This window comes from Bartonella pachyuromydis (assembly GCF_039543065.1).
GTDB lineage: Bacteria > Pseudomonadota > Alphaproteobacteria > Rhizobiales > Rhizobiaceae > Bartonella > Bartonella pachyuromydis.
The window spans coordinates 115,343-173,013 of record NZ_BAABJA010000004.1 but is presented as its reverse complement, the minus strand read 5'-3'; the positions used below and the strand labels follow the sequence as shown (position 1 = coordinate 173,013).

Sequence of the window (57,671 nt, the reverse complement as noted above, 5' to 3'; positions counted from 1 at the left end):
TTTTTTTCTGAAAACTAAAAGCAGCGTGCCTTCTTGTACAAGATTTTTCTGCCCCCCCTGTTCCTTTGAAAATTTTTTCCTACATAACATTGTGCTTTGGGATTCCCATAGTTCACTGTAGCCCGCATAGAGAAAAGATCGCATAAGAAGGATTGGGATTTACAGCTGATTGAAGAATACTTCTTCTTATATAATGCGCAAGTTTAACCAATGCATCAGAAACCTAACTCTCATCCTCCGAACCAAGATCAATCCCTTCTTCAACAACATGTGCCAAAAATTGTATGCTGTATAATCATCTTCAGGAACAGCATCACCCTTTATATAATACAACCAAGTTCCTAATTTGCACCAATACTCCCCATATCTACAGCATAACATAATGATAAAAGTGCTTGATCTATTTCCCCATTTTTATAAGCAGCTATACCACGTTTAAAAGTGCATGAATTATCAATAAATTACTGTACACCACTTTCATCTGTTACATAAGCTGTAGAAAAAGCCCCCAATAAAGTAATCATAATCGCTGTCCTTTTTCCCTTTATCTCGGTTTAATCATGACATCTGCTACAAATTTCTTTGTACAGATTGAAAATTTTTGGAGTAAGAAAAACAGGACATTTTAAAATGAGAATTCTAGCAGAAAAGAAAATTTACCCCAAATATCCGATAAAAAAAAACCTTATTTTATAAGCAAAAAGTTGATTTTTAAATATAAATCATCATTTCAAATTTCATATCAGATTTCTTGATATTATAGATATCTCATTATTTCAATATTCTATTATGAAAGAGAAAAACTGCTTAATAGACAAACGCACATACTAAAAAGCAGTTTGAGAATAGATGTCATATGTGAGGAATAAATTTTTAAAATGCGAGAATAATATACCGCATAAAAGACAAAGAAATACATTACTCTTTTCATCATCTAAAGGGTAAAACGCCCTATCCGTACCGATCTGTAAATAACCAGACTTCTCTCGAGTAATTTTCACCTACATCTCAAAGTCGTTTACTTCATAAACCCCGCCTAAATATCTATACCTCTGTGAAAAAAACACCTCAAATAGTCAAGTTTTATCATTGCTCTAAATCACAGTATTTTTATAGAACAATAGGATAATATGAACTCACAACTTCATAAACGTAAAAACACTCTAAAACTGCCTAGAGTTTTTATTTATAACATCAGTAAGAGAATACCAAAAATGAAAACGGAAATACAGAAAAACACTCTTTATAAAAAACATAAATAAACGAGCATAATAATTGAAGTAAAGACGAAAACAGCAGAATAAAAAGCGTAACTACGCCAACCGCTCTAAAGCAACAGATATTTTCTTCTGCGCAGCACGCAATTCCACAATTCTATTACGCTCAGCCTCAATGATTTCCGGTCTCGCATTTTCTATAAACTTAGGATTATCTAATTTAATCGATATTTTTTCAATATCCTGTTCAATTTTACTAACGTCTTTTTTTAAGCGAACACGTTCAGCTTCCAAATCAATCAATTTCCCCAATGGTAAACAAAAAATTGCTTCTCCAAAAATCATTTGCGCAGAAACAGATGGAACTTTATCAGAGAAATCTATCGTTTCAATACGTGCTAACTTTTTCAGAAGAGCATCATAACGTTGTACACGCTTCTGCGTTAATTCCCCACTCTCTACAATAATGAGAGGTGCCAGCGTACCTGCTGGAATATTCATTTCAAAACGTACAGATCGAATTTCACTAACAACATCAATAAGCCAATTAATATCAGCAGCAGCCTCTTCATCGATAAACGTTTCCTCTGGCCATGATACCAATGCCAACATATCCTCACGTTTCATACCTGATGTTTCTGTAAGAGACCACAACTCCTCCGTCATATGAGGCATAAAGGGGTGAAGAAGCTTATAAACCTGATCCAAAACCCAAGCAGTACATGCCTGAGCCTCACCTTTAGCATCCTCATTGGAACCTTGAAATACCGGTTTGAGAAGTTCCAGATACCAATCACATAAGGTATGCCAAATAAAACGATAAAGTGCGCTAGCGGACTCATTAAACTTATAATTTTCAATGCCAGTAGTCACTGCCAAAACAGTTTTAGAGAGCTCTGTTAAAATCCAACGATTAAGTGCAAGTTTTGCTTTTTCTGGCTTAAAAGCAGGATCATGCTTAACACCGTTCATCTGTGCAAATCTGGTAGCATTCCATAATTTGGTAGCAAAATTACGATAACCTGCAATACGGGAGGGATCAAGTTTAACATCACGCCCCTGTGCCGCCATAATCGCCAAAGTGAAACGAAGAGCATCGGCACTATATTGATCAATGAGCTCCAAGGGATCGATAATATTCCCCTTTGACTTGGACATCTTTGCGCCCTTCTGATCCCGAACGAGAGCATGCACATAAACGGTTGGAAAAGGGACATCACCCATGAAGTGAATTCCCATCATCATCATACGAGCAACCCAGAAAAAGATAATATCAAACCCTGTAACCGATAGAGATGTTGGATAAAAGGTAGCGAGTTCCGTGGTTTTATTTGGCCAACCTAGTGTTGAAAAAGGCCAAAGAGCGGATGAAAACCACGTATCTAAAACATCTTGATCACGGGTTAATTTCACCACTTCACCATAATGAGAGAAAGCAGAAGCCAAAGCTTCTTCTTCACCTTTTTCAACAAAAACTGTGCCATCAGGACCATACCAAGCGGGTATCTGGTGCCCCCACCATAATTGACGCGAAATGCACCAAGGTTGAATATTTTGCATCCAATTGAAATAAGTTTTTTTCCAACTATCGGGAACAAATCGCGTTTTCCCTTGCTGAACAGCCTCTATTGCTGGCTTTGCTAATTCTGCAGCATGAACATACCATTGATCTGTCAAGAATGGTTCAATAGGTACCCCACTGCGATCTCCATGAGGAACTGTGTGTGGATGATCATCAATCGCTGCTAAATATCCTTTTTCTTCCATCAAGGAAACAATCCGACTACGTGCGACAAAACGATCAGCTTGATCTAAGTTTTCCACTAATAGATTTAATTCATCGGATAAAGTTAAACCATCAAAAAATGCTTCATTTTCACGCAGGAAAATCTCCGCTTTTTTTGTAAAAATATTGATCAAACGCAAATTGTTGCGCTGTCCTACTTCAAAGTCATTAAAGTCATGTGCTGGCGTAATTTTTACAGCACCACTTCCCTCCTCAGGATTTGCGTAATCATCACCAACAATCAACAACCTACGACCAACAAGGGGCAAAAGAGCATTTTGACCTATAAGATTTTTATAACGATCATCTTCAGGATGAACTGCAATTCCTGTATCACCAAGCATTGTCTCAGGCCGCGTTGTCGCAACCGTTATAAAAGTTGTAGCATTATTGGGGTCAAAAACCTTGCCTTCAAGTGGATACCTAAAGTGCCACAAACGTCCCTTAACTTCTTTTTGCTCAACTTCAAGATCTGAAATAGCCGTTAACAGTTTAGGATCCCAATTAACAAGGCGTTTATCCTTATATATCAATCCTTGCTTATAAAGCGTAACAAAAACTTCACGAACAGCCTCAGACAAACCTTCATCCATTGTAAACCGCTCGCGCGACCAATCACAGGAAATACCAAGACGACGCAGCTGATTAGCAATAACTCCCCCAGTTTTGTGACGCCATTGCCAAATACGTTCAACAAATTTCTCTCTACCCATTTCTTGTCGTGTTGGCTCTTTACATTCTGCCAATTGACGCTCGACAACCATTTGCGTAGCAATCCCTGCATGGTCCATGCCAGGTTGCCATAAAACATTCTTGCCACGCATTCTCTGGAATCTGACCACAATATCTTGAATCGTTGTATTCAGCGCGTGCCCCATATGGAGGGAACCGGTAACATTGGGAGGCGGAAGCATAACGCAAAAAGGTTCAGAATCACTTTTTGAACCTACTCCCGCTTCAAAGGCACCACGAGCTTCCCATCTTTTTGCAACTCGTTGCTCTATAGAAGCAGCATCATAGTTTTTTTCTAACATTCTACTCATCCATAACGCCGCTGAAAAACATATGATCTAAAATGTGATCGCACTTATCTAAAAGAATAAACTTCCACCCTGCGTCTAGAAAGACGCAAAACTCTCCTAAAATAAAATGAAAATCACAAAAATAAAAAGTTAAGATGATCTCTTAATGGCTTTAACAATCTCTTCACGTAAAATACTCTCAAGCAAAACAGGCAATTTACTTTGCAACCATTCTGCTATAGCCGGACGCAAGACATCTTTTGCAATTTTCTCAGCAGAAGAAAGACAATACTCAGATAATTCTACATGACCAACCGCCGCATTTTCTGAGTGAGAGACATATGCCTCATTACCATATTCTTTTTCTTTATGAACAGAACGCTGCTCTTCAGAAGAAAGTTTTACCTTTTGCATATCCACGCCAACCGTATTATTTTCTGCCTCTATATTCTCTTTCTCTTGCGTTAAAGAAAAATCTTGATTTTCAGAAGAAAGACCAATTCGATCCGCCAAAGCCTTCATTGCATCATCAACCGATAAGGTCGTATCATAAACACTCTCTGGAGCCACCCCCGCATGATCTGCGGAAGCCTTTACTACAACACTGTCATTTAAAAAGTGTTCAGGTTGAACCGTATTTTCTTCGATTATTTCACGAATAGATGTCAAAATCTCATCCATACTCGGCTCACGTAATACGCTTGAACTCTGCACCATACTTTAAAACCTTTCAAAGACGCAACAAAAACAGAATCACACTTTATAGTGTAAGCAAAAGAATCATAAGATCAACATGATTCCCCCTATATTTTCAAACGTGACCGTCACCAACAAGGTACTACACACAACTTTCTTTGACTTACTAAAGTGCTCTCTTCTCCAACATACATAATTCTGGATTGATTAATCTTTTAAAGCTTAAAATTATTCACAGACTAAAAGCTATTTTCGAGCATTATTGAATATATTTAACCGCTTTTAAACCTAAATAATCTGCAGTCAATTTACCAATGGAAGATTGAACACCATAGCTGGCAACGATAGCATTACGTTCTGCTCTTGCAAGTGCAATCTGAGCATTAATGAGTTGAGTTCGAGAATTTAAGACATCCAATGTTGTTGCCTGTCCCACACGATTTTCTTGAACACGACCTTTAAGAGCAATTTCAGCAGCATGTACACTCTCCCGATAAGCGATAACAGATGCGCGTGCACCCTCTAACTGAAACCAAGCAGACGTGAGAGCTTGTCTTATATTACTATGAGCCAAATCAAGCTGAAGTTGGGCCTGTCCGAATTGTTCTCTAGATTGGCGAATTTGCGCGGATGTGCGCCCACCTTCAAAAATTGGAACACTTAATGACAATCCTATTGATTTAGAAACGCCATCCTCCCCAGCACCACTATAAATCTTATTATAAGATGCTGTTGCAGAAAAATCGACCTTAGGAAGCAATGCTCCCTCTTTTGCTTTTACATTGTAACGGCTAGCATCAACCAAATATTTTGCATAAAGAATTGCGGGATGCTGTGCAACACTCATTTGATAAGCAACATCAAGATTGATCGGCAAATTTTTTGCCATAGATGGATGTGTTAACTTTTCAGGATCAGAACCAATAATTTGCCGATAAACGGCCTCTGCCGATTTTACATCAGCACGTGCAAGGCTAAGCTCTGAAACAGCAATCGAACGGGCAGCTTGCGCTTGAGCAAGATCAACACGCCCCCCCTCGCCCACATCAAGCTTTGCTTTATTGGAACGAACTTGCTCTTCCAAAGCAGCCAAATTTTCTCTACGAAGATCAGCAATACGACGTGCTTGATAGACATTCACATAGGCGGTCACGGTATCGAGAAAAGTATCTTGTTCCACATTACGAAAATATTCACGCTGTGCTTGCAACTTAACCTGCGCTGAAGAAAACATATTTTGCGTGACAAAACCATCAAATAATCTTTGATTTAACCTTATACCGAAAGATCCAGAAGTAGTATAAGAACCCATCATGGGCTTGCTCCGCCCATAGTTTCCCATCCCCTCGATTTGTGGCAAGAGCCCAGAACGTGCAATAACCACATCATCGCTTGATATACGCACAGCAGCACGCTCACTATTTAATTTAGCATTGTGTATATAAGCTTTCGCAAAAGCATCCATCAATGTTTCAGCACAAACCGATCCTGAGAATAGAGCATTTAACACCAGCAACACACACGCCTGAAATTTCAGGTTTACTTTGAACACAATACACACAACACAAACCCCACATTCATTAAAATTATCTTTTATTTACAAACAAAACAAACACTAAAATATAAAATCAGGCGTTTTTAAAAAACAAGGAAGCGGTTTTACCGCAAGATTAAAAGCACGACGCGACGCAATAATCCCATCTTCTTTTACATAGATTCGTGCAACACCGGAATTACCACAGCCTTCAACTACAACAAGACGTCCTTGATCGTTCATTTGATCAAAGAGATTCTCTGGAATAAACTCAACAGCCCCCTCGATAAAAATCAGATCATAAGGCCCCCCAACAGCATATCCCTTCTTTAAAGCTTCATGAACCACAACAACATTATCATATTGATTACGCTTTAAAGTCTCAGCCGCTTGTTCTGCAAGATCTTTATGACTTTCTAATGCAATAACAGCTCCTGAAAGCTTTGAAAGCAACGCTGCACAATAACCACCATTGGCCCCAACATCTAAAACAACATCTGATGTTTTTACAGCAGCAAGCTGTAACAACTTTGCCAAAGCAGCAGGCCGCATTGAATAGCTGGCAGGCAACCCATTCTGCGCTGGAGATACAATAATATCGGTGTCAACATAACTTAAAGCTCTCATATCCTGTGATACGAAATCTTCACGTGGCACCATTAAAAACGCTTCAAGAACTGATAAATTCGTTACATCTACTGTACGAATTTGATTGTCAACCATTTTGCGGCGAAGTTCTGCAAAATCTGCACCCATCACGTCTCTCTTCTCCCACTTTAATAAAACTACAACAAAACGGCGATAATGAGAACCTAAAACACCTTACTGTGGGTGTTACAAAAAAGCACACTATAGTCAACAATGAGATTCTAGCCGCACATTCTCCTGATAAAACGCTTTACCGTCAAAAGAATCCTTTTATTTTCGTATTTTACCCCTAAAAGCCATTTTATTAATTGGCTGGAGGCCTCGCCCGGAATCGAACCGGGATACAAGGATTTGCAGTCCTCTGCGTAACCATTCCGCCACGAGGCCTCATGAAACATATCAAGTGTCAATAAGGGAAGGCAACGCATCCGTCAAGAGAGGAAATCTTCTCTGTTCTTTTTTCCTCTCCTTCTATAGTTTATGATATTTTTTTTTAAAAAAGCAATTTTATCCTTTGCAAATCAGTATTGCTTTGCTATAGCCCTTGCAGTTAAGTAATTGGGCACCGTGTTCCCCGGTAGCTCAGCGGTAGAGCAACCGGCTGTTAACCGGTTGGTCGCTGGTTCGAATCCGGCCCGGGGAGCCATTTTGTTTTTTATTGTGTATAAGTCATTGTTTTTACTAGTGTTTTTTAAAGATGAGGAATACTAGAATAAAAGTGACAGAATGTTTTTTCTCGCAAGCTCTTTATTAGAAGATTTTTCCCTTATTGATGTTCAATTATAATCTTTTAGATTTTTTTGGAAAATTTCTAAAAAATATATCAAAAATTTCTCAAAGAGACGAATCAGTCAGAAAACAATGGTCAAAGCTATATTTTCAGATATTATTTCTATGTGCTTCACGTACACAGATATTGTATCTTAAAAACTACGAGATAAATCCATTTTATCCTGTTTAAAATGCTATTCTTAAAACATCAATTATACTACACGGCATTCTATTCTTTAAATTGCCATGCATATCAAACAAAGCGCCCCCATTGCAATCATTAAGCATTAATATAGAACTGTAGTTAAATGAAATTTTCACGAGCTACTAAGTTTTCTCTACGATAAGTTAGCATAAGAAAACTAAAACACACTTTCTCCTTATCAAAGAGTCCTTCCTTTATCCATATTGTAGAAATAAAGACTTTATCAATAAATAGAAGAAAGTAGAGTTTTTAAGATGTCTCTACAATATATTATGGGAGAAGATACCTTTAAAAAATATTTATTCTATGCGAAAATCCAATGTTTCTTCACTTCTAAAAAATAAAAATCTTTAAAAACTTCTCTGCGTTTGCAAAAGCGTTGTTCGCTATTTCTCTTGCTTTCATTTACCTTGAAAAGAAATCGAAAAGAAAAATATTCCTAATATATGACCTCTTCTCAATATTTTACTTAAGCTGCCTTTTTTATTGACTTGCGACAATGAAAAGACTTAGCATGCTTTGCAGCTGCTTTTGCTTTTTTATGTCTTTCATTTGAAGATGAAGAAATTTTATCCTTTAATTGTTCGGTTTTATTTTTGCGATTTAAAAATTTCTTTTGACGTTTAGTTTTTTTAAAACGAGGCTCCTTGCCGTTTTCTTTTTCTCCATCTTCTGGCATAATCGGTTTTATTGGAAATGCCGCAAACTGTCTTGGAACTTCTTCACGCGTTAATCGCATACGAATCAAGCGTTCTATAGCACGCAATCGCGTTCTCTCTATTGCCTCATCAAAAAGTGTAAGTGCTTCCCCAGATGCACCATTTCGTCCAGTACGACCAATACGATGCACATAGCTTTCAGCTTCATCTGGTAAGTCATAATTAATCACGTGGCTTATTCCTAGTACATCGATACCGCGCGCAACAATATCTGTTGCAACAAGAATCCGTACTGCTCTCTCACGAAAAGCTTTTAGTGCAGATTGGCGAGCATTTTGTGATTTATTTCCGTGAATTGTCGCAACTAAATAGCCTATTTTGCCCAAACTACGTGAAACAGTATCAGCACCGTGTTTCGTTCGCGTAAAAACAATAACTGAGGAAAAAGCTGGATTCGTCAAAAGTTGACTTAAAATATTCTTTTTTTCACGCGTAGAAACACAATATAATTTTTGAGTAATTTTACCAGCAGCCGTTCCTTGAGGAGAAATCTCTATTTTTACTGGATCATTAAGCAAATTCTTTGCGAGAGTAACAATTTCTTTCGGCATTGTTGCAGAAAAAAGTGCTGTCTGATGCTCTTGATGCAAAAGCTTTGCGATATGCTGTACATCATGAATAAAGCCCATATCTAACATACGATCTGCTTCATCTAAAACTAAGAAACGAGATTGAGAAAGATCAACACACTTTTCACGAACAAGATCTCTTAAACGCCCTGGTGTTGCTATTAAAACATCCACACCTGCTGTCATGCGTTTAATTTGTTTTAAGCGTGATACCCCACCAAAAATAAGACATGTCGAAAGATGTGTTCCTTTGGAAACAGCACGAATTGTTTCATCGATCTGAACAGCGAGTTCACGCGTAGGAGCCAAAATCAAAGCGCGTGCAGTTTTAGGACAACGTTTATCACCCAAAGCTAAAATCTGACTCAAAATAGGCAAGCCAAATGCTAAAGTCTTTCCAGAACCTGTCTGAGCGATACCTAAAATATCGTTTCCTTTCAACATCATTGGAATAGCTTGTTCTTGTATAGGCTTAGGTTCATTTATCCCAGCAATGAGTAAGTTTTTAATCAAAAGAGTAGGCAAACCTAACTTGGTGAAAATATTTTCTTGTTTGATGTGCAAAATAAAATCTTTCCTTAAGCTTAATAACTCTAAACAAGTAATAAGCCAAATTTTTTCCTCAAGAACCCGCGCAAGGGAAATCTTGACATATTAAATCTGTAAAGCAACGCTAGAGTGAGCGCTTTGCGCAACCCATGAGAACCTTGAAATCAAGACAAAGGCATATAAACCCTTCTTCTACAAATAGCCGGCTAACCAGCCTCAATACCTTCGCTGTTATTATCGTTGGATAATGACAAAAAAGCAAGGATTTTACAAAAGTTATTTAATCCGAAGAACATTTCTTTATTATGGTTTCCTCTGGTAAATGTACGTTATTAAAATCTGGATAAATTTCTAGAAAAACTGGATTTTGTACGGTTTTCTGACCACCATAGATTAAATACCACTGCATTTTATCAAAAATCGCCAAAGTATTATATTCAATAATACGATCTTCCATTTCAAGAATCGTTGGAATCAAAGCATAAAAAGTACCATTAGCAGTTTGCAAATAATTGATATTTGTTTCATCTAAATGATAAGCATCAGCAGGCAAATCCTTAAATTGAATACGCAATCGTTTCAGAAACTTATTCCGTAAATTACTCTCTGTTGTATTCAATCGACGTGCCATCTCCTGATAAAGCCGATCAGGCATATAACGAGAAAGAGACGCAAAATCCTTCTTTTTTACAGCATCATTAGCATCAACAACTAATCTTGAAAGCTCAGCTTTTTGTGTTTCCGTTGGCTCAGATGCTAAACTCTGTTGACCAACACTCAAAAATAAAAACAGACTCAGTATAAAATAAAAAACAGACTTCATTTTTATATTTCTTTTTTCAGTAAAAATTTCAATTTCTTAAATGACAAAATCAAACAATGTTTGATCGTCGGTAATATCACGATAGCGCCAACCTAAATCTTGAAACTTTTCTTCTAATAGACGAAAATTATTATATTTTTTTGTCTCAATTGCAATCAATACAGAACCAAAGCTTCTTGCCGATTTTTTAAGATACTCAAAGCGCACGATATCATCATCCGGTGATAATGTGGCAAGAAAACTACGCAATGCACCAGGATGTTGTGGAAAACTAAAAATAAAATACTTTCTCAACCCTTGGAAACGCAGAGAGCGCTCTTTAATATCCGGCAAACGTTCAAAATCAAAATTACCACCTGAAATAATTAGAAGGATTTTTTTACCTTTCAACTCTTGAGAGGAAAGACTGTTAAGAGCATCAATGGATAAAGCACCCGCAGGCTCAAGAACTACCCCTTCGACATTAAGCATTTCAACCATTGTAGAACAAACACGATTCTCAGGAACTGTAATGACAGAATCAGCTGTAAATTGCTTAAGCATTGTGTAATTCAAAGCACCAATTTCAGCCACAGCAGCACCATCTACAAAGGTATCAATGTTTTCAAGCTTAACTCGTTCTCCACTCTTCAAACAGGCAAGAAAACTTGCAGCTCTTTGTGGCTCAACAAAACGAAGCTGCGTTTTCCAACCATATTCATATAAAAACTTACTCACACCACTAGCCAAACCACCACCACCAACCGGTACAATAATTAAATCTGGCTCACTCTCTCCATTGAGCTTTTTCCATTGCAAAACAGACTCACAAAGAATCGTTGCCTGTCCTGTAATAATACGAATATCGTCAAAAGGTGGCGCCATTATCCCCCCACTTTCCATAGCGAACGATTGTGCAGCCGCATAACATTGATCAAATGTTTCACCAACAAGACGAATATCAATAAACTCTTTGCCAAAAATACGCGTCTTCTCAATTTTCTGTTGCGGAGTTGTCACAGGCATAAAAATCACGCCTTTACGTTTAAAATAGCGGCAAACAAAAGAAACTCCTTGGGCATGATTCCCTGCTGAGGCGCAAACAAATGCAGCATCTGAAGATATCTTACCCAACATTTCTGAAACAAAATTGAAAGCACCACGAATTTTATAAGAGCGCACCGGTGTTAAATCTTCACGTTTTAAATAAATTTCAGCATCATATTTTTGACTAAGAAAGTCATTTCTTTGAAGTGGTGTTTCAGCAAACACATGATGCAAAGCTCTCATAGCTTTCGTTACGTCTTGAATAAATTTACTCATAACACCAATCATTTCATACTTTATTAATATTATTAAAAATCCTTCTAGCGACAAAGGTAACCATTGTCAGTCAAAATCTATCTCAACATGAAAAGTTTTTCTTTTATCATTAATTCTTGATTCAATAAAAAATATAGCTTATGAGGGAGCTCTTATCGCGGACGTGATGAAAACGGTAAACATAGCAGACTTAAAATCTGCCGGTCTAAGACCTTGCGGGTTCAAGTCCCGCCGTCCGCACCACAACATGTGGATTTTCCTTTATTTTTCAGTAATTTATTAGAAATAAATTAAATTGCTTTTTGCAACTCCATTATAATGCTATTAGATAGCCCTACAAAGATAGAAAAGTGCGAATCATATCTTCTTTTTAAATATTTTAGCTCTTCCTTCTCATCTAAAAGAGTTTCATTCTAAATAATCAACGTTTGAGTAATCTTCTATCTGCCCATCATCATTCTAAATTATTATAACCATTCCAAGTTTGTAACGCCTAATTTTCCATCAAGAAAATAGGCGCAGTACAAAAATAATAAAGGTCCTATCCAAGATAGGACCTTTTAAGCTATTTGATTTTTATAAAATTAGAATTTGTAAGCTACTCCAACACGAAAGTCATTCGTCTTATACTTAATTTCAATTTCGTCCTTAAATTTCTTTTTACCAAAATCTGAGTAACGATATTCCGCGCGCGCAATAAAATTATCTGTTATTGCAAAATCAATACCACCACCAAGCGTATAACCAATCATCGACTTTGTAATATCTGATGATGCACTAAAAGGATCATCTCCTGTAACTGATATTGACATGGTGTCTTGAAACTGCCCATAAGCAACACCAGCAGCGATATAAGGCATTATACGCCCCGTAGAAAACCCAACACGCACCCGTGTAGCGCCTGTCCATTTTTGCTTAAAACAATGATTAAAAGTTGCACCATTTTTTTCTTCCCCCACCCGATAAACTCCACCAACCCGTTTTTTTACAGACTGTACCTCTTTACCGTCATTTTCATGCCCTTTATCATCAGATCCAGAAGTACCATTTTCTTCAGTACCCGATTCAAAAGTTTTAGTGGTCGTTTTTGTATCTTTTCGATCTGTTAAAAGGATATCCGTATCAATTCCCAAAATAAAATTATTACCAAGATCAAAATTAAAACCAGCATAAAAACCACCTATAAACCCTGAAAGTTCGGGCATATACTCTTTATCAACTGGGACCCACGCTTTATTTCTACTTTCCTGATCAGGATAGAGAGGAACATCAACATCAGGCGTCATTGCAGAAATTTTGCTCGAAAAACCACCAATTTGTCCTCCAAAATAAAAACCTGACCAAGAAAAAGGTGGAGAAACAACAACTGATGAAGCAGCTGATACTGGCTCTTCAGGAACCACCACATCTGCTGCCTGTACTATAGAAGATGAAAACAAAGAAAAAACGGATGCTGTCACAAATTTTGTATTCATAAAATTATACCCCATTGCTAAATTCAAACATAATCAAAAATCACATCAGAAAAACAAAGCGTTATAAAATCTTATGCTGCAAAATTATTATGTACTCCTTTATAGTTATACTAAAACCTATCATTACATCAAATTTTAAGATTAGCAAATAAATTTTAATGCATTTTAAGCTATAATAGAAACAGTCTATAATTATTATTACAGAAATTTATCAAAAATACTTGTTATATTTTTAAAACAACAAAATTGAACAAATAAATATCTTATTTAGTGATAAGTAATATTTAAATGAGAATGATAATTGTTACAAAAACAATTATATATTATGTACAATTTAATATTTAATATAAATACAATAAATTCAAAAATTATTTTATATTTAATCTATATTTATAATATATATACGATATAACTTTATAAAGATTGATAACTAATTTTTATATAAAAATTAGATAATACTAATAAATAAAATTAAAAAAATAATTTAAATTACTGTATAATAATTATACTATATAAATAAGTTCACTAAATAATGCCATTACTATTATAATAAAATTGATTTACATATCTTCTCTTTCATAATTTTTAAAAGAAAAAATAATAAACAAAGTTAAAATATTTCCTTTTTATATTTAATAAAAAATATTATAGAATATATTTAAAAACAATCACTGTAAAATATACATTACAAATTTTACATATAACACCCCTACCTATGTTACATTCAAATCACGACTTTTCACCTACTATTCTATCAAATACGCACCCACCTACCCACTACGACAATGGTACTATAGTACGTTCTAATTTTACCTAATAACAAAAATCTTAAACTATTTTATTTAAAAATTGCTCTACCTTCACTTATTTCTATATTATCTTCTGCCTTTATTGCAAAACGGTCTTTATTAGGAAAAGTAATAAAACATCCTTTCATACAAATTGTAACCGTTTGCTGAGAATTCAACGAAATATTGAAAGGAACACTCCCTTCAACGATGATGAGAGATTGTATTATAAAATCAGTATTTTTCACCGTTGCTGCAAAAGCTGTCACAGACAAAATATCCAATAATGTAACCGCTATAAAAATATGAATATATTTTAGCATTCTAGGATTCCTTCCTCAACAAAACGCTTATATAATACAAAGCGAAGAGCATTTGTAACCTTAGAAGGTGAAGTAATGTTAGGAACATAAATAGCCAAATTAAATGAAAATTTCTTATTATCAAATGCAGTAAAACTCACCTGTGGTGCAGGATTTTTTAGAACTCCTTCTGTTGCAGAAGCAATCTCTAACAAAATTTCCATAACACGCTCTGGAGCAATATTGGAAGAAACAGTAACGGGAATATCAATTCGCCCCATTTTGCTCCGCCTAGTCCAATTACTGACATTGTTATTGATCAGGCTTGAATTAGGGATAATAATTGTCTTACGCTGCAATGTTTCAAGCTCCGTTGCACGCACACTGATACGTTTAACGATACCACCCACTGAACCAGATTCTACATAATCTCCAATTTTAAATGGTCTTCCAATCAGAATAATAAGCCCAGATACAAAATTCTGCACAATATTTTGCAATCCGAACCCTATACCAAGCGAAAGTCCACCAGCAATAAGCGCAAAATTTTTGAGATCCAAACCTGCCATTGACATTCCTATCAAAGCAGATACGACAATACCACCATAACCGATGACCGTTTTAATAGAATTACGTACCCCAGAATCAAAGTCCCCATGCTCTAATACGGTTTCATCTAACCAATGGATAATTCGTCGGATGAGAAACCAACAAATAGAGAAAGCAACAATTCCAGTGACAATAGAAATTAAAGAAATGGAAAGATTTCCAATTTGAAAGCCCGTCATTAACTGCCACAACACTGCTTTTAAATCAGAATACGAAAAGCCAAATTGTACGGCAATTGGCATTGTGCAAAATACAATCACAATCAAATTGAAGAGAATGCTCAGAAGCCCTCCTAATTGATTCATTGTTTTTTCGTCTAAATGTAGCCATTGCATCAAAGTATGACCAAGGCTTGTATTCATAAATTGGCCTTTAATGCCAAGTGCTTGAGCACTTTGTATTCCCAAATACATGAGAACTAAAAATGTCCCACCAATCATAATTTGCTGCATGATAAAACGTGCTAGACCAACATAACCTAAACAATTCATCACAATCAGTAATATTCCCAATACAATGAGAGGAATACGTATATAAAGTGGACAAAAACGCAGTTCTTTTTGCCCTTGAGAAATCTTACGTCTAAAACCTAAAGGTATAAACGAGATAATAAACAGCAATATCGCAAAAAGAAAAACAGCAATAAAACTTTTTGCAATCGTCAAAGAGAGAGAGGCCGAAATAACTTGATAAATACTATCAAAAACAGCATCAAATGCCAAAACTCCACCTAAAAAAGTAATCAAAATCACCAATTGATACGCTGCCGAGGGTATAATATTGAGAAGATGTAGACGGGTTATATTGGATGCTAAAAGAACAACCGCTAAACGATTAATCAAAAAAACAAATACAATTTGATAACCTACCATATCGAATACTGTTGTGAGTTTTCCTAGATTCAAACCAAAACTACGAAACAAAAATAAGATAAGATAAACGCACACAACACATATGAGTGAAGGAAGGAGAACCGAAACAAACGCAACCAATAAGCGTTGTAAATACGATATTTCTTCATTGCTCTTCATCAAATGACAGCGTACATGGACCAGAATTTTGCGAGAAAAATAAGAAAGTCCTAAAGCAATAAAAAGTGGAACAAAAAAAGAAAAAAACAGTTGTAATGACTTGAAATAAAATACAAAGTTCCACCAAGAACTCAACAATAAAAGAAAATCAGTGGAAGCCTCTTTTGTTTTTTGTACAAGATCTTTGCCCATCGGCATTGAAAATTCAAACCTATGTGTAAGTGTGCGTTTAAAAAGTTCTCGGGATTGAGAAAGAGCAAGTTCAGCTATTCTATTTGTAGCCAAAAAGATTGATTCAAATCGAAGTACTATACTACTAATTTCAGCTTTTTTCTCTATCAACTGAGAGCGTGCATCCGTTGTTTTTTTCAAGTCATCATGGAGCTCTGTGAATTGATCAAGAAGTGCATTAATATTATTAAGAGGAGTGCGCAAAACAAATGCTGCTTCTAGGGCACGTTTACTGATATCTTGTGCACGTAACCACAGTTCCACCAAAGCTCGCTCATCTTCTGATTTATTTTCAAAGTCTTGTTCTAAAGTTTTTGTATTTTGTTCAAGATTCTTTATAATCTGCTGTTGTTGTTGAATAATTTTATCAATTGAATAAGAAGTAATCCCTTGTCCGATAATCGCATTTTGCGGCTCAAGATTCCCCCATACACAACAATTGGATACAACGATAAAGCAAAAAATAAAGAAAACAGCGTGTAGTTTTTTTCTAAAAAATGAATACATATTTGCCTTAAATGTATTAAACGGGAATCTAGCCACTCTAAAAATATGGCATAGAATAAATATTTTCAACTTTTATAGAATAAGCTTATAAAAGCTTTTCCTTATCCCATAATACTGGTAATAAGGGAAAGGATGACAATAGACTTGTGAAACGGGATAAGATTAAGGAGATACTCTAGCATGCTTTTTTTGCACCTTTATTGCAAAAAAGAAAATTTTCTTCCTTTTACAACCTGGCTTCTTTTGGCAGGCTTTGGTGTGTTGTTGACGAGTAACTTAGAAATGCTAGCTTATTTAAGCGAACAACCACAAGTAAATAATATAGTTGAAGCGAATACACTTGATCTACAAAATGAATATAATCATTCAAATGTTAATGAAAACAAAAAGTTTGCAACACTCCATACAGATTCCGTTCTGCCCATCAATATTGTTCAAGATATCCAAGCATTGAATCTCTTTTTAAGAACGAGCATAATTATCTGCATACAATTTGAGCGTCTTCAAACGCAATATTTTACGAATAAGCGTGCTCCCCCTTTTACTTGAATTATAAAGCGATCTTCTTATATCGTTTTTGCCTTTAATTTTAATAACTATTAGATTGCCTATTAGCGGAATATATCATGCGTACACCTAGTTGGTTGATTACTCTTTATTGTTTGATTCTTTTAAGCAGCATTTACGTTGCCTTGCCCAATTTATTTTCGCAAGAACAGGTTAAAAATTCACAATTCTTAACTGACACCCGTGTAACACTTGGACTTGACCTTCAAGGAGGTTCTTCCCTGCTCCTCGAGGTTGACAGCAAAACGCTAAAGCGCGATCAATTACGTATAGTTTTAGGTAATGTGCGTAACACTTTTCGTGAAAACCAAATCCGTACCTCAAGTATTCGTATCATTGAAGATAGTGTTGTGGCCCTTATTGCTGATCCATTACAAACTGAGAAAGCACTTTCTGCTTTGCAGGCATTGATCACTCCCATACATAGCAGCTTTGGCACAACAGCCAATGACATCACGATAAGTGCGCAAAATGAAACTATCCGTGTTATGTTGACTGAAGCTGGTATAAAAGATCGTATCAACAATGCGATTGAACAAAGTTTAGAAATCATCCGTCGTCGTATAGATCAAGTTGGTGTTACAGAACCCGCCATCCAAAAGGTTGGAATGGATCGTATTATGGTCCAATTACCTGGCTTACAAGATCCAAAGCAACTACGTGATCTTTTAGGCACAACTGCTAAGATGAGTTTTCACCTTGTCCCTTCTCATGTAGATATAGATAATCCACCCCTAGGCGTTTCAATCCTTCCTGGCTATAACGATGAGACACAACGCTATGCCATTTATGATCAAATCGCTTTAGATGGAAATGTCCTTAAAGATGCCCGTGCAGGTTTTGATCCACAAATACCAGGACGTTCTATTATTTCCTTCACCATGAATTCTGCTGGAGCAAAAATATTTGCAGATATCACACGACAAAATATTAACCGTCCTTTTGCAATCGTTCTTGATAACAAAGTTTTGACAGCACCCACCATCAATAGTGTCATTCCCAACGGACAGGGACAAATTACAGGAAACTTTGCCCCTAAAGAAGCGTCGACTCTGGCTGCTCTCCTGCGTGCTGGTTCCCTACCTGCACCACTCACCGTGATTGAAGAGAGAACTGTAGGTCCAAATCTTGGTGCTGATGCCATCCAAATGGGGCTTTACACCGGCATAATCGGCTTTATTTTTGTCACGGTTTTTATTTTCTTTCTTTACAGAGTTTGGGGTATCATTACAAATATAGCACTAGCACTCCACACTATTCTAACATTTGCTGCACTAAGTCTTCTCGGTGCAACACTCACATTACCGGGTATTGCTGGTATTATTTTAGGTATTGGTATTGCTGTTGATGCTAATATTCTGATCAACGAGCGTATCCGTGAAGAAAGCCGAAAAGGTGTCAGCGCCTTTGCCGCCTTGGATCGTGGATTCAAACATGCTTTTGCAACCATTGTAGATGCCAATGTTACGGCAATTATTGCAACTATTTTACTATTTTGGTTTGGCACTGGCCCTGTTCGCGGTTTTGCTGTCACAATGCTACTTGGTATTATCATCTCCATGTTTACAAATATCACCATTGTACGCATTATGATGATTTGGGTAATTCGTAAATGGAAAATTAAGACGCTGCATCTTCGCTCTATTTTCAACATTATCCCACAAAATACATCTTTCCGCTTCATGAAAGCACGCTTCATTGGTATTGGTGTTTCAATCATTTTATCGCTTGCTTCAATTTTTCTGTTTTTTAAGCCTGGCTTAAATTTTGGAATTGATTTTATTGGTGGGAGCCAAATGAGCATTACCACCAAAGCACCAGCGAACCTAGCCACCTTACGCTCAAAACTTTCTACCCTTAATGTTGGCGAAATTACCATGCAAAATATTGATAATGCAAACAGTGTGCTTATTCGTATGCAAAAACAAAGTGGTGGCGAAACACAACAAACTGCGGCCATTGATAAAGTTAAAACAGCAGTACAAACCATCTATCCAGATGCTACATTCGACCAAATAGAGGTTGTTGGTCCTAAAATTTCAGGTGAACTTGCTACAGCTGGCTTTACTGCTGTTATTCTCGCAGCAATTGCCATGACTTTCTATATATGGTTGCGCTTTGAATGGTTCTTTGCAGTTGGTGCAATTGTAACACTTATTTTGGATACCACCAAAATGATTGGTTTTTTCGCTTTATTTCAATTTGATTTCAACTTAACAGCCATTGCTGCTCTTTTAACAATTGTTGGTTATTCCATAAATGATAAAGTTGTAGTGTATGATCGAATGCGAGAAAATATGCGCCTTTATAAAAATATGCCATTGCGTGAACTCATTGATCTCTCAATTAACCAAGTTCTCATACGTTGCCTCTTTACATCAGCGACCACCCTTCTCGCTATGTTGCCTATGGCAATATGGGGTGGAAGTGCTGTTCATAATTTTGCTCTTCCTATGGTTTTTGGAATTATGATTGCAACCTCATCTTCCATCTTTATCGCTGCTCCTATCTTACTCCTACTAGGGGATTGGTGGCGTGGACGGAATAATCGTACAAACACTAAACTCAACTGAAAGTACTATCGAATTCATTCATTTTTTGATAAAAAGTCGTAAATAACTCCATGCTTCATGATACACCATTAATTACAACTATTGTTGCAGGCTTATGTTTAGCATTTCTTCTAGGAATGATTGCAAGCCGTTTACGTATCTCACCACTGGTAGGATACCTGTTAGCCGGTGTTATTGTAGGACCCAATACGGGTGGTTTTAGAATAGATTCCGTTATTATCAACCAACTCGCTGAAATTGGTGTCATTTTGCTCATGTTTGGTGTTGGACTCCATTTTTCATTAAAAGACCTTTTATCTGTAAGAGCGATTGTTATCCCTGCTGCCATTGCACAAATGGCATTTTCTACTCTTTTAGGATTGTGTCTTGGTCTGATCATGGGTTGGGGATTGAGCAGCAGTTTAGTATTCGGTTTAGCTTTATCAATAGCAAGTACTGTTATTATGCTGCGTGCTTTGCAAGAACGTCATCTCATTGAAACAGAAAAAGGACGTATTGCTGTTGGATGGTTAATTATTGAAGATTTGGCGATGGTCCTTATACTTGTCCTCATACCATCATTAGCAAACATCTTCAGCAGTACAAAAAAGGAATCCTTTGATCCTCTTGTTCAATGGTTAGATTTAAGTATTTGGGGAATTTTTGGTCTTACCATTCTGAAAGTTATTCTCTTTATTGCACTTATGCTTATTATTGGGCGACGTATTATCCCGTGGTTACTAAAAATGAGTGCACAATCAGGATCACGTGAATTATTTCGTCTTAGTGTTTTTGCTATTGCACTAGGAGTAGCTTTCGGTGCTGCCCATTTATTTGGTGTTTCTCTCTCTCTTGGTGCCTTTTTTGCAGGTATGGTTATGAGTGAATCAGAATTAAGCCATCGTGCTGCAGAAGAATCCTTACCACTACGAGACGCATTTTCTGTTCTCTTTTTTGTTTCTGTAGGTATGCTATTTGATCCCGGAAAACTATTGACTCATTTTTTCCCTCTCCTTGCAACATTGTTCATTATTATAATAGGAAAATCTGCTGTTTCCTTCTTCATTGTTAAAGCTTTTCGCTATTCTAATGCAACTGCTTTGACTATCTCTGCAAGTCTTGCCCAAATCGGAGAATTTTCTTTTATTCTTGCAGGTTTAAGCTTGAGTTTGGGACTTTTAAACAATGATGCCCATGATTTAATTCTTGGAGGAGCAATTCTTTCTATTTTGCTCAATCCTCTTGTTTTCATTGCCTGTAACAAAATAAAAAAACGTTTAGAAAATTTTTCTACTAATGCGCAAGACGCACAAACAGTTATCGATATTGATTTGCAAGATCCAGACCAAGAACTATTACCCATAACCTTAAAAATCAACCATGTTGTAATTATTGGTTATGGTCGTATTGGTCGATGCATTGCTTTATCTTTAATAGACAAAGGTGAACCTGTAGTGATAGTAGAAGAATCAAAACGCCTCGCTGATCAAGCAATGGCAGATGGATTCGAGGTAATTTGCGGCAATGTCATTCAACAAGAAATAATGAATGCAGCAAATATAAGCGATGCATACAAAATTGTTATTACAATGCGAAGTACTATTGAGGTAGGAGAATGTATAGTGAATATACGCGATATGAAGAAAGATATTCAAATCATCACGCATGCACTCTCTGATGTAGACACAACTTATCTCGTTGATTTAGGAGCAGATATCGTAGTAACTGATGATGAAGAGATTGCCAATGGCATAATTGAGCATATAACGGGCAAGAGATCTATCGAAAATATGCGCAATCATAAAGCACATTTACAGAAAATATAAATGGGTAAAGAAGCGTGAAAATAAAGCAATTTATATGGCCATTTATTGGTATTTTAGCGATGTTGGTATCAATCCGCATTCTTTATATAAAACTTTCTGCCATTTCTTTTAGTGATGTGTTGGAACGCTTGAGCAATTTAAGTGCACAACACTGGATTTTAGCCTGTTCATGTTCTCTCTTAGCTTATGCTGCTCTTGCTGGATATGATCGCATTGCCTTGCAGCATCTCGGCCATAAAATTTCTTGGTTTTTTATTGCCATATGTTCGTTTACTACCTATGCTCTTTCACACAATATTGGTGCTTCAGTTTTTTCTGGTGCAGTCGTGCGCTATCGCGCATATAAAATGAAAGGATTAAACGGCACAGAAATTGCAATACTCGTAGGTTTTTGCTCTTTTACCTTTGTGATAGGCACAATTTTACTTTTTGGGATTGTTTTGATTTTACAACCCGAAATTATTACACTCATTCATGACGGGCTTCCTAAATGGCTTGGAACGACAGTTGGTACAATTCTGCTCGGCTGTATAGCACTTTATACTTTTGGTAGTTGGCTTCAGTTAAAACCCTTACGCTTGAGTAAAAAGATTCAACTTTCCTACCCACAGTTAAAAATTGTCGTCCAACAGCTTCTCATTAGTCCTTTAGAGATTTTAGGAGCAGCAGGAATTATATATGCAGTTCTCCCACACAACGCAGATATCCATTTTATTTCTGTGCTTGGTGTTTTTCTCACATCCTTCACCATAACCCTCCTCTCCAATGCTCCAGCTGGAGGGGTTGGTGTTTTGGAAGCTTTATTCATAACGGGAATGCCCAATGTAAATCCAACAGATGTCATTGCGGCACTTATTGTCTTTAGAATACTCTATTTGATTATACCATTTATCATTTCGTTATTTGTAGTAGCAATTTTTGAAACTCAACAATACTGGAAACGTTCTAGCAAAATACCGCCTGAATAAATAAAAAACAATGCTTCTCTTTTTTTCTTGCGTAAATAAAACTACAATGCATTGCTTCAAAATGATTATGTATTATTTTTCAGCTTTAATGAGTATTCCTCATATTGCAAGTTTTTTTTATTTCAAACCCTCTTGTATTAAAAAAGTCAAAACTATTCTCTTGCACATCACAAGCGTAATTGGCGAGTGAGCAAAAACAAATAAAGATAAGAGCTAAAAATACCTCCAATCGTGCTCTAAAATACCGAGAACTGAAGCGATTGAGGCTAAGAAAGAGTATGGTGACGCCTGCTTTCTTCTTCATAAGTTTAAAGATACAATGGCTTCATCTTCATAAGACACATGGACATAATAGTGAAATAAGCTTGAAAGCATTGAAAGCTCTCTCTTTAACATAATAACTACAGCAAATTTGCCTCTATATGGAAAATAACCTCATTAATGACTGCCATTTATCTTTTTATATTAAGCCCTGAAGCTTCTCTCTTGCTCCATTCATTTCATGATACAAAATATACAAATACTTTAATTTCTTTCATAAAAGCATTTATCAAATCATCAAATGGATTTCTTTAGAGAAAAATATTCTATAAGCCTCTATCGGCTGTTCATGTCGAATATTGTCATTTCCATTTTCCATGTAACAGACACTATAACAATTTTCATAAAAGAATTTTTATAAATAACTGGACAAAAATCAAAACACAGATTTCACAGAATTTTTAGCTTTTAAAATGGAGAAATAACGCACCTGTAATCACTATTTTTTATCAATAATTCAGCATCATTTTTATTTTTTAGCAGATTATCACTCTCCCCTTTAGCAAGAAAACTTTTCTGCTCTAACAGAGAAACGCATGAAAATTTAATTTGTGCTTATCCATACTTTATACACTCAAAAAACTGTTTAAAAACTAACAACAATATAATAATCTATCAATCTTTCTATTCTTTGCATCATTGATAAAGTAAGAAAATTTTCTTATCCCTTTTCTATCAAAACAAATGCTCTTTTTTAACTATACGAGCGGAGAAATAAGAATTTTAGATACATTGCGGCGATCCATTTCGATAACTTTAAAGCGCAAACCATCAGCTTCAAAACTTTCTCCTTCATTTGGCAAATGACCAAATTGCCAAAGCATAAAGCCAGCCAGAGTAGTATAACGATCTGCCTCATCAACAAGATTACGCCCAAGATAACCACTTAGACGGCGGATATCGGCATATCCTTCCACAAGAAGGCTGCCATTTTCAAGTTTTTCTGCAATCATGGGTTCTTCATCATCATCAGGAAAATCACCTGCAATAGCTTCAAGAATATCGGTTGGTGTTGCAATCCCTTCAAAAGATCCATGCTCATCGACAATAATTGCAAGCTGAATCGAAGAATGACGCAACTGCTCCATCAATCGTAAAACGCTCGTATTTTCATGAACGACGAGAGGTTCTCGCATAGCCTTTTTCCAATTGATCTTTTTACCCTCAGCTAAATTTAACAGTAGATCTTTTGTCAAAGCAACACCTACAAATTCGTCCACTTTTTCACGTGCAAGAATTAAACGACTATGTTTAACTTGTTGTAATTCTTCACGCATTTCATTCTCATCACTATTTAAATCCAACCATTCAATTTCATTGCGTGGAGACATAATAGAACGAACAGGACGGTCGGCCAAATCGAGAACCCCGCGAATCATTTCTTTTTCTTCAGGTCGAAACAATTCAGAAGCTGCCGCCTGTTCAGCAATGACATCTACAGTCTCTCCAAGATGACCGTCTTTATTTCCCCCTCCTAAGAGTCTCAACACAGCATCTGCAGTTCGCCCACGTAGATCATTTGTCGTAATCATCTTTTCACGATTACGGCGTCCAATTTGATTAAAAGCTTCAATAAGAACGGAAAAACCAATAGCAGCATACAAATATCCTTTCGGAATATGAAAACCAAAACCTTCAACAATGAGAGTAAAACCAATCATCATCAAAAAGCCAAGACAAAGGATTACAATAGTGGAATGGCGATTAATAAAACGCATAAGAGCGCCAGATCCATACATCATCACTCCCATAGCAAGAATAACTGCTATATACATAACTGTAGCTTGTTCTTTTGCAATCATACCTGTTGCAGTAATAATGCTATCTAAGGAAAAAACCGCATCCAGCACCACGATTTGCACAATAACCTGCCAAAAAACCGCATAAGCAACCCCTGTTTTTCTTTCGTGTGGTACCCCTTCTAACCTTTCATGTAATTCTAGTGTTCCCTTGGCCAGCAAAAAAGCTCCTCCACTGATTAAAATAAGGCTATGCCAACTAAAAACAAAAGATGAGAGTGAAAGAATTATTGTATCAAGATTCATCACCCATCCAATAGCCGTAAGCAGAAAAATCCGCATAACCAATGCTAAAGTAAGACCGATCAAGCGCGCACGATCACGCAAATGGAGTGGCAATTTTTCAGCTAAAATTGCAATAAAAACAAGGTTATCTATTCCTAAAACAATTTCAAGAAAAACCAGCGTGACCAAACCAAACCACGCATGGGGATCAGTGATCCATTCCATTATAGTTGATCCTTTAAAAACATCTTTAAAAGCTTAAAAGCGCGCGATTGACAAAATAAATTCATGAATCTTCATTTGCACAATTGATCAAAAACATTGAACACAAAGAGACTGTGTTCAATGCAAACAATCGCAAAATATTCCCTAAATATACATGGTTATTGATAAATTTTATAAAACAGAACAACGGCCTACACTGCTTACAACTATAAGAAGGCTCCTCTGAATTTTTCTCGGGCATTACGCTCGGCGATCCTCCAACTACAGTCCCGTATAATAATCAGAACATTTATTTACAGAGTTTCTTATAATGGGTCTATTTTTATCTAAGATCAAGAGGTGTAGTACGATATTTTTGACTGTATAGCCGATTTAACTATAGATTTGATTATTTTCATATAAAAAACAACAAAACTATCTAGACATCCTTCCTTAGGAGCGTTATAGAACCGCACAATGCTCATTTTTTGAGAAGCTATGGGTGATTAGCTCAGTCGGTAGAGCAGCTGACTCTTAATCAGCGGGTCGTGGGTTCGATCCCCTCATCACCCACCATCGCGTTTTATATCACAAATAAGTTATTGATTTATCATATCTTTTTAAGAGTGAGGGAATGAGATTTTTTAATATGCCTCTATGAGAGCATCCGTTTATCATTTTTCATATTTCTTTAGGTTTTGAATAGTGCTAAATTTTTTTGAAAAAACTATTTAAAAATCTAACAAACACTCCCATAACTTTGCGACTAAATAATCGACAAGAATTTATGAATTCTTATAATAAACATTTGTCTTTAGCCTTTTAAAAGAATCTTCCTCTTTTAATCAAACCATGCAGAAAAAATTTTTATAAGCTATACAAAAGAAAAATATTACACATACACTGTATTTCTCTCATTAAAGATCTCCTTATAGAATCAGTGCGAATCTCGCATAAGCTTTTATTAAGCGGTTCACATATCTGAATGGAGTTCTTATTCGCAACTTTTAAAAAGTCCTTTATATTTCTCGCTTACCTCGTGTAAAAGCAAAAATTGCCCCCATTTACGACAACAAATAAGATAATCATGAAAAGCATTTAAACTCTCTGCTATCGGATTTTTATTTAAGTAAGATGACAATTCTACATTCTATTTAACTAAAAATGGAAACACCTCTCTGCTATAAGATCTAAAATAATCCATGACAGTCCTTATCATATGGTTCAGGATTTACCATAACCCACAAACAATTTCTTCATGACTGTTTAAGACTGCTTGAAAGTAATTGCCATAATAATATCAAGTCTTTTTATCAAATATTTATCAGTCATCTCAACTACCGTCTAAAACGCTGGGTGAAAATACCCAGCACGTTGTTTTAGAGTGACGTTATATCTCTTTGTTATTTCCATATTTTTTGTCTTTATCCACATAAAGTCACAAAAAATGTTTTTCTCCTTTACTCCTTATTTATATCATGCTTCGATAAGCAGTATTACTTTTTTCATGTGATTTTGAATTTTAAAAGAATTAAAGGGAACCTTCAAAAAATGAATGATAAACAAAATTTAGAAGATGATCCGCATAAAAGATTGCAACGTGGACTAGATAATCGTCACGTACAACTTATAGCCCTCGGTGGTGCTATTGGAACAGGTCTGTTCATGGGATCAGGAAAAACAATCAGTGTAGCAGGCCCTTCCATTATACTTGTTTACGCTATTATTGGCTGTGCACTATACTTCGTCATGCGCGCTATGGGAGAATTATTACTTTCTAATCCACAATATCGGTCTCTGGTTGATTTTTCAACCGATATGCTAGGACCAGGAGTTGCCTTTTTTGTTGGCTGGAACTATTGGCTAAGCTGGGTTGTGACTGGAGCTGCAGATATTATTGCTATCATTAACTATATGCATTTCTGGTGGCCAACACTCAATCCATGGATTGTTGTTTTTTCTTGCATTGGCTTCTTTTTAATCCTTAACCTCCTTGCCGTAAAATTTTTCGGTGAACTTGAATTCTGGTTTGGTCTTATCAAAGTCGTAGCAATTTTAGCATTAATCGTTGTTGGATTTTATATGATCGCTACTGGCTTTACCACTCCAAATGGTACTGTTGCTTCTCTTAGTCACGTGTGGAATGGTGGAGATATATTTCCTCGAGGGATTACAGGTTTTTTTGCTGGATTTCAAATTGCCATTTTTTCTTTTGTTGGTATAGAAATTGCTGGAACAACTGCAGCTGAAGTGAAAGAACCTAAAAAAGTTCTCCCTAAAGCAATTAATGCAATACCGGTTCGTATTGTACTCTTTTATATCTTTTCTCTCGCTGTGATTATGTCAGTCACACCTTGGGATCAAATTGTCCCAGAAAACAGTCCTTTTGTTTCAATGTTTTGGCTTGCTGGCATTCCGATAGCTGCTGGTTTAGTGAACTTTGTTGTTCTCACTTCGGCTGCCTCTTCAGCAAATAGTGGTATTTTTTCTACCAGCCGCATGATATATGGGCTAGCAACACAAAAAGGTGCACCTCCGATTTTGGGTAAGCTTTCCAAATTCCATGTTCCGGCCAATGCCCTCTTCTTTTCTTGCTTATGTATTTTATTAGGGTATACAATTGCATCATCATCTCCAAGCATCATAAGCGCTTTTACAATTGTGACCTGCATTTCAGCGATTGCATTTTTATTCGTATGGTCTGTCATTTTGATTAGCTATATTGTCTATCGTCGCAATCATCCTCATCTCCATGAAGAGTCCGTCTATAAAATGCCTGGAGGTGTTATCGTATGCGGAATTGTTTTAGTGTTTTTTGCTTTCATGCTCTATTTGTTGACATTAGAACCTGATACCCTAACAGCTTTAAAATACAGTACATTCTGGTTTATTTTCCTAGGCATAATGTATTTTTTATTTATACGGAAAAAAAACAGCTCCAAAAAACAAATAAATTGATACCTAAAAAAGCATATATTAAAAAAGGGTAACCTTAGTTACCCTTTTTGTACGTAAAGTATAAAGCTATTGAGCGAACGTTTCACATCGAACTTCAATTACGCTCTTTATCAACCAAAGCATTAGACTTTATCCAAGGCATCATAGAGCGGAGTTTTTTACCCACTTCTTCAATAGGGTGGCTATCATTTAAACGCCGCATAGTTTTAAAGTGAGCAGCACCAGCTTTATATTCTTGAATCCAATTTGACGTAAATTTACCCGTCTGAATATCTTTCAAAATACGCTTCATTTCTGCTCTTGTTTCATCTGTAATCACGCGTGGACCAGACATATATTCGCCCCACTCCGCTGTATTGGAAATTGAATAATTCATATTTGCAATTCCACCTTCATACATAAGATCAACAATCAATTTAACCTCATGTAAACACTCAAAATAAGCCATTTCTGGCGCATAACCTGCCTCTGTTAGTGTTTCATAACCTGCTCGAATAAGCTCAACAAGACCACCACAAAGAACAGCTTGTTCACCAAAAAGATCAGTTTCGCATTCTTCTTTAAATGTTGTTTCAATCACCCCAGCACGTCCGCCACCAAGACCACATGCATAAGACAATGCTACATCATGGGCCTGTCCTGACGCATCCTGTGCAACTGCAATTAAGCAAGGAACACCGCAACCACATTGATATTCATTTCGGACTGTATGTCCTGGACCTTTAGGAGCAATCATCACTACATCAACTGTTTTTTTAGGTTCAATGAGGCCAAAATGAATACTCAAGCCGTGTGCAAAAGCAATAACAGCACCATCACGTAAATGATCATGAATATGTTCTTTATAAATATCAGCTTGCAATTCATCTGGTGTTGCCATCATAATAACATCAGCCCATTTTGCAGCCTCAGCAACACTCACAACTTCAAAGCCATCTACTGTAGCTTTTTTGACTGTCGCCGACCCTACACGCAAAGCAATTTGCACATTTTGAACACCAGAATCTTTTAAGTTTAAAGCATGTGCACGCCCTTGTGAACCATAACCAACAATGGCTACTTTTTTTCTTTTTATCAAATCAACATTTGCATCACGATCATAATAAACACGCATAAAAACACTTCCTTCTCTCTACATTTAAAATAAATTTCAGATTATTTTTATTAAATAAAAAGTAAAAAATGACCTTCAGTGCTTCACACACTATAAATAACAAAAACACTGCTTATAATAACAAAACAATGAGGCAATCTTTTTAAATTTATACATTGCATACAAAAAAACATGCCCCCCAAACCTTCCAAAAACATATCTGGATCCCCAATAGGCTTCAAATGCTGCTCTACAAAAACGATACATGTACAAAAATGCTTCTGAAAAGAAAGATACATTTACTAAAATTCTCTTCTTCTGCATAACAAGGCATTGTATCCTTAAATTAAAGACACAATACACAGTTTTTAACATGAACCAAATAAAAATGAATAGCAAGAAAAATTATAAATAAGGACTATCATTCTTATATTTATACTTTACCATGACTATACTATATCAATTTTTTCTCTCTCATAATTAATAACACTATTTGTACAGATTTTAATTTTACTATCCTCATTATAAGTAACATCGCGTATTTTTGCTGAATAAGTTTGCAATTGAGGAATCTTAGCAAAACATTCATACAAATCAATACCGTATCATTTTACCCAAAATTGCTTTTTTAAAAGATTCCTGAATAACCACTGTTTGACAAACACACATGGTTACCCTCATCACGGCACAGCTAGCATAAATCTAAAATTTTTTCTTCCTAAAAACATTCTCAAAAACGAATAGAAATCTTATATTTCTCATAAAATCTACTGTTGAGTTCCTGCTCCTTTAAAAGAGGTTGCAAAGCTACAAAGCTTTGTTATCTTTCTCTCTAAACGAATATAGTAAAACATTTCCCACTGTTTGCAATGAAGCCTAGCGTTTTTGTTATTATCATGATACATGCAACGATATTATTTCACGAAACCTATGCAAAATTATTTTTTTAACAAACGAAGAGAATTGTATAAAAAAGCGCCATTTCTCATTGTATAGAGAAAAATTACCCCAATAACCGAATAAACCGTTGAACAGTGTCATGCATCCCATACTCTAACGCATCAGCAATAAGCCCATGACCAATAGAAACCTCATCAAGCCAAGGGATATGATGAACAAGAGCAGGCAAATTTGTCATTGTTAGATCATGCCCTGCATTAACACCCAATTGCAATTCTTTAGCTTTTTTTGCTGCTAAAACAAGTTTATTGAGCTCTTGATCTTGTTTTGGCTTATCGTTAAATGCTCCCCCATAAGGTCCAGTGTAAAATTCCACACGATCAGCACCAATCTCTTTAGCAATATCAAGACCATTGGCAATAGGGTTAGCAAACAATGATACCCGAATTTTTCTTGCTTTCAAACGTTGAATAATAGGTGCTAAAAATTCTGCATGATGCGCAAAATCCCAACCATGATCAGAAGTTGACTGAGCTGGATCATCAGGAACGAGAGTAATCTGATTAGCATATTTTTCTGCTTTATCCAAAAACGCATTGCTTGGATAACCTTCAATATTAAATTCGGCACTAGGAAACATGCTGCGAATTACATCATGTATATCTGGTAAATCAGCAAAACGAATATGTCTTTCATCAGGACGTGGATGGACTGTCAAACCCGCTGCACCAGCTGTAAGAGCTATATGCCCAATATTGCTGATATTTGGCCAAGGAAGATTACGCCGATTGCGCAAAACAGCAATAGCATTAAGATTGACAGAAAGTTTTATTGCCATGCACACTCCTCTATTCGTATACAACTTTAAAGACAGGAAAAAACATGCTTCGCCCCTATAAATCCAGAAAATAAAGTCTTCTCCTAGCGAACAATTATTAAACGCTCTGCTGCGCGCGTAATTCCTGTATAAAGCCACCGCGCATACATATCGCGAAATGCAAAGCTCTCATCAAACAAAACAACATTATCCCATTGAGATCCTTGTGCTTTATGAACGGTTAAAGCATATCCATAATCAAAATCATCATATCTCTTTTTTAACGCCCACGAAATCTCATGATCAGGATTTTCAAACACTGCTTTTAAAAGCTTAATTTTCGCCACCCCACGCTCACTTTCTTCTGGTTTAATAAGAAGGCTTATACTTGGTTTAACAGTTTCCTTCTGTGCAGTCATTACTTTCCATAAAGAACCATTCAACAAACCCTTAGCAGGATCATTGCGCAAACAAACAAGCTTATCTCCCGCTTGTGGATAATCTGATATAAATCCCTTCAACGCACGCAAACGCTTATTATAAAGATGGCGTGTTCGGTTAATTCCTACCAACACCTGATCAGCATCCAAAACCAATTGTTGATCCACCTCTTTTCGTGTCATAACGCACGCTGCTCCATAATCACCATAGGCAATATCACGTCCTTCACGCACATCCATAGCCAAACGAACAATCGGATTATCACGTGCTTGGCGATGAATTTCTGAAAGAAGAAAATCCGGCTCACCATTGGAAAAAAAGCCCCCTCCTGATATAGGAGGTAATTGGCCTGGATCACCCAGAACAAGAATTGGTGTTCGAAAGCTCATTAAATCACGTGCCAATTGTTCATCCACCATCGAACATTCATCAACAATAATAAGCGCAGCTTGCGCAGCAGCACTTTTCCGATTGAGTGCAAATGTCGGCGCAATAGATTTTTTTCCCGTTACTTCATCGGAAACTTCTTCTTCTCCACGCGGACAATAAATCAACGAATGAATAGTACAAGCATTGCTTGCACCTTTAGAACGCAAAACCTGTGCAGCTTTACCTGTAAAGGCAGCAAATTGAACAGAACCATCAACAGTTTCAGCAAAATAGCGCGCAAGCGTTGTCTTGCCTGTCCCCGCATAGCCAAAGAGGCGAAAAACTGGAGAACGCCCTTCCCTCAACCACGCACCAACAGCCTTCAATGCCTTATCCTGTTCCCGTGAAAATTGCATAATTTATCAAAATAAGATTCGTATAAAAAGAGCAAGCATTTTGCCAACAAAACCACTCTCAAGAAAAATTTTATCATTTAAGAATTTTTGATCTCAAGTCATCTCACCATTTTCTCAAGCACAATCATTGTACCAATAGCTTGTCTTCCAAACACTTTAACACTCTAAATATATATCCAAACAATAAATGAAAACAGCACATACATTTCTGCTGCTTCATATGGAGAACTAAAGAGAATGGCAAAAAAAATTTCAATATGTGGAACTGAAAATTCTTCATAATAGAACATTCCCCTTATACAAGATAAGAAGAGTATAAGCTCATGAACTGTACGCAATGTTTTACACAATCAACCAGCTTTCTTGCACATAAAAATAAAGGACATCCCCTCTTACGAAATAACAATTAAATCTATCAAAAACCTATTGGTAGAAATAGCTCTCTATAAAACGACTTAATCCTATGATGAAACACCTATAAAGTTCCTATCTTCCTCTTATCATGAATTTAATAAATTGACTCTTCATGCTACAAAGAAGTTATATCTCAACGAATAAAGAAAGACATCACGCTTATATGAAGCATAATTTATCTCGCACAAATATGGAGTTTTTTTATTTTGACAATAAAATCTGTTTTGTAAGTATGGCCTTCTTGGTAGTCAATTATAAGAAAACTGGGATATTTTTTTCAGTCCAGAACAGCACTTCAGCTTCGCCTCTCAAATATAAGAAAAACATAATTCTCCATCTACTAAGTCAAACTTTTTTTGTCTCAATGTGTTAAAGTTTATAAAGAGTAGCTGATTAATACTATTCTTATTGCTAGAAATAATAATAAAACCAAAGGGGATAATTTGTTAGTAGACCTTGGTATTATGTCAAAATATCAGCGGTGAGATTGCTTTTTGGTTATTTTAGAAATGAAATAATAAGCGCAAATATTGATCAATGAAACGGGAGATTTAACTTGAAAATATTAATTCCAGATGACTATCAAAAAGCCACCCTGACATTACAGTCTATTAAAAAATTAATGAAATCGCATGAAGTGCTGGTTATAAATAATTTAAGTAAAGAATATGATTTAGAAGATAAGCTCAAAGAGATAGATATTCTTATCTTAATCAGAGAGCGGACTATAGTTGATAGAAATCTTCTCCTGAAACTGCCAAATTTAAAATTAATCTGTCAAACAGGCCCTATAGGTTCACATATTGATCCAGACGCTTGTAGAGACTTAGGAATTGAAATATTAGACGGTGGTGGAGATCCAACTTCTGCTGCTGAATTTGCGTGGCTCTTAATTATGTCTGCGCGGAGAAAACTTTGTAAATCTGTGTCTGATATGAAAAAAGGACGATGGCAAACAACATTTGGCAACTAAATGAAAGGGGCTACTCTTGGAATATTCGGGTTTGGGCGTATTGGTAAAATGGTTGCTCAATATGCTCAAGCTTTTGGCATGTCCATTTTGGTTTATGGGAGCGAACGTTCAACACAAGAAGCAAAAAATTTAGATTATCATTTTACGCATTCAAAAGATGAATTTTTTACACGTCCTGACATTATATCTATACATTTACGTTTAAGCGATAAAACCAGAGAAATCATTCAATTAGAGGATCTATTGCGCATGAAACCTCATGCTCTTTTTGTCAACACAGCGTGTTCAGCTTTGGTTGAAAAAGGAGCGATAGAAAAAATACTCAGTTTGGAAAATTCAACTTACTTTGCACTGGATGTTTATGACAGCGAGCCAGTATATGAGAGCAAATTATTGCAATCAGAGAGAGTTCTTTGCACACCGCATCTGGGCTATGTGACTGAAGAAAGCTTTGAGAATTATATGGAAAAAGCTTGCCAAAATATAGCGTCTTTTATGAAGAACGCTTAATGTCGGCTAAGCTAATGTTTGTAAAATTTATCTTATATCGCTAGCCTATCAAATTTGCACGATACATAATAGCTTATTTCCTTAAATGAAGCATATTCCTTAGCTTTCATATTAATACCAATCGTATTGACAGATTTTTATGTCATCCGCATAAAATACCTCATTTATTTTTGCGATCATTATTAAAAAGGCTACTTTATTGGAATACTTTTTAATGGGAGGGGAGGACATCGTGAGCAATCATCAATTTATAGAAAAAAATTATTATAGATGGATTGTATTGTTTGTTGCAACTATCACTCAAGCATCAGCCTGCTTCTTTGTTCAAGGAATTGGTCCTTTAGCTGAATTTTTTAAGAAAGATTTCTCGCTGAGTGACTCTCAGATAGGTTTGTTGTCTTCAGCAGCGCAATTCTTACCTATTATTGGCTTACTTGTAGCTGGCGAATTACTAGACAAGTTTAACGAGCGCTATATTATTGGAATTGGAACGGTCGGCGTTTCTGTCGCTCTGTTGTTGGGAGCAATCGCAGATAACTATATTTCCCTTTTGGTTTGTTTGCTCATTGTAGGGGGATTTTATAGTTCAGCTCAACTCGGTGGCACTAAATCTGTTTCTTCATGGTTTTCACAATCGCAACGTGGATTTGCAATGGGAATAAGGCAGGCGGAGCTACCATGAGGTGAGGCATTAGCTGGGATAGTTCTTCCTGCGAGTGCACTTGTTTATGGTATACAAGGTGTGTTTTTGGTTGGTGCCATCGTTTCTTTTTTAGGTGGATGTATCTTTATTATTTTGTATCACTCACCAGTAAAAGTTGTCGCGATCGTTCCAAAAAGCAAGGCAAGAGTTTCGTTCTATGCAAATGTAAGGTCTCATCTTGCGATGTTGGATGCGCCGCAAAAGTCAGGAAGCTTTAGATCATTAAGCTATTAAGGCTGTATCTTTTGAAATTGATGTACAACCAAGAAGATTATTATACATTGATAACAGAATGACTCTACGCTCTAGAGATAAATTTTCTGGATCATTTTATTGTTATAAAAATCCAATGCGGTGGATTCAAAGAGTATTTGTGTCTGCAGATTTATGGAATCACCGATATGTAGAACATATAAAAGAAAGAGTCTTTGATTTTCAATGTTAATGTCCTGATAATGATATGATGTTGATTATTATTCTGGTTTATATATAGATGACACATCTCATATGTATAGATTTCTCCCCCATAATCAGGTGAGATTACTACCTGATTATAAGCTATGATGGCCAATTAATTTTCTATGGCTGCATTTGATCTTTATTATTTTTTTCTTTCAATCCACTAAAGGGATTCTCTTATCAAGACCTTGAAAAAGCGATTTGGAGTAATTTCATCATACAAAACCAAAACAGAGTGAAAAACTTTTTTATTGTTTTCATAGGTATAATGGTTTGCACAGTTGCAGCCTTCAAGGGCGGTGGCTTTTTTCTTGCAAAATGAAATCTTTCATAGATGAGATAACATAACTAATTTATAATAGATAATTCAATGTATTATCTAAAAAATGCAACAAAATAGCTATGAAAGTGAACATATGAATTAAAAAAACAAACATCGCGTACAAATAAATTCAATCATAATTGTGCACACGACTGATAACATTTTTGAGATGAACAAATAATAATACACCCCATGTCTTTAAACAAAGAATGAAAATCATAAAATGAGCTCTAAGGATAATAGGAACTCTCCACGAAAAAGAGACAGAGATGAAGACTCCAAGGGCTTCATCACCATCATCCTTCAATATTTTGTTAACATATTATTTCATACAAGAATTCTTCCCTCATCGAAAATAGCATTTGCAATTGCTTCATCATGTGCCTCATCAGGTAACAGCATATCATTATGCGCACAGCCAGATGGAATCATGGGAAAACAATTTTCTAAATTATCAACACGACAATCGAAGAGAACAGGCTGATCAATCTCAATCATTTGCTGAATTTTATCATCAAGTTCATCTGGTTTTGAACAACAGATACCAACCGCTCCATAAGCTTGTGCCAATTTTACAAAATCAGGCATCGATTCCGTATAAGAATGAGAAAGACGATTACCATGCAGCAATTGCTGCCACTGCCGAACCATTCCCATATATTGATTATTTAAAATAAAAATTTTCACCGGCGTATTATGCTGAATTGCCGTTGCAAGTTCTTGAATATTCATCTGAATTGAAGCATCACCAGAAATACACACAACAAGTGCATCAGGATGTGCTATTTGAACACCAATAGCAGCAGGAAGCCCATATCCCATAGTTCCAAGACCACCAGAAGTCATCCAATGTTTTGGCTTATCAAAACGATAATACTGTGCTGCCCACATTTGATGCTGTCCAACATCCGTTGTCACATAAGCATTTGTATCTTTAGTCAATGCATAAAGCCGCTCAAGAGCATATTGTGGCATAATAACATCTTTTTTTTCCATATATGCCAATGAATTACGGGCTTTCCAGCGCTTAATTTGCCTCCACCACGCATCACGACTCTCATGATGAAATATTGGTTTATGCATATGTAAACGTTGATTAATCTCTCTCAAAACATCAGCCACATCACCAATAAGTGGAACTTCCACTTTTACGGTTTTATTGATAGAAGAAGGATCAATATCAATATGGATAATACGCGCGTGAGGGGCAAAAGCATCAAGACGCCCAGTGATACGATCATCAAACCGTGCTCCAACAGCTAACATGACATCGCAATCATGCATGGCCATATTCGCCTCATAGGTTCCGTGCATTCCAAGCATTCCAAGCCAATTTTTATCAGAAGCTGGATAAGCACCAAGTCCCATGAGTGTTGAAGTAATCGGAAAATCTCCCAACTGAACCAAATCACGCAAGAGCTGTACAGCTTGAGGGCCTGATAAAATAACACCACCACCAGAATAAATAACAGGGCGCTTTGCTGCTGCTAATAAAGAAACAGCGGATTCAAGTGCCTCACTCTTCCCTTTTAACTGTAGATAAGAATACCGAGATGCAGAAACTTGAGGTGTTCTATAAATACCAAAAGCGAATTGGATATCTTTCGGAATATCAATCAAAACAGGCCCTGGACGCCCTGATTGAGCAACAGCGAAAGCTTCATGAATAATGGCAGCAAGATCATTGACATCTTCAACCAACCAATTCTGTTTCGTACAGGGTTTTGTAATACCAACCGTATCAGCTTCTTGAAATGCATTTGTTCCAATCACGGTTGTCGATACCTGCCCAGAAAAACAAACAAGTGGGATAGAATCCATAAGTGCATCTTGCAAAGGTGTCACAGCATTCGTTGCTCCTGGACCAGAAGTCACAAGCATAACACCTACCTTACCTGTACTGCGTGCATAACCTTCAGCAGCATGACCTGCTGCCTGTTCATGACGCACCAAAATATGCCGCAGTGAATCCTGTTGATAAAGTACATCAAAAATAGGGAGCACAGCTCCACCAGGATAACCAAAAAGATGTTGAACTCCTTGATCAATAAGAGCTTGAACCACCATTTCAGCACCAGACATTTTTTTTCCGTCCTCACTCTGTTGCATTTTTGGATGATTTGTCATTTTTCCCACTCGCTTATTTGATAGCATAATAAAAAAGCTCCCGCAGGAGCCTATAAAAAAAGGCTCTGAGAGAGCCTACTACACACAAAAACACCTATTGTATGATTACCCCCCTTATTCCGATGCACAAAAACTATAAGGAAAATACTTCCTGTAAAGGCAGTCTTCTAATCACATTGATCGCATCCGTCAATAAAAAATTATATTTCCCAAAAAACTCCCTTGATAATGAACTTTTTTCAATTTCTTTTTGAGTTTTTCAAATCATTTATTAAGAAAGAAGCTTCCATTCTTCATTACATTGATTACGAAACCATGTCATTTGCCTTTTTGCATACCGCCTTGTTTGTGTTTTTACCATTTCAAGAGCATTTTCAAAACTTTTCTGTCCATCCAAATACGCAATAAATTCAGCTATACCAATAGCCTTCATCGCTGGTAACAAAGGAGAAAGCTCAAGCTTTTTTATAGCCATAACCTCTTCTAAAGCTCCTCCCTCAATCATAGAGTCCAATCGCTTATGAATACGTTGATAAAGCAATTGACGTGGTGGTATAAGAAGAAATTTTTCTAAAACATTTGATGAAATAAGAGGTGTTGTTTTTTGCTTTTGCCACCAACTTAATTTCTTACCTGTTGCATCATAAACCTCTAAAGCACGAACAATACGCTGCCCATCTTGTGAAGAAATTTTCTCAGCGAGAACTGCATCAACCAGCAACAACTGGCGATAAAGAGTTTCCGCCCCTTCTTGATCAAGCTGAAGTCGCCATTTTTGTCGCACAACATCTGAAACATGAGGAATTTTTGACATCCCTTCTAGAAGAGCACGAAAATAAAGTCCTGTTCCACCAACAAAAATAAGTGATTTCGATGTAAAGCTAGTCAACAACTTCTCAACATCACATAACCATTTTCCTACTGAATAATTCACAGCAGGATTCACATGACCATACAGATAGTGTGGAACAATCGCAGTATCAGCCTTTGTTGGACGAGCTGTTAAAATATTGAGAACATCATACACCTGCATGGAATCCGTGTTAATAATAACAGCATTTTTTTCTTGAGCCATTTGTAAAGCCAACGCAGATTTCCCACTTGCAGTTGGCCCTGCTATTAATGTCACTGTTCTCTGCGTCATGAATGGAAATTCCTCTATCCATCAACCAACCTTACTTCAATATGCATCTCCCAAAGGCCTTACATTTCACCGAAACTATCATAAAATGAACTCTTTAAACAAAAGAACTAAAAACTTCTATAGAAGGCACAAAAAACGCGCCTATAGCAATTCTACTTTCTTTGAAGGATTAAAAAATGAAATAATAGCCAAAAATCTTAAAGCTTTGCTTTTTTATTATCACTTAATAACAAATACAGCTACAAAAGCTTTGGCGCGCTGCTTGTCATAAACAAACATACTCTTTGCAATCATATGCCAAAATAATATCAAGCTTAACCTATACAATCAAACAGTTTCATCTTTTATACAAAATAGAGATGATACTCTAATCCATAAAAAACACACAGCAGATCATTGCCTTCATACTCTCATTTCTCTTGCAAGTATTTTTTCATCACCCCAAAGCCAAGATTACAGATAATGCGTTCCGAGGTGAATTCTTCTACGTAAAGATTATTAAAAACCAAGGAGAAAAAATTGCCAAATTTCATATATTTTAGAAGCGATAAAAAACACAAATGATTAAACACATATCTCAAAAATGAATTTCCAAAATATCAATCATCTCAACATCAATCCATTGAAATGGTTACAAACCGTAATTCCCCATCTGGGCGAGCAATGATAAGGAGAGCATTTTTGCGTCCAGCTTCACGTAATTTATGAATACGTTTTTTAACCTCATCAATTTTTGTGACAGAACTTTGATTGATATCAACAATCACTTCGCCTACGTGAATACGCTTTTTATCCGCCGCACTATTTTTTGCCACAGATGTCACTACCAATCCTTTAAGTTTATCCGTAATGGAATAGTGTTGACGCAAATCCGCTGTAAGTTCAGATAATGTCATTCCCATAAATTGCATTGTCACATTTTTCGATACAGTATCGCTTTTTTCATCACCGGATTCTTGTTGTGAATCCTCATTTGCATCTGTCTCAACCAAACGTCCAAGCTTAACTTTTACTGTTTTTTTCTCTCCATTTCGCAAAACAGTAACGTCCACCACTTTTCCTTCTGAACTTTCTGCTACTAAACGAGGTAAGTCACGCGCATGTTTAATTTGCGCACCTCCAAAGGAAAGAATAACATCTCCAGTCTGTAATTGGCTATTATCCACATCCGCCTGTTCTATCTTACTAGCAACCAACGCTCCCACAGCATTGTCTAGCTTCAAACTTTTTGCAATATCATCCGTCACCGGTTGAATACGTATAGCCAACCAACCACGCCTTATTTCTCCCAAATCGCGCAATTGATTAATGACAGAAAGAGCCATATCTGATGGTATAGCAAAACCAATACCTATAGACCCACCAGAAGGTGAAACAATCGCTGTATTAATGCCAATGACCTCACCATTTCTATCAAATAAAGGACCACCAGAATTGCCTCGGTTAATTGCTGCATCTGTCTGAATAAAATTATCATAAGGGCCAGCATTAAGATCACGATTGCGTGCAGAAATAATACCAACCGTCACACTTCCACCAAAACCATAAGGGTTACCGATAGCCATAACCCAATCACCAATACGCGCCTTTTCTGAGTCACCAAAACGGACAGCTTTTAACTTTTTACGTCTCGCATCCACTTGCAGCAACGCCAAATCAGTCTTGCTATCCTTTCCAAGCAATTTTGCTTTTAGTTTTGCACCATCGGTAAAATTCACTTCAATATCATCGGCATCAACAATAACGTGGTAATTTGTAACGATAAGCCCTCTTTGTGCATCAATCACAAACCCAGATCCCAAAGAGCGTACTTTTTGAAACTGACTATCTTTTTGATCATCTTTTGGTGCAAAAAAATCATTAAAATATTCTTGTAATAATGAATCTTCTGGAATAACAGGCACCAGACTATTCTCATCTTGTTCGGTACCCTCAACGGTCTGTGTTGTAGAAATATTGACAACAGTCTCTAAAAGCTCTGCAGCCAAATCTGGAACGGAAAGAAATGTATCTTTTGTTTCTGTTCCCCAAGACAAACTGCTTGACCCTGATAAAAACAAAACCGCACAGATAACAACTCTTGTGACAAAAAGCCTCAAAGACGTATTTTTATCTACGACAATTCTACCCATAATATGCCTTTAACAAAATGCTGCAAAGAGCCTCACTCAATTGATTTATGTAAAATTATTATGGCTCAACACTCTACCTTTTGATCATAAAAGAAAACAACAATAGATCGCATCTCTCATGCAAAAACGCGTGTTCACAATCCACTGTTGCTTTTACTCTCCCCCGATTTTGGATCAGTTTTATTAAAGCCCGTATTCATATTTGATGGCAACTTTTTCTTGTCCTGCAAGGGATTGTGGAAATACAAAAAGAAACTTTCGTTTGGTGAGACCACCATCGAAATATGTTCCAAATTTTTATACTGTTCCATTGCCAACCAAAAATCATAAAAAGACGGATTTGCTTCTCTAGCACTTAATAAAAGGCGAATACTTTCAGCCTGACCTTCACCACGAGTAATTTCAGCATCACGCTTTGCAGCTGCTACAATCTCCTCATATTCACGATTAGCTTCCGCGACAATACGGTCTCTCTCCTGTTGTCCCCGTGCACGAATATTTTCTGCTGCCGCCTCACGTTCAGCTGCCATTTGCCGATAAACATCTTCTGAAACAGCATCCGTTAAATCAGTTTTGCGAATACGCACATCGACGATAGTAATTCCTAATGAACCAGCATCTACAGAAAATTGCCGCTGCACTTCCGCCATCATCGCTCCCCGTTCATCGGATAAAGCAGCCTTAAATTCTCGTTTACCATAAACGGCTCGTAAAGCGTCAATAAAACGCGGAGCAAGATTTTCACGCGCAGCAATCTGCGGACGCCCTGAAGCAATACGCTGTAAAAATAATTTAGGATCTGTAATACGATAAATAAAGAACGCATCCACTTCATAATAAGCACCACCACGAACCTGTACAGATTGTGTAGGAACATCGTAACGCAACAATCGATTATCAACAACGATCATCTTATCCACAAAGGGCGCCTTAAAATAAAGCCCAGGATTAGATTCTACTTTAACAATTTGCCCAAAACGCTTAATTGCCACTTGTTGACGAGGATAAACAATAAAAAGCGACATCCATAAAATCATCAAAAGAAGCACGATTGGACTCAATATAAACAAAAAACGAGATTGCTGAATCATTAGTGTCCTCCAGAAATACGGGAATCCAAAAGCGATATAGAACGTGTCGATGTTTTTTTCACGTTTTCTGATGAATTGCTGCGCAGCAATTCATTCAGAGGAAGATAAGGCACCGCTGGAGAATTTATTTGATCAAGAATCAACTTATTGGGAGAAGAAAGAATACGCCCCATCGTTTCCATATAAAGACGATAACGCGTAGCCTCTGGTGAAATTGCCGCCTCACGTGCTATAGCCTGAAAACGCTCCGCACGCCCTCTTGCCTCTTCAACCATTTGCGCCTTTTCACCCTTTGCGATTTCCCGTGTGCGTGAAGCCTCACCATTTGCTAAACCAATTTTAGTAAAACGCACCCGATTTCCCTCTTCAATCATTCGTCCACGTTCCTGCTCTGCCTGCTGGACAGAATTAAACGCCGCCGCAACCTTTGTAGGAGGAGCAGCTTCACTGATGGATACACGACTTATTTCAACACCAAGTTGATATTTATCTACAGTCAACTGGATAATTTTTCTAACGTCACTGGCAACTTCTTCTTTCTTATCACGTAAAACATCATCAACGGGTCTTGAACCAATGACCTCACGCATCGCACTCTCAGCAACTTGACGAACTGTTCCTTCTTGATCATTCACATTGAACAAAAATTGCCCTGGTTGTGAAATTCTATAGTAGACGGAGAAATTGACATTAACAATATTCTGATCACTCGAAAGCATCAAGCCTTCACTTTGTTGAGCCTGACCAGGTTGACCACCAATTGCAATTGTTTTTTCCGTTAAAGGCACTTTCATATAAGTCTCTATTGGCCAAAAATGGAAATGCAAACCATCGCCGATAGTTCCCTCCTTAGGCACCCCAAAACGCAACTCCACCGCTTGTTCATTTTGCTGGACAATATAAAAAGACTGATACAAACAAAAAAGCACAGCAAAAAGAAACAGAAGAACAAACACCCCACCTTTTCCAACCTGCTGAAATTGATCTTGCCCTTTACGCAAAAGATCATCAAGATTGGAACCATTCCCTCCACCGCTACCACCACCAGAACCAAAAACATTCTTAGCAGATGTTTTTTTGTCACCACCGAGTTTATTTTTATCGCCGCTCCACGGGCCGCCACCATTTTGATTCGTCCAGGGCATCATTACCTCTTTAACTGACTACCATTCATCAAATACCAAATTCACTAGATCTTATAGGGTGCTTCTAATCTGATTACAATGTAACTGACAGGCTTTTTCCACTTCATTACAAACAGTTATTTCCGCTCATAAACCACAAACCGTGTCGGATGACTGTCTTTATTTCCTTCTGGAATATATTGTGTTTGCACAAGAGTCCACTTTTCTTTATCGAAAACAGGAAAAAAACTATCACCTTTAATAGAAGCAAGAACTTCTGTAAGAAATATTTTATCGGCAATATGCAACCCTTGTTGAAAAATTTCACCACCACCAATAATAAAAATTGCATCCGCACCATCTTGAGCTGCTCGCCTTTTTGCCACAGAACAAGCTTGAGACAGAGAATGAACGATAATAGCGCCTTCAGCCTTCAATGTGCAATTACGTGTAATAATAATATTTGCACGCCCTAGTAACGGCTTTCCAAGAGAATCCCACGTCTTCCGCCCCATAATAACAGGTTTACCAAAAGTCAAAGCCTTAAAGCGTTGCAAATCTGTCGACAGTCTCCAAGGCATAGCTCCTTCACAACCGATCACACCATTTTCTGCAACAGCCGCAATGAGATAAATAGGAAAAGTCATATCGCTACCGGAGCCTTGATATGTGGTTGCGCTTCATAATTAAGCAATTCAAAATCCTCAAATTTAAAAGAAAAAAGATCTGTTACCTCTGGATTTATACGCATAAATGGCAAAGCATTTGGTACACGGGACAATTGATATTTTGCCTGTTCGAAATGATTAGAATAGAGATGCGCATCACCAAGAGTATGAATAAAATCACCCACTTTAAGTCCACTCACTTGCGCAACCATCATTGTTAACAACGCATAAGAAGCAATATTGAATGGAACACCTAAAAAAATATCCGCGGAACGTTGATAAAGTTGACAGGATAATTTACCATCAGCAACGTAAAATTGAAAAAAACAATGACAAGGTGGAAGAGCCATCTCCTCTATCAATGCGGGATTCCACGCCGATACAATTAAGCGACGAGAATCAGGAGTTTTCTTAATCATAGTTAAAAGATTACTTATTTGATCAATATGTCTTCCATCAGGAGCAGGCCAAGAACGCCACTGATAACCATAAACAGGACCAAGATTACCTTTCTCATCAGCCCATTCATCCCAAATCGATACACCATGTTTCTTCAACCAAGCGATGTTCGTATCACCTTTAAGAAACCACAAAAGCTCATAAATAATTGAACGTAAATGCAGTTTTTTTGTCGTTAACAATGGAAATCCAGCCTGTAAATCAAATCGCATCTGATAACCAAAAATTGACCGCGTTCCAACACCGGTTCGATCAGTACGATCAATGCCCTGATTTAAAACATCAGATAAAAGATCAAGGTAGTTTTTCATATCGATATTATCGCCGATTCTCTTAATTATAGAAAATAGAAACTGTAAAATTCATAAAAATACAATTTAAATTTCTCTTCTCCAATATCTTACACAAGAAATTGCCATGATTCGATTAAATTTTTGACGCAAAAGATAAAATACTGTAGACAACTCCTAGGGGGATAAATACAGGGGTAATAAAATACAGATAGACGTAAATTTAAAGGGATAGACTTATGGAGAATAAAACAACTCTAGCACCGCATGATACGAGAAAACGTATCTTTGCTATCGTATCCAGTGCATCAGGTAATCTTGTTGAATGGTATGATTTTTATGTTTATTCTTTTACATCGATTTACTTTGCATCACAATTTTTTCCCTCAGATGGCAACGTGGTTGCACAACTTTTAAAAGCTGCAGGTGTTTTTGCCATTGGTTTTTTAATGCGTCCAATTGGCGGTTGGCTGTTCGGATTTATTGCTGACCGTTATGGACGCAAGCGCTCAATGCTTATTTCTGTTTTTATGATGTGTGGTGGTTCATTCTTAATTGCAGTACTTCCTACCTATGAAACCATTGGAATGACCGCAGCAGTTCTTTTACTTTTACTTCGAATGCTTCAAGGGCTCTCGGTTGGTGGGGAATATGGCACTACAGCAACTTATATGAGTGAAGTTGCCTTAAAAAATCACCGTGGATTCTTTAGCTCTTTCCAATACACCACCCTTATTGGTGGCCAACTTTTAGCCAGCCTTGTTATATTTATTCTAGCGCTTTATCTTTCAGAAGATCAATTAAAAGCATGGGGGTGGCGTATTCCTTTTGCAATTGGTGGATTAGGAGCAATTGTAGCTATTTATCTCCGCCGTTCACTTCATGAAACAACCACAGAAGAAAGCCGTTCTAAAAAACATGCTGGTAGTCTTGTAGAGCTTTTACGCAATCATAGAAAAGCTTTTTTTCTCGTTATTGGCTTTACCGCTGGAGGATCACTGACATTCTACACATATACCACTTATATGCAAAAATATCTGATCACAACTACTGGGTTTGATAAACATACTGCCACAACTATAATGACTGCTGCATTATTCGTTTTTATGTTACTTCAACCTGCATTTGGTTTTCTAGCGGATAAAATTGGCACAAAAACTTCACTCCTCATGTGGAGTGTTTTGTCTATTATCTTCACAATTCCTGGACTTAAAATGATTGCTGGTACCAACGATACATGGACTGCTCTTCTAATCATTATCGGAATGCTATGCATTATGAGCTTTTATACGTCTATTTCTGGTATCGTAAAAGCAGAAATGTTCCCCACTTCAGTACGCGCCATGGGAGTTGGTCTCTCTTATGCTATTGCCAATGCACTGTTTGGAGGATCAGCCGAAGCTGTAGCACTCGGCTTAAAAGATATTGGATATGAAACCGTCTTCTATTTTTACATAACCGGCATGATGATCATTGCATTTATCGCAGTTGCCTTGATGCCAGATGCTCGAAAAACAGGATACCTTCAAAGAGATGATATTCATTAAACTCTTATGTTAACAAAAAAGCCCAACATATTGGGCTTTTTTTTTATGAACAATATAAAAAATGAAGAAAAAAACTACGATATATAAAATAATTAACTTCTTGTCATTTATTTGTCATCTGCCGTATAGGAAGAAATATTATACTCTTTTTACAGAATGTAAAAATACCCCTATAAAAATCCCGTTTAAAATTTATCAAATATTTTTAATTGTTAACTGCTGTAATAACAAAAAGTTACAAAACTTTCTCTGCGACCTATTTCCTACATCATCGACTTTTAAAACAACTGTTTAGACACCCTTGTCAGCAATATTTCATTCAGCGTAAACTTCTTTTTCAACGCCCCCCCTCTTTATGTTCGATATGATAGGCTTTTATCCTATTACAAATAAAATTTTCAAAAGGTATCCTCTCAAACATAAGAATTATCATGTTACAATCGCATTTTACTGATACAAATCGTAGAACAAGTTTAACTAGAACAATAAACTATGAATCTAAAAGGGGAACATTTCATGGAAAACGAAACAACTTTAGCATCTCATGATAGAAAAAAACGTATTTTTGCTATCATATCCAGTGCATCGGGAAACCTCGTAGAATGGTATGATTTTTATGTTTACTCATTTACGTCAATTTATTTTGCATCACAATTTTTTCCCTCAGATGGTGATGTTGTGACACAATGATTAAAAAGCGCAGGAGTCTTTTTCATTGGTTTTCTTATGCGCCCGATTGGAGCATGGATGTTTGGCTTCATTGCTAATCGTTATGAACGTAAAAACTCAATGCTCATATCTATTTTTATGATGTGTGGTGGTTCTTTTCTTATCGCCATACTCCCTACTTACGAAACCATTGGCATAACAGCAGCAATCCTTCTGCTTTTAATTCGAATGATGCAAGATCTCTCAGCAGGTGGTGAATATGGCACGGCAGCAACGTATATGAGCGAAGTTTCCTTAAAAAAACATCGTGGTTTCTTTGCTTCTTTTCAATCTGGCACACTGATTACAGGACAACTTCTCGCGAGTTTTATTATCTTTATTCTAGCGCTTTACCTTAATGAACATCAGTTAAAAACATGGGGCTGACGTATTCCTTTTGCCATCGGTGGATGTGGAGCACTGGTTGCCATTTATTTGCGTCGTTCGCGACATGAAACAACCACCAAAGAAAGCCGCTCTAAAAAACATACAGGCAGTCTTAAAGAGCTTTTTAGCAAACACAGTAAAGCCTTTGTAGTCATTGCTCTCTTTGCATCAGGAGGATCTCTCACCTTTTACACCTGTACCACTTATATGCAAAAATACCTCGTCACAACAACTGGATTTGATAAACATACTGCCACAATGATAATGACTATCGCACTATTTGTTTTGTACTCTTTCAACCTCTAGCAGGTGTATTAGCAGATAAAATTGGCACAAAAACTTTACTCATCATTTGGAGTATACTCTCTGCACTCACGACATTTCCTGGGCTTAGTATAATCGGCAACACGCAGAGTACATGGGTTGCTTTATTCGTCATTATTGGAATGCTTTCTATTATGAGCATGTATACATCCATCTCTGGTGTCGTAAAATCAGCAATGCTTCCCACTTCAGTGCGCGCATTAGGAGTGAGTCTCTCTCACGCTATTGGGAATGCATTATTTGGTGGCTCTGCTGAATACGTAGCACTTGGTTTAAAAGATATAGGACATGAAACACTGTTTTATTTTTACATAACCGGTGTCATGATCGTTGCCTTCATTGCACTGCTCTTTGTCCCAAATATGAGTAAAGGAGGATACCTCGAAAAGGATGAAGCTCATTAACGCCTTGTATGAAATAAAAAAAGCCCAATTTCTTGGACTTTTTTTATCATTCACAATAAAAATTCTTATTCAACATTATTTAAATTTTATCAAGCGCATTGAGTTGCCTAGCAAGTAAATAATAAAAAGTCATACGACTTTTTCTGCGATCCCCAGACATCATCTCTGCAACTTTCGAAACAGCGGCTTTAACACTTTGCGCATCAGCACCTAACACATCTTGAGCCCATTTTTCAACGCGTTCTAATTCTTTTGGATCTGATGTAGCAACAAGTGATGCATCCTGCTTTTGCATTACCAAAGCTAAACGACGGCCAAGTCGTTCTACGGCAGATTCATCGGGATTTGGATCATATAGTTTAATATCTGCTAGATCATTTGTCATTGTTTGCCATCTCCTCTCCAAGAATGAGCGGCTATACTTCACAGCCGCGCTTATAATAGCCTTGTATAATAACCTTATAAATAATTAGAGGATTTAAAATATTAACAACCCCCCCTTTTACAAAGACCATTCTTCATCTATACTTAAATAGCTGGCTTGCCAGCTATGGTAATAAATGGACAATGAAATAAGCTTATTGGACCCGGGGGCGGTACCCGGCGCCTCCACCAAAGTATAAGAGAAGAAAATATATTTTGGTGGGGGCGAAATAGGATCGACAAGAGTGTAAAGATTGCTCTTTTACTCGGCATAGTACCACCGTTATCGGACTAAATGAGTAGTTGCAAATGACAACTATGCGGGAGAACTTCGCGCTGCCGCTTAAGGTGGTCTGAATTCTCCAAATTAAGTCTTAAACCGTCGCAAGTTTAAGCGGGGTCCGAAGGCACCTGGCAACAGAAGCCTTCACTCTTATAAATGTTATTGGCTGATCTCTTAGATATGATTTGTCGTAAAATTTCGTATTCTTTTTTCAGTTAATTTAAGTGCATAGTTGATAAAATATTGCTAGCTTAAAAATGTATTCTATTGCACAATATTGCACATGCTCATCTGCTACGTGAAATAAAAGGAATAAACTTCAATGGTTCAAGATCAAATCCGCTACGATATTCTCGTTCAGGATGCGCTTCGTGGGGTTATCCGTAAAGTTTTATCGGAAGTTGCTAAAGCAGGTCTTCCGGGAAATCATCATTTTTTTATTACTTTTTTGACAGACACCCTAGGCGTAAAAATCTCTCCTCGACTTAAAAGTCGTTATCCAGAACAAATGACAATTGTCTTACAACATCAGTTTAGAGATTTAAGTGTTTCGGAAACCGCTTTTGAAGTGACCCTCTCCTTTAGAGAAATTAGCGAAAAATTGGTGATTCCTTTTTCTTCTATCCAAGTATTTTATGACCCCGTCGCTTCATTCGAAGCAGCATTTGATCTACCCTCAAATCTTACCTCTGAAGAAAGTGAAAATTCAGAAAAGAGCTCACATACACCTATCGTTTTATCGGACAAACAAAAAAAAGAAAGTGCACTTCCAAAAGAACAAAATCTCAGCACAAATAAAGAGCCTTCAAATAATGATACAAAACAAAGTGCTGATGTTGTTTCATTAGATTCTTTTCGGAAAAAATAAATAAATTTGCTTATGACTGAACCAATCAACCTTCGCCAATTTCGAAAACAAAAAAAGCGTGCAGATAAAGCACTTCATGCAGAAGAAAATCGCTATCGTTCTGGACGAACCAAAGCTGAAAAACTTTTCGAGCAAAAAGAAGCTCTAAAGACACAAAAATTTCTTGATCAAAATCGTTTATACCACGACGAATAAGAGTAGAAAAAATGCACAAAAATGATTCTATTGACTGGTCAAAAGTGGTAACAAAAAAAATATCCGTTCGGATTGATGGACACGCAACAAGCATATCTTTAGAACAACCATTTCTAGACATTCTTAAAGCCATAGCGCGTAAAAGAAGACAATCTTTAGCCTTTATTATCACGGACATTGATAGAAAAAGACCACAACAGATAAATCTTTCGGCTTCATTACGCGTTTATGCCCTCCAAAATGTTCTCACTCAAAGCATTTAGTATTCATTTTTATTTTTTATAATTTTTGTTTTCTTATTTAACCGAAAATGTGGTGTTTTTTTTGAAAAAAAGTTTTTTAAATCTAGTACTTAAACAAAAAAAAGACTACACAAAAGGTATAATGAATAATTTTTCTGATCACATACCATTCTTTGAAGAAGATGCCCTCTCCCCTCATGAACAGAACTCCGGAGCTTCTGCGCACACTATAACAATGAAAGAACTCACACAATGTGATACCGATTACTTAGAACAACTCAATCCCGAACAACGGCAAGCCGTTATAAATACAGAAGGACCTCTGTTAGTTCTTGCAGGTGCAGGGACTGGAAAGACACGCGTTTTGACAACGCGTATTTCCCACATTCTGCGCTCTGGGCTTGCCTCTCCTCAACAAATACTTGCTGTAACTTTCACCAACAAAGCAGCACGTGAAATGAAAATGCGTATTGGTGAACTTATTGGTGAAATTGTTGAAGGTTTGCCTTGGCTTGGAACCTTTCATGCCACCGGTGCAAAAATTTTGCGCCGTCATGCAGAACTTGTTGATTTAAAAAGCAACTTCACAATTCTTGATAGCGATGATGTTACTAGACTTTTAAAACAGCTTATTCAAGCTGAAGGATTGGATGATAAACGTTGGCCGGCCAGAAATCTTGCCGTAATGATTGACTCTTGGAAAAATCAAGGGCTTTCACCAGAACACATTTCAGAAAGCGATGCCTATTCCTTTGGCAACGGCATGGGACGCAAACTTTATCGTAGCTATCAAGAGAGATTAAAAAGTCTTAATGCCTGTGATTTTGGTGATCTTCTGCTCCATTCTATCTCTCTCTTTCAACATAATCCAGATATTCTTCATCAATATCATTCTCAATTTCGTTACATTCTTGTAGATGAATATCAAGATACCAATACAGCACAATATCTTTGGCTTCGCCTTTTAGCACAACAATCTACAGGCCACTATGTCAACCTTTGTTGCGTTGGTGATGATGATCAATCTATTTATGGATGGCGTGGAGCTAAAATCGATAATATATTACGTTTTGAAAAAGATTTCCCTCCTGCAAAAATCATTCGTTTAGAACGCAATTATCGCTCAACGTCACACATTCTTAAAACGGCTTCTCATCTTATTTCTCATAACCAAGGAAGACTTGGTAAGACACTTTTTTCTCATCAAATAAAGAGCGAAGAAGAAAAAGTAAAGATTCATACTGCTTGGGATTCAGCAGAAGAAGCACGTGCAATTGGAGAAGAAATTGAACGCGCACAACAAGCTGGTCATTCACTAAATCATATGGCCATATTGGTGCGTGCATCATTTCAGATGCGTGAATTTGAAGATCGCTTTGTAACACTTGGTCTGAACTACCGCGTCATTGGTGGTCCACGCTTTTATGAACGAATGGAAATACGTGATGCCATGGCTTATTTACGTGTTGTTGTTCAACCAGCAGATGATTTAGCCTTTGAACGTATTATCAACATACCCAAACGCGGCTTAGGAGATGCAACCCTACGCACTCTTTATGAGAGTGCTCGCGCACGCGCTATTCCTCTCTTTTCTGCTGCAGCCGCAATCATTGAAACGGATGAATTAAAACCAAAGGCACGTAGTGCTTTACGAAATGTTGTTGAAGACTTTCACCGTTGGCAAAATATGCTGCAATGCACACCCCATAGAGAGCTTGCCGAAACAATCCTTGATGATTCAGGCTACACAGCTATGTGGCTAGAAGATCGCTCACCGGAAACAGCAACACGACTAGAAAATCTTAAAGAAATGATCCGCTCGATAGAACAATTTGAAAATCTTCCAAGCTTTTTAGAACATGTTGCACTTGTTATGGATGCTGAAAACAATGACAACACCGATGCAATCAACATCATGACTCTTCATTCCGCCAAAGGACTTGAATTTGAAACAATTTTTCTTCCAGGTTGGGAAGAAGGTCTCTTTCCCCATCAACGCTCATTGGATGAAGGCGGACGTTTAGGATTAGAAGAAGAACGCCGACTAGCTTATGTAGGGCTAACAAGAGCAAAAAAATATTTACATATATGGTTTGTATCCAATCGAAAAATTCATGGGCTTTGGCAATCTGCGCTGCCCTCTCGTTTTCTAGATGAATTACCAGCAGAACATATAGAAGCTATAGAAATGGGAACATCTTATGGTGGTTATGGAAAGTCTTCCTTTAAACACCACAGTTCCTTTAACAACGACTACGCTACACCAAAACAAAAGCGTACACAAAAAAACATTGAAGGAAAAGTCATCACCCAGTCAGTCTATGAAGCACCATCAAATTTTGCAATCGGTGATCGGATTTTTCATATAAAATTTGGTTATGGCCATATCACCGCAATAGATGATCATAAATTAACTATTATGTTTGAAAAAGCTGGAGAAAAGCGCGTTCTCGATAACTTTGTAAGTAAAGCTTAAACCAAGCATAAACATCCGATAATAACCTTTTCAAACAAAAAATCGCTTTTCCATTCCATTTTGCATATTATTTCCATTTGTCAATAAAAGCCTCGATAGTAAGACTCTGCATATCAGGCAATGCATTGTAAATTTTATCAAGGGACCAATTCCACCAAGCCATCTCCAAAAGTGCCTGAATTATGCCCTCTGAAAAACGCATCCGCAACAGCTTTGCAGGAACACCAGCAACAATCATATAGGGGAAAATATCTTTTGTTATAACAGCATTAGCACCAATAATGGCGCCATGGCCAATTGTTATCCCAGGCATAATAACCGCACCATGTCCAATCCATACATCATGCCCAATAATAACACGCTTTGCACGGCGTCTTTCACGAAAGGAACAATCTAACGGCATATAGCGAAAATATTCATTAGGACGATATGTTATTTTATGCGTTGAAAGTCGCTCGACAGGATGCTCTAGTGCATTCATACGGACATAAGATGCAATCGAACAAAAACGCCCAATCTCGCTATAAATAGCTTCACTGTTACGCTCAAAATAAGAAAAATCTCCAACCGTTACATCACGCAAAACCACCCGTTCATTGATTTCCACATAGCGTCCCAATTTACAACCATGCAACCGTGCCGTCGTATGAATGCGAGGCTCACCCTCATAGAATCGAAGATCTTTCTCTCTCTCCATTCATCCACCAATTTTTCCTTAATAAAGGGCAAAAAAGACATATCAATCAAACAAAATCAACCATAAAACAACGATTGCAAAACAACCTCACCAATGCTACAGTTTTTTTATCTTTTTAAGAGAGCCAAATCATGAGAAATATCATACGCATCTTAGGGCTAACAGCTGTATTTCTTGCCGGTATTTTTCTTTATGATGCGTTAAGAAACAAGCCTTTAGGCGATAATTTTACCCTTACTGACTCCAATGGAAATACCATTACACAAGATGATATACGAAGTAAGCCTTCAATTGTTTTCTTCGGCTTCACCATGTGCCCTGAAGTCTGCCCTACCACCTTACTTAATCTTGATCAATGGCTTACAGCTCTTGGCCCAAGTGCCGATAAATTAGGGGTATGGTTTATCACCGTTGATCCTGAACGTGATACACCACAAGTACTCCATGATTATCTCAGTAATTTTAACAATAAAATTATTGGTATCAGTGGAGTTCCTGAAAAAGTTCATAAGATGGTAGATTCTTTTAAAATTGTTGCTGAAAAAGTACTAGGAACAGATGGAAATTACACATATAACCATACTGCCGCAATTTTTTTGCTCAAAAGAGGTGGTAAATTATATGGTGTTATTCCTTATGAAAAAGAAAGCGATAATGAATTAAAAGATGATATCGCCATTGAACGGCTTAAAAAACTTGTCTCCAACTAAATAAAAAGCCGATGATAAAGAAAGAGTAGAATGTCGCAGCAAATTCGTCTGTATTATAATGCTTCTAAAAATGAAGCAGAACAATTTTATACTGTTATGGAAACAACCTTTGACGAAGAAGGATATCCTCTTGCTCTTGCAGAGATTGATGAAAAAAACGCCATCTATGAACTTTCGCTCTATGTAGACGAGAAAAATCAAGAGCGTATTGCGCAACGTTTTGCACAAATCCTTTCTATAGATCCTCGTAACATTAACCGTGAAGTTTTACCCGATATTGATTGGGTTAAACAAAGCCTTGAAGGACTAACACCTGTGCGTGCTGGTCCTTTTTTTGTACATGGAAGCCATAACCGTAACGAAATTCCACAAAGTGTTTTTCCTATTGAAATTGAAGCAAATCAAGCTTTTGGTACCGGCCACCATGGAACAACAGCTGGTTGTTTAGAAATGATTGCCAAAGTGATGAAACAGGAAAATCCACAAAATGCCCTTGATCTTGGCACAGGAAGTGGAGTCTTAGCCATTGGCATAGCAATGCTCAAACCGATTTCTGTCCTTGCATCCGATATTGATCCCATTGCGATCAAGGTTGCACAACATAATATCGAACTCAATGGCGTTAAAGAATGTATTACAGCTGTTACTGCAACCGGTTTTTCTCATGAGAAAATTGCATCACGCGCCCCCTTTGATCTCATTATTGCCAATATTCTTGCCAACCCTCTTATTGAACTTGCACAAGAAATGACTCAAGCACTCCGGAAAGGTGGATCACTCATACTCTCTGGGATTCTTGAAGAACAACACTCCCATGTGCTAGAAGCTTATTTAAAGCATGGTCTCAAACATATTGAAACATACCACCGTCAAGGATGGGTTACGATACATCTTAAATAAAAAGGACGGTTGATATGTATCAATCTTTTGAAGCAACAACAAATCCCATGTATGCTGTAAAACGCATTTCATCCCTTCGTAAAGAGCTTGATCGCCTCGGACTAGATGGCTTTTTTGTTCCACGTAGCGATGAACATCAAGGAGAATACGTCCCCCCGCACGCTCAACGCCTTAGCTGGCTTACCGGCTTTACTGGATCAGCGGGTATGGCACTCATTTTAAAAAACAAAGCCATTCTATTTACAGATGGACGCTATAAACTCCAAGTTCGCCAACAAACTGATCCGCATATTTTTGAGTATGAGGATCTCGTAACTTGTCCTCCCTCACAATGGCTTGAAAAAAATGGCAAAAATCTTTCTATCGGCTTTGATCCATGGCTCCACACCATTGCTGCTATAGATACATTGAAAAAAACATTAGAAATAAACGCAGGTGGAAAACTGATAGCGGTTCAGCAAAATCCTATTGATCTTATCTGGCATGATCAACCACCATTCCCACAATCTCCCTTATCAATTCATCCTCTCAAATATGCAGGATGGGATAGCGATAAAAAACTAAGCCTAATTCAGCAAAATATCAAGAAAGCCTATGCCGATGCTTTTATTTTTACAGACCCCTCCTCTATTGCATGGATATTCAATATACGTGGCAATGATGTTTCTAACACACCTTTTATTCTTTGTTTTGCTCTCATTCCTATTAAAGAAACACCTACCCTATTTATTGACAGCAAAAAGCTTGGTGAAGAACAAAAACAATATTTGGAACGTTATGCCAAATTATATGAACGAGAACAGTTTATTGCAAAAATCAAAGATTATCTTCAAAAAGGAACAGTTTTTGCCCTAGATCCACAGTTAACATGCGAAAAATTACGCACTGTACTTGAAGAAGATGGAAAATCTTTCATCACACTGACCGACCCTGCGGCTCTCCCCCGTGCCATTAAAAACAACACAGAATTAGATGGTGCGCGCAGAGCACATCTATGTGATGGTGTAGCACTCACCCGTTTTTTTTGTTGGTTAGACAAACAAACATTAGGCTCCGTGAATGAGATTTCTGCATCTCAGAAATTAGAAGAGTTTCGCGTAAACACAGCAAAAGAAATGGGAAAAAAACTTGAAGATCTCTCTTTTGATACAATCTCTGCAGCAGGAGAAAATGGTGCCATCGTCCATTACCGCGTAACCAATGAAACAAATAGGCAACTCAATGCTGATGAACTTTATCTTGTAGATTCAGGTGGACAATACCGTGATGGCACAACAGATGTCACACGCACAGTAGCCATTGGAAATATTAGAGAGGAAGAAAAACGCTGCTTTACCCTTGTCCTTAAAGGCATGATTGCTCTTTCAACAGCACGCTTTCCGAAAGGCACACGTGGTCAAGATCTTGATATTCTCGCGCGCATTGCCTTATGGAAAGCGGGTTTTGATTATGCCCATGGCACGGGTCATGGAGTTGGTTCTTATCTTTCTGTTCATGAAGGACCACAAAATATTTCGTGCAAAGGATGCCAAGAATTACTCCCTGGGATGATTGTTTCTAATGAACCTGGATATTACCGCGAGGGTTCTTTTGGCATTCGTATTGAAAATTTGCTCATTGTAAAGCCAGCGCAAAGAATCAATGGTGGAGAGAAAGAAATGCTTTCATTTGAAACACTTACAAACTGTCCCATTGATCGCAGACTCATTCTTCCAGAACTTTTAACACAAGAAGAACGACAATGGCTCAATGATTACCATGCGCATGTCTATCAAACCAATGCACCTTATTTAAATGAAGAAGAGAAAAAATGGGCAAAAGAAGCAACCATGCCCCTTTAAATGAAGGAGCATGAACATCTTCTATCACTTCTAACATAATAACGCATCTTTTTTCTTCAAAAAAATGAGTATTGCCTATGAGGAAGTATTTTTCTCAAATATTTTCAAACTCTTTTTATAGTATGGCAAAAAGGTATCAAAATAAAACAGAGCATAATTGCTTGAGCGTTTTCAATCCTAACAAAGATCCTTTACTCCCTTTTCAAGGCTCTATTTCTTACTTTTTCTAGAGACTTTCATTATAATCGTTAGTATAATTTCCATCATGTACACCATAATCAATTTATTATGGTATTTGGATACAAGGTTTCTGTATATTTGCTAACAATTTTTTCCTTTTTAATCTGTCTTACAGTGATCATCTCTATTGTTTTCTGATAATAAAATTTGGGCATTCATCATGAAAAGAGCGGCTAAAATATCATATTAAAATCAGTGTACATTATTTTTATTTAACACTTAAAGTAAGTACGAAATTCACAGCATACTGCTTTTACAAAAAACAAACCTCATTAAAGATCTTTTTGGCATAATCATCAACAGTACAAAAAAACACACTCAGTCAATAATTCAAACATACTATTTCAGAAGCATTTTTAATAAAAAAACCATCCATCCTTCTTTTACTTTAATCTATTATTTTTCAAATTTTATAAGATTTAAAAAATATATTTATTTTTTAGTAACAACTCTGAAGCGATTCAATTGCATTTGTAATGCGATTTTTTTCTGAAAAACAAGTGGAAAAATCTTCTTAAAATCAACAAACAAAATATGAAAAGCTATATTTTCTCTTCATGAACAAAGCAAAAAAACTCATTATATCACCATTATGAAGAAAAATGATCAGCTTCTCCAGAGTGAGATAGGTACTTCTCATGTTCATAAAATCCGGCATTGGAAAGAATAACAAAAACTGCTGCATTCATCTGCCTGAAAGCCCTTCTATCCCTCAATCAACTTCAGCCAAGCCTCTTCATCAATAACCTCAATGCCTAACTCTTCTGCTT

40 protein-coding genes, 4 tRNA genes, 1 other RNA gene and 1 pseudogene (1 of these 46 cut by a window edge) are annotated in these 57,671 nt (G+C 36.9%); 21 read left to right on the top strand and 25 right to left on the bottom strand.

Features of this window, described 5'->3' with window-relative positions:
* Positions 1–1,313: 1,313 nt before the first annotated feature.
* The 5 genes from ABD917_RS04615 to ABD917_RS04595 form a co-directional block, all read right to left on the bottom strand.
* Positions 1,314–4,037: a valine--tRNA ligase gene (locus ABD917_RS04615; protein ID WP_345118931.1), complete on the bottom strand. Its 2,724-nt coding sequence runs from the start codon at positions 4,035–4,037 to the stop codon at positions 1,314–1,316.
* A gap of 138 nt (positions 4,038–4,175) precedes the next feature.
* Positions 4,176–4,742, bottom strand: coding sequence for a DUF2497 domain-containing protein (locus ABD917_RS04610; RefSeq protein ID WP_345118930.1), 567 nt, complete (start codon positions 4,740–4,742; stop codon positions 4,176–4,178).
* Between the two features lie 238 nt (positions 4,743–4,980).
* Positions 4,981–6,282 carry a TolC family outer membrane protein gene (locus ABD917_RS04605; protein WP_345118929.1) on the bottom strand — a complete coding sequence of 434 codons (1,302 nt, stop codon included), beginning with the start codon at positions 6,280–6,282 and terminating at the stop codon, positions 4,981–4,983.
* A 54-nt stretch (positions 6,283–6,336) separates the two neighbouring features.
* The gene (locus ABD917_RS04600) at positions 6,337–7,011 is read right to left on the bottom strand and encodes a protein-L-isoaspartate O-methyltransferase family protein (protein ID WP_345118928.1); all 675 of its coding nucleotides are present in this window, start codon (positions 7,009–7,011) and stop codon (positions 6,337–6,339) included.
* 205 nt (positions 7,012–7,216) lie between these two features.
* Positions 7,217–7,290, bottom strand: a tRNA-Cys gene (locus ABD917_RS04595).
* A 184-nt stretch (positions 7,291–7,474) separates the two neighbouring features.
* Here ABD917_RS04595 and ABD917_RS04590 point away from each other — a divergent pair.
* Positions 7,475–7,549, top strand: a tRNA-Asn gene (locus ABD917_RS04590).
* Positions 7,550–8,348: 799 nt separating this feature from the next.
* Here ABD917_RS04590 and ABD917_RS04585 read toward each other — a convergent pair.
* The 3 genes from ABD917_RS04585 to ilvA all read right to left on the bottom strand — a co-directional run bounded on the left by ABD917_RS04585 (position 8,349) and on the right by ilvA (position 11,853).
* On the bottom strand, positions 8,349–9,731 hold the full coding sequence (locus ABD917_RS04585; RefSeq protein WP_345118927.1) for a DEAD/DEAH box helicase: 1,383 nt from the start codon (positions 9,729–9,731) through the stop codon (positions 8,349–8,351).
* A 265-nt stretch (positions 9,732–9,996) separates the two neighbouring features.
* Complete coding sequence (locus ABD917_RS04580) at positions 9,997–10,539, bottom strand: hypothetical protein (RefSeq protein WP_345118926.1); 543 nt, start codon at positions 10,537–10,539, stop codon at positions 9,997–9,999.
* Between the two features lie 36 nt (positions 10,540–10,575).
* Entirely contained in the window at positions 10,576–11,853 is a 1,278-nt protein-coding gene (ilvA, locus tag ABD917_RS04575; protein WP_345118925.1) for a threonine ammonia-lyase IlvA, read from the bottom strand.
* 145 nt (positions 11,854–11,998) lie between these two features.
* Here ilvA and ABD917_RS04570 point away from each other — a divergent pair.
* Positions 11,999–12,084: transfer RNA gene (locus ABD917_RS04570), tRNA-Leu, on the top strand.
* A gap of 341 nt (positions 12,085–12,425) precedes the next feature.
* Here the strand turns inward: ABD917_RS04570 and ABD917_RS04565 are convergent.
* The 3 genes from ABD917_RS04565 to ABD917_RS04555 form a co-directional block, all read right to left on the bottom strand.
* Positions 12,426–13,316, bottom strand: a complete 891-nt coding sequence (locus ABD917_RS04565; RefSeq protein WP_345118924.1) for an outer membrane protein — start codon at positions 13,314–13,316, stop codon at positions 12,426–12,428.
* Between the two features lie 838 nt (positions 13,317–14,154).
* Entirely contained in the window at positions 14,155–14,427 is a 273-nt protein-coding gene (locus ABD917_RS04560; RefSeq protein ID WP_345118923.1) for a hypothetical protein, read from the bottom strand.
* The gene (locus ABD917_RS04555; RefSeq protein ID WP_345118921.1) at positions 14,421–16,784 is read right to left on the bottom strand and encodes a mechanosensitive ion channel domain-containing protein; all 2,364 of its coding nucleotides are present in this window, start codon (positions 16,782–16,784) and stop codon (positions 14,421–14,423) included. Before ABD917_RS04555 ends, ABD917_RS04560 begins: the two co-directional genes overlap by 7 nt.
* 180 nt (positions 16,785–16,964) lie before the next feature.
* Between ABD917_RS04555 and ABD917_RS04550 the strand changes: the two genes are divergently transcribed.
* From ABD917_RS04550 to ABD917_RS04535, 4 genes are all read left to right on the top strand, one after another.
* Positions 16,965–17,333, top strand: coding sequence for a hypothetical protein (locus tag ABD917_RS04550; protein WP_345118920.1), 369 nt, complete (start codon positions 16,965–16,967; stop codon positions 17,331–17,333).
* Between the two features lie 77 nt (positions 17,334–17,410).
* Positions 17,411–19,924 carry a protein translocase subunit SecD gene (gene secD / locus ABD917_RS04545; protein ID WP_345118919.1) on the top strand — a complete coding sequence of 838 codons (2,514 nt, stop codon included), beginning with the start codon at positions 17,411–17,413 and terminating at the stop codon, positions 19,922–19,924.
* 50 nt (positions 19,925–19,974) lie between these two features.
* Positions 19,975–21,729 carry a cation:proton antiporter domain-containing protein gene (locus ABD917_RS04540; RefSeq protein WP_345118918.1) on the top strand — a complete coding sequence of 585 codons (1,755 nt, stop codon included), beginning with the start codon at positions 19,975–19,977 and terminating at the stop codon, positions 21,727–21,729.
* Between the two features lie 14 nt (positions 21,730–21,743).
* A complete protein-coding gene (locus ABD917_RS04535; RefSeq protein WP_345118917.1) occupies positions 21,744–22,697 on the top strand; it encodes a lysylphosphatidylglycerol synthase transmembrane domain-containing protein in 954 nt (317 codons plus the stop codon).
* Positions 22,698–23,716: 1,019 nt separating this feature from the next.
* Here ABD917_RS04535 and ABD917_RS04530 read toward each other — a convergent pair.
* A complete protein-coding gene (locus tag ABD917_RS04530) occupies positions 23,717–25,267 on the bottom strand; it encodes a TerC family protein (protein WP_345118916.1) in 1,551 nt (516 codons plus the stop codon).
* A gap of 479 nt (positions 25,268–25,746) precedes the next feature.
* Between ABD917_RS04530 and ABD917_RS04525 the strand changes: the two genes are divergently transcribed.
* Both ABD917_RS04525 and ABD917_RS04520 read left to right on the top strand, forming a co-directional pair.
* Positions 25,747–25,822 (top strand) — tRNA-Lys (locus tag ABD917_RS04525).
* A 975-nt stretch (positions 25,823–26,797) separates the two neighbouring features.
* Positions 26,798–28,204 (top strand): amino acid permease, encoded by a 1,407-nt coding sequence (locus tag ABD917_RS04520; protein WP_345118915.1) that lies wholly within the window; start codon positions 26,798–26,800, stop codon positions 28,202–28,204.
* A gap of 94 nt (positions 28,205–28,298) precedes the next feature.
* Here the strand turns inward: ABD917_RS04520 and ilvC are convergent, their stop codons facing one another.
* From ilvC to ABD917_RS04505, 3 genes are all read right to left on the bottom strand, one after another.
* Entirely contained in the window at positions 28,299–29,318 is a 1,020-nt protein-coding gene (gene ilvC / locus ABD917_RS04515) for a ketol-acid reductoisomerase (RefSeq protein ID WP_345118914.1), read from the bottom strand.
* Positions 29,319–30,300: 982 nt separating this feature from the next.
* Entirely contained in the window at positions 30,301–31,035 is a 735-nt protein-coding gene (locus tag ABD917_RS04510; RefSeq protein WP_345118913.1) for a pyridoxine 5'-phosphate synthase, read from the bottom strand.
* Between the two features lie 83 nt (positions 31,036–31,118).
* A complete protein-coding gene (locus ABD917_RS04505) occupies positions 31,119–32,240 on the bottom strand; it encodes an ATP-dependent DNA helicase (RefSeq protein WP_345118912.1) in 1,122 nt (373 codons plus the stop codon).
* 970 nt (positions 32,241–33,210) lie between these two features.
* Between ABD917_RS04505 and ABD917_RS04500 the strand changes: the two genes are divergently transcribed.
* The 3 genes from ABD917_RS04500 to ABD917_RS04490 all read left to right on the top strand — a co-directional run bounded on the left by ABD917_RS04500 (position 33,211) and on the right by ABD917_RS04490 (position 34,819).
* Complete coding sequence (locus ABD917_RS04500; RefSeq protein ID WP_345118911.1) at positions 33,211–33,627, top strand: Rossmann-fold NAD(P)-binding domain-containing protein; 417 nt, start codon at positions 33,211–33,213, stop codon at positions 33,625–33,627.
* Entirely contained in the window at positions 33,628–34,137 is a 510-nt protein-coding gene (locus tag ABD917_RS04495; RefSeq protein ID WP_345118910.1) for an NAD(P)-dependent oxidoreductase, read from the top strand.
* A 232-nt stretch (positions 34,138–34,369) separates the two neighbouring features.
* Positions 34,370–34,819 (top strand): MFS transporter, encoded by a 450-nt coding sequence (locus tag ABD917_RS04490; RefSeq protein ID WP_345118909.1) that lies wholly within the window; start codon positions 34,370–34,372, stop codon positions 34,817–34,819.
* A 1,129-nt stretch (positions 34,820–35,948) separates the two neighbouring features.
* Here the strand turns inward: ABD917_RS04490 and ABD917_RS04485 are convergent.
* The 7 genes from ABD917_RS04485 to ABD917_RS04455 all read right to left on the bottom strand — a co-directional run bounded on the left by ABD917_RS04485 (position 35,949) and on the right by ABD917_RS04455 (position 44,677).
* Entirely contained in the window at positions 35,949–37,748 is a 1,800-nt protein-coding gene (locus tag ABD917_RS04485) for an acetolactate synthase 3 large subunit (protein WP_345118908.1), read from the bottom strand.
* Between the two features lie 271 nt (positions 37,749–38,019).
* Positions 38,020–38,892 carry a tRNA (adenosine(37)-N6)-dimethylallyltransferase MiaA gene (gene miaA, locus ABD917_RS04480; RefSeq protein WP_345118906.1) on the bottom strand — a complete coding sequence of 291 codons (873 nt, stop codon included), beginning with the start codon at positions 38,890–38,892 and terminating at the stop codon, positions 38,020–38,022.
* 614 nt (positions 38,893–39,506) lie between these two features.
* The gene (locus ABD917_RS04475) at positions 39,507–41,024 is read right to left on the bottom strand and encodes a Do family serine endopeptidase (RefSeq protein WP_345118905.1); all 1,518 of its coding nucleotides are present in this window, start codon (positions 41,022–41,024) and stop codon (positions 39,507–39,509) included.
* Positions 41,025–41,158: 134 nt separating this feature from the next.
* Positions 41,159–42,112, bottom strand: coding sequence for a protease modulator HflC (hflC, locus tag ABD917_RS04470; protein WP_345118943.1), 954 nt, complete (start codon positions 42,110–42,112; stop codon positions 41,159–41,161).
* Between the two features lie 2 nt (positions 42,113–42,114).
* Entirely contained in the window at positions 42,115–43,260 is a 1,146-nt protein-coding gene (gene hflK / locus ABD917_RS04465) for an FtsH protease activity modulator HflK (protein WP_345118942.1), read from the bottom strand.
* Between the two features lie 116 nt (positions 43,261–43,376).
* On the bottom strand, positions 43,377–43,886 hold the full coding sequence (locus ABD917_RS04460) for a dihydrofolate reductase (protein WP_345118904.1): 510 nt from the start codon (positions 43,884–43,886) through the stop codon (positions 43,377–43,379).
* On the bottom strand, positions 43,883–44,677 hold the full coding sequence (locus ABD917_RS04455) for a thymidylate synthase (RefSeq protein ID WP_345118903.1): 795 nt from the start codon (positions 44,675–44,677) through the stop codon (positions 43,883–43,885). Before ABD917_RS04455 ends, ABD917_RS04460 begins: the two co-directional genes overlap by 4 nt.
* Positions 44,678–44,895: 218 nt before the next feature.
* Between ABD917_RS04455 and ABD917_RS04450 the strand changes: the two genes are divergently transcribed.
* On the top strand, positions 44,896–46,203 hold the full coding sequence (locus ABD917_RS04450; protein WP_345118902.1) for an MFS family transporter: 1,308 nt from the start codon (positions 44,896–44,898) through the stop codon (positions 46,201–46,203).
* A 516-nt stretch (positions 46,204–46,719) separates the two neighbouring features.
* Positions 46,720–48,026 (top strand): annotated as a pseudogene (locus ABD917_RS04445) (MFS transporter).
* Positions 48,027–48,105: 79 nt separating this feature from the next.
* On the opposite strand, the gene ABD917_RS04440 reads toward ABD917_RS04445, so the two are convergent.
* A complete protein-coding gene (locus ABD917_RS04440) occupies positions 48,106–48,411 on the bottom strand; it encodes a DUF2853 family protein (protein WP_345118901.1) in 306 nt (101 codons plus the stop codon).
* 111 nt (positions 48,412–48,522) lie between these two features.
* On the opposite strand from ABD917_RS04440, the gene ssrA reads away from it, so the two are divergent.
* The 5 genes from ssrA to ABD917_RS04415 all read left to right on the top strand — a co-directional run bounded on the left by ssrA (position 48,523) and on the right by ABD917_RS04415 (position 52,513).
* Positions 48,523–48,881: a transfer-messenger RNA gene (gene ssrA, locus ABD917_RS04435) on the top strand.
* Between the two features lie 173 nt (positions 48,882–49,054).
* The gene (locus tag ABD917_RS04430) at positions 49,055–49,600 is read left to right on the top strand and encodes an SspB family protein (RefSeq protein ID WP_345118900.1); all 546 of its coding nucleotides are present in this window, start codon (positions 49,055–49,057) and stop codon (positions 49,598–49,600) included.
* Positions 49,601–49,612: 12 nt separating this feature from the next.
* Positions 49,613–49,795: a DUF4169 family protein gene (locus tag ABD917_RS04425; protein WP_345118898.1), complete on the top strand. Its 183-nt coding sequence runs from the start codon at positions 49,613–49,615 to the stop codon at positions 49,793–49,795.
* An 11-nt stretch (positions 49,796–49,806) separates the two neighbouring features.
* A complete protein-coding gene (locus ABD917_RS04420) occupies positions 49,807–50,058 on the top strand; it encodes a ribbon-helix-helix domain-containing protein (RefSeq protein ID WP_345118897.1) in 252 nt (83 codons plus the stop codon).
* A 121-nt stretch (positions 50,059–50,179) separates the two neighbouring features.
* Positions 50,180–52,513, top strand: a complete 2,334-nt coding sequence (locus ABD917_RS04415; protein WP_345118895.1) for an ATP-dependent helicase — start codon at positions 50,180–50,182, stop codon at positions 52,511–52,513.
* A 67-nt stretch (positions 52,514–52,580) separates the two neighbouring features.
* On the opposite strand, the gene ABD917_RS04410 is transcribed toward ABD917_RS04415, so the two are convergent.
* Complete coding sequence (locus ABD917_RS04410; protein WP_345118894.1) at positions 52,581–53,210, bottom strand: DapH/DapD/GlmU-related protein; 630 nt, start codon at positions 53,208–53,210, stop codon at positions 52,581–52,583.
* A 131-nt stretch (positions 53,211–53,341) separates the two neighbouring features.
* Here ABD917_RS04410 and ABD917_RS04405 point away from each other — a divergent pair, with 131 nt between their 5' ends.
* From ABD917_RS04405 to ABD917_RS04395, 3 genes are read left to right on the top strand one after another with little or no spacing between them, the layout of a single operon-like run.
* Entirely contained in the window at positions 53,342–53,920 is a 579-nt protein-coding gene (locus ABD917_RS04405; RefSeq protein WP_345118893.1) for an SCO family protein, read from the top strand.
* 30 nt (positions 53,921–53,950) lie between these two features.
* Positions 53,951–54,820 carry a 50S ribosomal protein L11 methyltransferase gene (locus ABD917_RS04400; protein WP_345118892.1) on the top strand — a complete coding sequence of 290 codons (870 nt, stop codon included), beginning with the start codon at positions 53,951–53,953 and terminating at the stop codon, positions 54,818–54,820.
* Between the two features lie 14 nt (positions 54,821–54,834).
* Positions 54,835–56,661 (top strand): aminopeptidase P family protein, encoded by a 1,827-nt coding sequence (locus ABD917_RS04395; RefSeq protein WP_345118891.1) that lies wholly within the window; start codon positions 54,835–54,837, stop codon positions 56,659–56,661.
* A gap of 945 nt (positions 56,662–57,606) precedes the next feature.
* Here the strand turns inward: ABD917_RS04395 and ligA are convergent.
* A protein-coding gene (gene ligA / locus ABD917_RS04390; protein WP_345118889.1) for an NAD-dependent DNA ligase LigA crosses the window boundary here: on the bottom strand, positions 57,607–57,671 show its 3' end. The gene runs 2,086 nt beyond the window's last position; only the last 65 of its 2,151 coding nucleotides appear in the window; its start codon lies beyond the right edge, outside the window; the stop codon is at positions 57,607–57,609.

What these genes read in the sequence shown, in the direction of transcription:
- ABD917_RS04615 (WP_345118931.1), bottom strand. Translation starts at nt 4,037, where the DNA reads ATGTTAGAAAAAAACTATGATGCTGCTTCTATAGAGCAACGAGTTGCA.
- ABD917_RS04610 (WP_345118930.1), bottom strand. Translation starts at nt 4,742, where the DNA reads ATGGTGCAGAGTTCAAGCGTATTACGTGAGCCGAGTATGGATGAGATT.
- ABD917_RS04600 (WP_345118928.1), bottom strand. Translation starts at nt 7,011, where the DNA reads ATGGGTGCAGATTTTGCAGAACTTCGCCGCAAAATGGTTGACAATCAA.
- ABD917_RS04580 (WP_345118926.1), bottom strand. Translation starts at nt 10,539, where the DNA reads ATGAAGTCTGTTTTTTATTTTATACTGAGTCTGTTTTTATTTTTGAGT.
- ilvA (WP_345118925.1), bottom strand. Translation starts at nt 11,853, where the DNA reads ATGATTGGTGTTATGAGTAAATTTATTCAAGACGTAACGAAAGCTATG.
- ABD917_RS04565 (WP_345118924.1), bottom strand. Translation starts at nt 13,316, where the DNA reads ATGAATACAAAATTTGTGACAGCATCCGTTTTTTCTTTGTTTTCATCT.
- ABD917_RS04560 (WP_345118923.1), bottom strand. Translation starts at nt 14,427, where the DNA reads ATGCTAAAATATATTCATATTTTTATAGCGGTTACATTATTGGATATT.
- ABD917_RS04555 (WP_345118921.1), bottom strand. Translation starts at nt 16,784, where the DNA reads ATGTATTCATTTTTTAGAAAAAAACTACACGCTGTTTTCTTTATTTTT.
- ABD917_RS04550 (WP_345118920.1), top strand. Translation starts at nt 16,965, where the DNA reads ATGCTTTTTTTGCACCTTTATTGCAAAAAAGAAAATTTTCTTCCTTTT.
- secD (WP_345118919.1), top strand. Translation starts at nt 17,411, where the DNA reads ATGCGTACACCTAGTTGGTTGATTACTCTTTATTGTTTGATTCTTTTA.
- ABD917_RS04540 (WP_345118918.1), top strand. Translation starts at nt 19,975, where the DNA reads ATGCTTCATGATACACCATTAATTACAACTATTGTTGCAGGCTTATGT.
- ABD917_RS04530 (WP_345118916.1), bottom strand. Translation starts at nt 25,267, where the DNA reads ATGGAATGGATCACTGATCCCCATGCGTGGTTTGGTTTGGTCACGCTG.
- ABD917_RS04520 (WP_345118915.1), top strand. Translation starts at nt 26,798, where the DNA reads ATGAATGATAAACAAAATTTAGAAGATGATCCGCATAAAAGATTGCAA.
- ilvC (WP_345118914.1), bottom strand. Translation starts at nt 29,318, where the DNA reads ATGCGTGTTTATTATGATCGTGATGCAAATGTTGATTTGATAAAAAGA.
- ABD917_RS04510 (WP_345118913.1), bottom strand. Translation starts at nt 31,035, where the DNA reads ATGGCAATAAAACTTTCTGTCAATCTTAATGCTATTGCTGTTTTGCGC.
- ABD917_RS04505 (WP_345118912.1), bottom strand. Translation starts at nt 32,240, where the DNA reads ATGCAATTTTCACGGGAACAGGATAAGGCATTGAAGGCTGTTGGTGCG.
- ABD917_RS04495 (WP_345118910.1), top strand. Translation starts at nt 33,628, where the DNA reads ATGAAAGGGGCTACTCTTGGAATATTCGGGTTTGGGCGTATTGGTAAA.
- ABD917_RS04485 (WP_345118908.1), bottom strand. Translation starts at nt 37,748, where the DNA reads ATGACAAATCATCCAAAAATGCAACAGAGTGAGGACGGAAAAAAAATG.
- miaA (WP_345118906.1), bottom strand. Translation starts at nt 38,892, where the DNA reads ATGACGCAGAGAACAGTGACATTAATAGCAGGGCCAACTGCAAGTGGG.
- ABD917_RS04475 (WP_345118905.1), bottom strand. Translation starts at nt 41,024, where the DNA reads ATGGGTAGAATTGTCGTAGATAAAAATACGTCTTTGAGGCTTTTTGTC.
- hflK (WP_345118942.1), bottom strand. Translation starts at nt 43,260, where the DNA reads ATGCCCTGGACGAATCAAAATGGTGGCGGCCCGTGGAGCGGCGATAAA.
- ABD917_RS04460 (WP_345118904.1), bottom strand. Translation starts at nt 43,886, where the DNA reads ATGACTTTTCCTATTTATCTCATTGCGGCTGTTGCAGAAAATGGTGTG.
- ABD917_RS04455 (WP_345118903.1), bottom strand. Translation starts at nt 44,677, where the DNA reads ATGAAAAACTACCTTGATCTTTTATCTGATGTTTTAAATCAGGGCATT.
- ABD917_RS04450 (WP_345118902.1), top strand. Translation starts at nt 44,896, where the DNA reads ATGGAGAATAAAACAACTCTAGCACCGCATGATACGAGAAAACGTATC.
- ABD917_RS04440 (WP_345118901.1), bottom strand. Translation starts at nt 48,411, where the DNA reads ATGACAAATGATCTAGCAGATATTAAACTATATGATCCAAATCCCGAT.
- ABD917_RS04430 (WP_345118900.1), top strand. Translation starts at nt 49,055, where the DNA reads ATGGTTCAAGATCAAATCCGCTACGATATTCTCGTTCAGGATGCGCTT.
- ABD917_RS04425 (WP_345118898.1), top strand. Translation starts at nt 49,613, where the DNA reads ATGACTGAACCAATCAACCTTCGCCAATTTCGAAAACAAAAAAAGCGT.
- ABD917_RS04420 (WP_345118897.1), top strand. Translation starts at nt 49,807, where the DNA reads ATGCACAAAAATGATTCTATTGACTGGTCAAAAGTGGTAACAAAAAAA.
- ABD917_RS04415 (WP_345118895.1), top strand. Translation starts at nt 50,180, where the DNA reads ATGAATAATTTTTCTGATCACATACCATTCTTTGAAGAAGATGCCCTC.
- ABD917_RS04410 (WP_345118894.1), bottom strand. Translation starts at nt 53,210, where the DNA reads ATGGAGAGAGAGAAAGATCTTCGATTCTATGAGGGTGAGCCTCGCATT.
- ABD917_RS04405 (WP_345118893.1), top strand. Translation starts at nt 53,342, where the DNA reads ATGAGAAATATCATACGCATCTTAGGGCTAACAGCTGTATTTCTTGCC.
- ABD917_RS04400 (WP_345118892.1), top strand. Translation starts at nt 53,951, where the DNA reads ATGTCGCAGCAAATTCGTCTGTATTATAATGCTTCTAAAAATGAAGCA.
- ABD917_RS04395 (WP_345118891.1), top strand. Translation starts at nt 54,835, where the DNA reads ATGTATCAATCTTTTGAAGCAACAACAAATCCCATGTATGCTGTAAAA.